This is a genomic window from Larkinella ripae, assembly GCF_054780775.1.
The window spans coordinates 115,343-173,013 of the sequence record NZ_BAAGVR010000030.1 but is presented as its reverse complement, the minus strand read 5'-3'; the positions used below and the strand labels follow the sequence as shown (position 1 = coordinate 173,013).

Sequence of the window (57,671 nt, the reverse complement as noted above, 5' to 3'; positions counted from 1 at the left end):
GCCACCAGCGGACTGTCGAAATAATAACTGCTGGGATCGCCGTCGGGCGTGACGATAATCAGATTATACTGATCGGCCAGCCGGTGCAGCAGCGTCTTGTCGGGCGGTTTGGTCAGCCAGTCCCGAAAACCGCCCGTGCCGCCGTGAAGCAAATACAAAACCGGAAAGGTCTGCCCGGTTTTGCGCGATTTTTTCGTTCCGTACGATTCCGGCAACACCACAGCCGCCCGCAGCGTCCGCTTCATAGCCGCACTTTCCAAATCGAGCGTATCGACCCGGGCGCCAAATGCCGCAAAAGCAGCAATTTGAAAAATGGCAAGAATAAAAAACCGTAGGAAGAGCGTGATCATCAGCAAATTACCAACAAATTTTGATGAAAGTCAGCGTGCTCCGGGCGAAACCGGCCCCTGATTCCAAACAATTAGTACCTTTGCGTCAAAAGTACATAAAGATTCAATACGTCAAAATTACGCAATGAATTTTTTGTAAAATTTTATGATGGATTATAATCATCCGGCGGTTCGGTATTACCAGGAAATCTCCGAACAGTGTATTCATTACCTGTCCATTGACGGGGTCATTTTTGGTTTTCACCAGAACCAGTTAACGGTGTTGCTGCTGCGCTGGAAGGGGACGGATGCGTGGAGCCTGCCGGGCGGCTTTATCCGAAAAGCCGAATCGGTTGACGATGCGGCCCAGCGGATTATGCAGGAACGGACGGGCCTGAAGGCGCTCTACCTCCAGCAATTTCACGTTTTTGGCAAAACCGTCCGGTATGATCAGGATGCCACCTGGCGAAAAATCAATCTGCCGCTCCAGGACATCCAGTGGTCGGAGCGGACCATCTCCATTGGTTACTACGCCCTGGTCAATTATTCCAACGTGGTGCCCTCGCCCGATTTTCTGACGGAAGAATGCGCCTGGTGGAATCTGGAAGATGTTCCGGCGCTGCTGTTCGATCACAATCACATCATTGACGTGGCGCTTTCTTCCCTGCGCAAACAACTCAGCGATCAGCCCATCAGTCATTTATTACCCGAAACGTTTACCATACCGGAGCTGCAACGACTGCACGAAACGATTCTGGGTTTTCCGCTGGATTCGCGCAATTTTTACAAGAAAATAATGGCATCCGGCCAGTTGGAACGGCTTTCGGAACGGCGGCAGGGAACGCCCCACAAAGCACCTTTTTTGTACCGGTTTGTGCCGCCGACGGCCGAGAGCGAGTAGATTTTGTGGATTAACGGCCCCGCTGTTTTATCCTTGCTCTTTTTTAACGAAATTTCGCTTTTCCTACAACTCCTAAACCGCATGAAAACCGCCTTCCGTCTGCTTTACTGTTTACTGTTTGCCACGGTCCCTTTTCGCTTCGTGCCCAACCGGCCGCCTTCACGCCGGCCGAAGCACCCGCCGAAGCCGGTTTTTCGGAGGAAAATCTAAAGCGGATCGATGCGCTCCTGCAGGACTTTATCGACAAAGGGCTGGCGCCGAATGCCGTTACGTTCGTGGCCCGAAATGGCAAGGTCGTTCACCACAAAGCGTACGGTTTCAGCAACCTGGAAAAGAAAATCCCCCTCAAGCGCGATGATATTTACCGGATTGCGTCGCAGTCGAAAGCCATCACGACCGTTACGCTCATGACGCTTTTTGAGGAACAGAAGTTTGTTCTCGACGAACCAATTTCCAACTACATCCCGGCTTTCAAAAACCCGAGGGTGCTCGTCAGCGTCGATGCCGAAAAAGGTACGTACGAAACCCGCCCCGCCAAACGCGAAATCACCATCCGGCATTTGCTGAGCCACAATGCCGGTATTCCCTATGACCATCCGCTCGACAAGCGGCCGGAGTTTAAGGTGCCTTACCTCAATTCGCTGCAAGCCGATAAGCTCGAAGAGGTCGTCAACCGGCTGGCCGCCCGGCCCCTCCTCAAAGATCCCGGCGAGGCTTTTACCTATGGCCTGAATACGGACATCATTGGTCGCCTGGTGGAAATTCTGTCGGGAAAACCGCTGGATGTTGCCATGCGCGAGCGCGTTCTGGAGCCGCTGGGCATGAACGATACGTACTTTTATTTACCCGCCAACAAAGCCAGCCGCCTGGTGGAACTGTACGCAAAAAGTGCCGGAAAACCGCTCACGCTGCACGACAACGTCAGCAACCGGACGTATCCGGTGGCGGGTGCTAAAACTTATTTTGCCGGGGGTGCCGGGCTGGTCGGGCCCATCGAAGACTACGCCAAATTCTGTCAGATGCTGCTGAACGGCGGCACCTTTAACAACAAGCGGATTCTGGGCCGGAAAACCGTGGACATGATGCTCGAAAACCAGATCGGTGACGCGGAAGTCTGGGAACGGCAGGATAAGTTCGGGCTTGGTTTTCAATTGATTACCAGCCGCAGCCATTACGGCGATCAGGCCACGCCGGGAGCGTACACCTGGGGTGGGGCGTATTGTTCGGAATACACCATTGACCCGAAAGAAAATCTGATTTTGCTGGTTTATACCAACGTCATGCCGTATGCGCACTACGGTGATTTTGTTCGAAAATTCCGGATGGCGGTTTATCAGGCGCTGAATTGATGTTCTTTTCCAGGCTGCACAGTCTAGGCGACCCCGTCTGGGCGACCTTGCAGATTTTGCCAATCCCGCCAGCGTTCAGGCAACTTCCTGTTCCCAATTCACTTGATACGCTAAAACCGGCTCCGAGGCTTTGGCACCCATCCGGATAAAAAACGGCAGCATCAGGTCACGAAGCCAGACGGCGACCGGGTTGCTCACCATTTTCCCGTTGCCGGTGCGCCGGGCCTGCTGAACGATTTTTTCCACCCGCTCCTTGCGCAGGCTTTCGAATTGGGCAAAGGCCCGCTCCGTATCGAACGCATCGCGCAGACAGCGGGCCAAAACCGCAGCATCTTCCAGCGCCAGCGAGGCTCCCTGCCCGGAATGGGGCGAGGTGGCATGGGCCGCATCGCCGATCAGGCAAACCGCCCCCTTGTGCCAGGTTTTCAGCGATGGCAGATCGTAAACCGGCCACTTGCCGATGGCCCCCGGTGTTGCCCGGATGATGGCCGGAATCGGTTCGTGATCGCTTGCGTGATTCTGAAGCAGACGGTGCCGCCAGTCGTCGTCGGAAATGGCTTTCAGTTCGTCCCGCTGCGGTTCGGTCGGCCAGGCCACGTTGCTGAACCAGTAGACCTCTCCGTCCGCTTTGGCAATCGAACCGAAAAAGGCTTTTTTGCCAAAGGTCATCTGCATGGCCCCGGTAGCAGGCAGGGCGGCCGGATCGCAACGCGCAAAACCGCCACAGTCGACCATGCCCGTGTAGGCCGGCTGGGGACCATTCGGAAACAGAAGTTGCCGGGTTCGGGAATGGATGCCGTCGCAACCGATCAGAAACGTGCCGGTCGCTTCGGTTCCGTCCTCAAAATAAGCCGTTACCCGCTGAAAACCGTGTTGCCGAAAACCGCTGAGCTTTTTCCCGTACTGCACCGGAATGTTCCGGCGAAGGGCCTCATCGCGCAGAATCCGGTGCAACTGGCCGCGTTTCATCATAACATTGCGGCTGCCAAAGCGGGCGACTTCATCACGGCTGTCGATCTGCGCCAGCGGTTTGCCGTCGGCGTTGAAAAACGCCATGCCTGCCGAGTGAAACCCCTTTGCTTCCAGCAGATGATCGATGCCCAATGTTTTCAGCACATTGACGCCGTTGGGAGCCAGGTTCAGAAACGCACCGGCCTCGTCCATGCCGGCGGTCTGGGATTCATAGATTTCGGCATCAATACCGGCTTCCTGTAAAAAAAGAGCCAGTACCGGCCCGGCAATGCCGCAGCCAATGATGAGGGCTTTTCGGGAGGCAATCATGTCTGGTTTGTTCGGATGGACGATCAAAAGTAGCGCAGTGCGTCCACCGACGCCCGGGCTTTTTCGTGAACCGACGGTTTCCGGCGACGAGGAGACTATTTAACCAGACCGACCGGCGGCACTTTTCAATTCCGGTTGATTTGACTAGCTTTAATGTTCGTCCGTATTGCTTAATTCCCAACTCGAAATGAAGCCGTTTTCGATCGCCCGCCCGGTTTTTTGGGCCAGTTTGCTAGTCATTTTTTTCGCCACTTCGGTTCAGGCTCAGACCCGGAAAGGAACCGCCGAGCGCACCAAGGTCCACGGCAAGGGACTGGAGGGAAACCTGGCCGGTGATTCGCCCGACCGGGAAGTATCGGTTTATTTACCGCCCAGTTACCAAACCGACAAAAACCGCCGGTTTCCGGTGCTGTATCTGTTGCACGGTTTTACGGACAGCGACGAACAGTGGTATGGTTTTACCAAACACTGGATTAACCTGCCGGAGGTGATTGACAAGTCCCTTGCCGACCCCGCCGTGCGTGAAATGATTGTGGTGACACCGAATGCCTACAACCGGTTTTTCGGCAGCTTTTACTCTAATTCGGTTACCACCGGAAACTGGGAAGATTTTGTGGCGACGGAGCTGGTTGACTACATCGACAATCACTACCGAACCATTCCGACGGCCGCCAGCCGGGGCCTGACGGGACATTCGATGGGCGGCTACGGCACGATGCGCATTGGTCAGAAACACCCGGAAATTTTTTCCAGCATCTACCTGCTCAGTCCCTGCTGCCTGACGGTGAACGTAAATCAAAACCGGAACGAAGCGGCTGCGGCCCGTCTGGAAGCCGTGCGGACCATCAGCGATCTGGAGCAGGCCGACTTCGGTACCAAGGCGGCTTTTGCCACGGCGGCAGCCTGGGCGCCCAATCCCACCAAACCGCCTTTTTACCTCGATTTGCCGGTGAAAGACGGCCAGCCGCAGCCCACTGTTCTGGCCAAAATAGCGGCCAATGCCCCGCTGGTGGTGATTGACCAGTACATTCCGAATCTGAAAAAACTACAGGCCATGGCGTTCGATGCTGGAGCCAAAGACGTCAGCATTGCCGCCAGCATCAAGGTGCTGGACGGTGTGCTCAACGACTACCAGATCAAGCATGCCTACGAAGAATACGACGGTGACCACGTAAACTGGGTGGCCGAGCGCATTGAGAAAAAAGTCCTGCCTTTCTTTTCGGAGCATCTGTCCTTCGACCCACCGAAACGGAAGAAGTAAAGCTTACGGTGCAGCGGTTTTGCGGACGGTTTGCGCGCCGAATTTATTCCGGCTGTCGTAGGCCAGTCCCAGCCCGACGCTGGACAGCTTATTTTCGTCGGCAATGGCGGCATTCGGAAAAAGCCGTTTGAATTCGGCCTGAACCAGCGGGACTTCGGTGGAACCGCCGGTCAGAATGACGAGATTGATGGCGTTGTTCCGCACACCGGCATCCCGCAGACACTGGGTGGCCGAAGCCGCAATTTTTGAGACTTCCTGCTGAATGGCCGCTTCAAATCGCTGCCGTTTGATGGGGATCGCAAACCCTTCTTCAATAAAATCGAATGGGGTTTCGTGCACCTCTCCGGCGGTCAGGGCAATTTTTGCGTCTTCGGCCGCGGCCAGGAGCGTGTGGCCGGTTTCGTTTTCGAGCACGTTAACCAGCCGTTTATACCGCGTTTTGTCGTGCGACTGGTGCAGCAACTGCCGGGTTTGCATAATCATTTTAGGGGTATACAGAAAGTTGACCTTACTCCATTCGGCTAGGTCATGAAAGGGTTTTAAAGGCACTTCCAGCTTCTTTTCGCCGTAGGTGCTGCGGTAGCCAAGTTCCGGCATGATTGCCGCCAGGCTCAGGTTTTTGTCGAAATCATTGCCGCCCACCCGAATACCGGTGTTGGCCAGAATATCCGACGAGCGATCGGGTTTATGAATGGACTGGCTGGACAACCGAATGACGGTAAAATCGGAGGTTCCTCCGCCCAGATCGGCCACTATCGCCAGCTTTTCGCCGGTGATCCGGACTTCGTGCGCAAAGGCGGCCGCAATCGGTTCGAACTGAAATTCAATGTTTCGGAAGCCAACCCGCTGGGCAATGGCTTTCAGCTCGGCCTGCGCCCGGGTGTCGGCCTCCGGCGATTGATCGACAAAATGAACCGGGCGCCCCATCACCACATTTTCGATTTCCTGCCCGGCCTCCGCATCGGACTTTGCCTTGAGCGTCTTCAGAAAGGAAGCAATAATGGTGGAGAAATTCATCACGGCCCCGTTCACAACGGTTCCCTGCGTCATCAGGGACGTGCCCAGCACCCGCTTGAGGCTCCGCATGAACCGCCCTTCCTGCCGCTCGAAAAACAGCTGTACCGCCGTTCGGCCGTAAAACGCTTTATTGTCGTGACGACGAAAAAAAATAGCGCTCGGAATGGTGACGGATGGGCCTTCAACGGGCACCAGACGCACGGCATCATCCTGGGCAATGGCTACGCTTGAATTGGAAGTTCCGAAATCGATTCCGCACGAAGGTGGTGTCATTCCTGTAAGGTTCAGTACGCATCATGCACTGGTTTTTGGAAGGGATTAAAACCGGAGCGCACAACACTTGGTGGATAAAAGGGCGCGAATTTACATTAAATCCGGTTTTTACCGAAAAAAAAAATAATCACCTGTCGAAGCCAGACGGGCCATCATCTCCCCGGTCGAAAACGGTCCGCTCCCCTTTTCAACCTGCCAGCGAAAACACTTCGTTAGTCGGTCAGGCGGTTTTCGGCAAGGGGGTCGCTGCTGCCTTAATTAGTAACTATTTTTTACTAAAAGTAACAAATTTCAAAAGTTGGCCCGGTCTTTGAGAAAACCGCCTTTCTCGTATACACTGTTCCGTAAGGTTTCATTACTACCATTTCGGGGAGAATTTAACGGAATGAAAATAACCAGTCATCAGGGGTAATACTGGTAAAAATGTAAGTTTAAAATTTACGTCTAAATGCAGTTTTATACCCAGATCAATGGATTACTTATAAAATAATTATCAGACATTCTATTGACCGATTCATTTTAGAGGATTGGCAAACTTTTTGTTACCACACCGTTAGAAAGTGTTTATAAATTATCAGGTGAAATTTCCCTTTATTCATTTCAAGTTTGAAATAACACCGTATAATAAATAGACATTAAAAACACTTTTTGTTATTTGGCATTCAACAAAAAACCTTTTAAAGTTACGCATACAAATTCTCTGTCTGTACCTAAAGGCTCAACTTCTATGAAAAACACTTTAGTACTCTTCTGCACTGAGTACAGCCATCCTTCTGAAAAAGAAGCAGGCACCCCGGGAACCAGAATTCTCAGTTCCCCCTAGCGTTCACCGTTTAACATACATATTGTCAGGCAATTATGATCCATTCATTTGCTATCATAGCAATTTGAAGTTCTATAATCGCTGCGCTGTATAAACGTCAGGAAAGGAAACGGCTGGATTACCTCAACCGGGTAATTATTCAGAATTCCGTATGTGATCGATAAACTTTCACCGTAACTCGGCAATAGCGGACAAGGCCGGACCCTCCATCGGCCGTTTTCTGCACTTGATTTTGAGTTCCATTAACAGACATTACTTCTTTTTCATTCAACAATAATGTCTGTTGAATCACAGTCAAATTTTATTATGATGGATTACAAAAAAACCGCTATTCCGTAACACCGTTCCGAGTGTTATACAGGGATAAAACACTGTATTTATTGCACAGCAATGATCAACTTGTTCTTCATTGAAGAATTAGTTGGGTGAGACTGGTATGTCTATTATTCCCCCGGTACAATTCTTATTTCTCAACGCTTAAAAAGAATTCGCTATGACTCCATTTTACTTTTTAATTGAGCGAATTAAAGACCCTCTTTTCCGACCGCTCCGAACGCGTGTAGCGGGTTTTCTGGCCGCGGCAATGCTGTTGATCAGTGCGTCTCCGTCTTTCGCACAATCGTGCTACGCGCCCATTTCCGGCACCGCCGTTCAGGTAGGTGGCGTCGTGGATGCCACCGTTTGTGTCGGGCCGCTTTGCCTGGGAACCGGCACCTATAATGAACTTCAAAAAATAACCGATAACAGCCTCGAAACCTACGCGAACATCAACACAACCATCGCGGCCCAGATCGCCCAGGGAATTTCCGTACGGAAAACCAACGGCAGTTATACCGGCGAAAATGTCGTCGGTTTTGTGCTGTCGCGCAATGCGCTGGTCGATCTGTCGGTGCTGAGCAACGTGACCATCCGGACGTACCTGAACGGGAATCCCGTTTCCGGCGCCCAATCGCTGAGCTCGCTGCTGGCGGGTTCGGCCCTGGGGAGCACCGAAAAAATGTACGCGACCTTTATAACGAACCAGGCATTTGACGAGATCCGGCTGAACACCGGCCTGCTGAGTGCCGAAGTATTCAGCAACCTGCGGATCTATGCCGCCGTCGCCTTCCCGACCTCCTGCGCCACGGCGACAGCGACAACGGGCTGTAACGATTACATCAGCGGCCTGGGCACCGACGCCACGTACTACGGTTCCGTAAGCTGCGCGGCCTGTTCGCTGACCGACCGGCTTAATTTGATCAATGGCAACAATGGCGACTACGCCCTGCTGACGCCGACCGCCGGGGTGGCTTCAACGGTTGCGGTCAGTGTGATCGACACCAAAAAGAAATACAAGGCGGGTGATCGGGCCGGTTTTGTCCTTTCGAAAAATGAAGCCAATGCGCTGCTGGCAGCCAACGCGCTGGGCACCATCACAATTGAAACCTATCTGTTTGGCACCCGGCAGGAGTTCCGGTCAACTGGCGACGGCAGTAACCTGCTCGGTTTATCGCTGCTGGCGGGAAGCACCACCGTACCGAAACAGAAAATAGGCTTTGTCACCACCAAGGATTTCAACGAAGTCCGCATTGTCGTCAATTCCCTGGTGACCGCCAACCTCGGATCAATCCGGCTCTACGGCGCGTTTGTGGAAGCCGCGGGCTGCACAAACTGCGAAAAAATTCTGGGCTCCGAAGCCACGGGGAAATACAGTGGTAACCTGGTTACGGGCAACCAGACCTACGGTTTTCTGGACGAGCGTCCCTGGTCGGGTGTGTACGGGGTCGGCGCTCATGCCTTGACCGATCGCGCCAATGCGGTTACGTCCTCAACCACCGACTACGCAACGTACACCTCCGTTGTCAGTGTGCTGGGCGCCGGAATGCAGTTGACGGTTGAAAACAAAGACGGCACCGATTTTGCCGCGAACAAGACCTTTGCCGGTTTTCATATCGCAAAAACCGGGTCGCTGCTGGCCCTGGGCCTGTTGAACGCCATTACCATCAAAGTGTACAACGGCGATGGTGACGATCCGGTGGATGAATCAACGGCAGCCAACCTGCTTGGGGCTTCACTTATTTCCGGCACAACCACCCGCTCCGTGGTGGGCTTTTATCCCGATCAGCCTTTCGACCGCATTCAGATCGTGGTCAATGAAGGTTTGATCAACGCCGATCTGGCCGGACAATACTACATCTACGATGCGTTTGTGATTGAAGACGGGGACGGCGACGGCATTCCCGACTGCCAGGATGTGTGCGGAACCGGAACGGGTAACGACCTGCTTGACTTTGACAACGACGGCATCCCTGACACCTGCGACCCGGATGATGATAACGATGGCATCCCCGACACGGTTGAAATCGGGCCGGACCCGAACAATCCGCGCAACTCCGACGGCGAAGGGGAACCGGATTACCACGATCTCGACAGCGATAACGACAGCATTCCGGATTCGGTCGAAAAAGGTCCGGACGGTAACAACCCGACCAATTCGGATAGCGACGAGCCGCAAAATTACCGCGATCCGGACAGCGACAACGACGGAATTCCGGATTCGGTCGAAGCGGGTCCGAACGGCGACACTCCGCGCAACACCGACGGCGATCCGCTTCCCGATTACCTCGACCTGGACAGCGATAACGACGGGATTCTGGATACTACCGAAAAAGGTTCAGACGGCAACAATCCGACCAACAGCGACACCAATACGGGCAGCAACCCCGACGGTCGCCCGGATTACATTGACCTCGATTCGGACAATGACGGCATCAACGACGTAGTGGAAGGCAACGCGACCGGCTCACCGACGAAAGACAGCAACAACGACGGCATTGCCGACGGCACTCCGGGCGCAACGGGCATTCCGTCTTCGGCGGGCAGCGGACTGACTCCGCCCAATACCGACGGCGACGCCAAACCGGATTACCAGGATGTGGATTCGGACGGCGACGGGATTCCGGATCTGTACGAAAGCGGGGTTTCGGGACCAAATGCGATGGATACCAACAAAGACGGTATTATCGACAATGCCGACGAAACCGACAGCGATGGTATTCCGCAATCGGTCGATGGCGCAACGGGTACGTTCGGCGACGCCGATAGTCCGGCCCTGCCGAACAACGACGGCGACAGTGTTCCCAACTACCGTGACCTCGACAGCGATAACGACGGCATTACGGACACCGTGGAAAAAGGCGCGGACGGCACCAACCCGACCAACAGCGATATCAACGGGGGAGGTACCAGCGATGGAAAACCCAACTACCTTGACCTGGATTCGGACAACGACGGCATTAACGACGTGGTGGAAGCGGGTGGCACCGACGCAGACAACAACGGCATTGCCGATGGTACGCCGGGCTCGAACGGAATCCCCTCCACGGCGGGAGGTGGCCTGACCCCACCAGATACGGATGCGGATGGTACGCCGAATTACCGGGATTTGGATTCGGACAATGACGGCCTGAAAGATCTGAACGAAAGTGGAATTCCGAACCCGGGTACGCTCGACAGCAATGGTGATGGAATCATCGACAATTCCGATGAACCGGACAACGACGGTATTCCGCAGTCGGTCGATGGAGCCACCAGCAGTTATGGAGATGCAGGCAGCCCGGCCCTTCCAGACGGCGATAACGACTCGAACCCGGATTATACGGACCCCAACGTGGACCTGACACCGACGAACTTTATGCCAAACGCCAGCTACACGGAAATCGGCCAAACGCGCAACCTGACCATCACGGTGAAAAACCTGACGGTTGGCTCAACCTCCAACGGTACTGTCACCATCACGGTAACCAAGCCAACCCAGTTTATGACGGTGGCACTGACAGGTACGTCGGGCAACGAATGGGAACTGACCGATTCGGGCAGCTTCTTCCGGCTGGTTTCAAAATCCGGTCTGACGATTCCGGGTGGAGCCGCGAACGCGAAAAACATTACGCTTTCGCTGCAAATAACCGCCGGAGTTAGCTCGGGAGCCAGCACATTGAACACCCGCATCCAGAGCGGTTCAGGCGGTGAAACAAAAACCAACAACAATACGGCGGTGACCGCTGTCAATACGACCCTATAGCACCCAATGAGTCTGGGGGATTGTTCCCCCAGACTCTAAACTTTCACTCGAAAACAATCCGTTCCAATGAAAAAGCAATTACTCATCACTTTCCTTTTTCTGGCCCTTGTCCAGCTTTCGCACCGAAGCCAGGCACAGTTGGTTGATATTTTTGCCACCCCAACGGATGTGATTTCCGATGCAGGAAACTCTGCCTTCACCGGACCGAGCCACACGGGGGCGGTGCGTGTGACGGTCGGTAATTTTGAAGACAACCCGGTTCCAGCCGGCCAAATGTCAGTCGTCATTACCCTCAACCAGTACATCAATTTTGCACCGGATCTGACCGGTTCACTGATCATTCCCAACTTTGAGGTGGTATCGGAATTTACTACGTCAACCAGCGTGTACCTGAGAAATACCGTTCCTATCACGGAGGCTCTTTCGCCGTTTGTATTGCAAATAGGTGTCCGCGCCATCCAGCAGGTGGGTGGCACCACCATTACGTCAACGGCTTCCCTGATTGAACCCACCGACCTTTTTGAAGAAGTAACGTCCAACAACACCAGCAGCCGGGCGGCTTCCGTTGGGGCAATAGCCCTGCCCGTTACGCTGGCTTCGTTCACTGCCAAAGCCGTGAACAAACATGCGGTTTTGGAATGGGTGACGTCGATGGAAAAAAACAACGCTTATTTCGAAGTGCAGCACTCCACCAACGCGCGGGATTTTGCGGTTCTGGGCAAAATCGAAGGGCACGGGACCACGTTCGAAACGCACAAATACCAGTTTATGCAGGAATTTCCGGATCCCTCGGTGATTCATTACTACCGCTTGCGGCAGGTCGATACCGACGGCAAATTTGAATACAGCATGATCCGGTCGCTGACATTCGACGGGTATGTGGGCATTGAACTGAAGCTGGCCGTCAACCCGGTTACGAACGGTACCATCAAAGCCTACATCGACTACGGTGACGAAAATCTTTCGAACCAGGCCAACATGGTTTTAACCGACATCATGGGCCGGACCGTCGGCAAACAAAGCGTCGAACTCCAGAAAGGACGGAACAGCGTCCACTTCCAGGGGCTCTCGCTGCGCTCGGGCTTGTACATGCTCTCGTTGCAGAACACGTCTTTGCTGCAACCCAAGTTTGTGAAAGTGGCTGTCCAGTAAGCGGCAAGACAGCGCTTTTCACCTGAACACGTCTGGTTACGTCCGCCGGCCGGCTCCCGGTTGCGGTGTTTGGCACCGTGTTGCCAAACTAAACCCGGAAGGGCTGAAACCGGCAACTGCCAGACGTGAACGAGTGCACCTTCTGTCATAGCGAATAACTCATCAAGATTCAGAAGTGATGATAGAGAATTACTTAAAAATCCATTCAAACCGCATTGTATCCAGCTATTTTGTGCTGCTGGCAGACATTTTTATCTCCATCAGCGCCTTCTCAATAGCTTTTTTGCTGCGGTTTAATTTTGAAGTAGTTGCCATTCCGGCAGGCTACTTCCTGTTCTGCCTTTCGGTAACGGTTGGTATCCGTTCGCTGTTCTTTGTCCTGTTCCGTTCGCACCAGGGAATCATCCGTCACACCAGTCTGGAAGATATTCTGCTGCTGTTATATGCCGTTACGATCAGCAGCACGCTCACGGCGTTCGGCACCTACTTCGGCTGGCAGGCAGGTTCTTTCGTATACTATGTACCGGTATCGATTCTGATGATCGACTACTGCTGTAGCCTGGTGGCGCTTTCGCTGAGCCGGTTTCTGGTCAAGGCGTTTTACTGGCATCTCCGGTCGATCACGCGGGGCGTCCCGGCCCAACCCATTCTGATTTATGGCGCCGGAAAAACCGGGTTGCTCACCCGCAATGCGCTGGCGCAGGACCCCACGCAACGCTACACCGTTCTGGCCTTCATCGACGACAATCCGTACAAAATCAATAAGGTGATTCAGGGGTTGCCCGTGGTTTCGCGGCAGGAAGCCTACCAGCGCTACATCCGCAAACAAAGCATTCCCCCGCAGATTCTGCTGGCGATGGGTGACATCAGTCCAAAGAAAAAAGCCGAAATCACCGAATTTTTCCTTAAAGATCACGTCTCTGTCAAGACGATTCCCACGGTTGAACAATGGATCGACGGCCGTTTGAACTCGTTTCAGATCCGGGATATCCGCATCGAAGACCTGCTCGGCCGGTCGCCCATTCAACTGGAAAATAAAGCCATCCGTGAGCAACTCAACGATCAGGTGGTGATGGTCACCGGAGCTGCCGGTTCGATTGGGGCCGAGCTGGTGCGGCAGGTGCTGCGCAACCGTCCCCACACCGTCGTACTGATCGATCAGGCCGAGTCGGCGTTGTTCGATCTGGAATTCAAACTGCGCCGGGAATACAAAAAGATTGCGACGGAGGTTACCATCATCGTCAAAATTGCCGACATCTCCGACGAATTCCGGATGCGGCATATTTTCCGCGAAACCCGCCCCACCGTGGTTTTCCACGCAGCAGCCTACAAACACGTTCCGCTGATGGAAGAACATCCGTACGAAGCCGTGCGGGTCAATGTGCTGGGCACGCAGATCGTGGCTGATTTGTCGCTGAAGTTCGGCGTCAAGACGTTCGTCATGATTTCGACCGACAAAGCCGTCAACCCCACCAACGTAATGGGCGCCACCAAACGGCTGGCCGAGATGTACGTGCAGAGCCTGAACCACCCCGACCCGGCCCTGCGCCGGACGCGCTTCATCGCCACCCGGTTTGGTAACGTGCTGGGTTCCAATGGTTCGGTCGTGACGGTTTTCCGGCAGCAGATCCAATCGGGCGGCCCCGTGACGGTGACGCATCCGGACATTATCCGGTATTTCATGACCATTCCGGAAGCTTGTCAGCTGGTGCTCGAAGCCGGGGGCATGGGCAAAGGTGGTGAGGTATTCGTCTTCGACATGGGCGATCCGGTCAAGATCGTGGAACTGGCCCGCAAGATGATTCACCTCTCCGGTTTTGCGGTCGACAAAGACATCCGGATCGAATTTACGGGGCTACGGCCGGGCGAGAAACTGTACGAAGAATTGCTGAACGACAACGAGAACACCCTACCGACGCACCATCCCAAAATTATGATTGCGCAGGTGGTGGTGCCCGATACGGAAGAAATGCGGGCCACCATTCAGGAACTGCGCCACCTGATGCTCAACGGCACTGACAACCAACTGGTTGCGACCATCAAACACCTGATTCCGGAATACATCAGCAACAACTCGGTTTTTGCCGCGCTGGATTATTGAAACCCGCCAACCTTTTTTAAAACACTCAACCAGGAAAAACGATGCATAAGATCTTATTAGTCGACGACCAATCCATTGTGCGCTCGGGCATCCGGCTGCTGCTGAAAGAACAGTACGGAGCGATTCAGGTCGATGAAGCTAAAAATGGCAGTACGGCCTTTGGCAAGATCATGGACCACGCCTACGACCTGGTGATTATGGACATTAATATGCCCAATACCGACACGTTCAGTCTGCTCCAGAACGTGCGGGCCATGGCTCCCGACCTGCCCATCATGCTTTTTACCATCATGACCGAATACGCGTTTGCCAAACGGTATCTGCAACTGGGCGTGAAGGGGTACATCAGCAAACAGGCCGAAGACGACGAAATTCTCAAAGCTGTCCACACCATTTTATACGGCAAAACCTACGTCTGCACCGACTTGATGGAGCAGATGACCGACGATAACCATTTCAAAAACGAACTGGATCCGTTCGGGCTTTTATCAAACCGGGAACTGGAAATTGCGTACCATCTGGTGAAGGGAAAATCAGTGAGTCACATTGCCGACACGCTGAACATTCACACCTCAACTGTTGGGACGCACAAAGCCCGGATCTTCAACAAACTAAAAGTCGATAATGTGGTCGTCATGAAAGACTTGGCGACCTATTACCGGCTCATTTAAGGGTTAGGTGATGGGGAGAAAGACCTAGCTGCTTTTTCTTCCAATCTCTGTCCCCGCTCTCCTGCTTTCTTCCGGTCAGAACGAACCGGTGATGCCATTTCCGGCGTTTTGTCCGGGAAGCGATGAGCAAGCCGTCCGCGCCCTGGTTTCGACCAGTGAACGGGCGGTTTTTTTATGGGCTGGCGGGTCGATGGTTAGTCCTCCGCGCCCGGTTTTTCAAATCCCTGCTTCAGACCACCCCAATCCCATTCCCCGGTTTTTCCTGTTCATGGCGCGAAGCTAGGAATCCTCCATACGCAGTCTCCACGCAACTGACCGGTTCGGTACGGCCCTCCTACTGACTCCTTCCTGTTTGAATTTTTCAAGGGTGGATCTTCCGTTCACATCCCCAAAACGACCGGGTGGCCAACCGTTCCCAAACCGGGTTGCTATCCGGTTTCAACTGCCTCAATCCGTTCATCCGTTGTCTGGTAAATAGAAACAATTCCATCCTCCACAAGTCTGATTTCGTCCCTCAGGATGCGGTTTTTTTTCCGACTTAAACCCTGCTAAAAACCGGGTTGTACACCGCCCACGCTTCTCAAAAAATCATCCATCTCCTCCTGTAACCCGACCACGGAATAGTGGTAACCCTTCTCCGGTTTCGTCGCCTTCATTACCAGACACGGTTACTCATGGCTACCTAAATCAATTACTCAGACTTTTGACATGAAAAACAAATTAAAAGAAGCATGATAGCAGAATTAATTACATATTTTATTTTAGACTACTCAAAAAATTATCAGACAAACTAAGTATTTTTTTGAGTATAATTTAAGACCCGAATGTGGCTTCTTATGGCGTTAAATTGGCTTTTTTATTGTAGTAGAGCTATTTTTCCGGTAATTACTAGACAACAAATCCCTTATTTTACAAGATTAAGATTCAATTAAAGACTTGGTAAATATACTTAGGTATTTAATCTTTGTATCGTTCTATAAGTAATAGCCGAACAAAATTAAATATCATGAAGACCTCAGTAACTTTCAAAAGCCAACTCAACGTTTTTCTGTTTGTAGCCGTGATCGCCCTGATGACCGCTTGCAGCTCTAAAGAAAGTGACATCGCACCGGTTTCAGAAATCACTTTAAGCACCGCCCGCGCGTCTGTTAATGACAGCCTGAGCACTTTGAAAATGGTTTCTAATTTCCCGATCGGTGCCGCCCCCAGTTCAGGCGTTATGAAGAACGCAAAAGCGAACAAAATGTACTTTGAGCAGTTCGATGCCAAGACGGTTCACGCCTACATGAACACCGAGCCTTCGAGAGGTCAGTTTAACTTCAAAGAATTGGATTACTGGGTGAAGCAGAATCAATCACAGTCCCTGCGTCTGCACGGACACAGCCTGGTATACCACATAGCCGCTCCGGAATGGTTCAACCAGTTGAAAACGACGAACGAATTTGAAGGTGCCGTTAAAAACCACATTCAGACGGTAGTAAGCCGGTACAAAGGCCAGGTTAAAAGCTGGGACGTAATCAACGAAATCTTCGACATCTACGATAAAACCGCCACCAACAACATCCGGAGAACCTCATTCCGTCTGAAATACGCCAGCGACGACGCGTACCTGGCTTTCGTCAAACGCTGCTTCCAGTGGGCCCACGAAGCCGATCCGAACGCGGTGTTATTTTACAATGATTTCGATCTGGAAAACTCACAAGTAAAGCTGAATGCGTTCCTGCGGTTTGCCGCCGATTGCAAACGCTCAGGTGTTCCCCTGCACGGCATCGGTACGCAATCGCACATCAACATTAACACGTCCGATGCCAGCATCCGGGCTACGCTGAAAGCCCTGGCGTCAACGGGTCTTCAGGTTCACATTTCGGAACTGGACATCAAAATGAATCCCGCCAACGACACCCAACTGACGTTCAGCAACGACCTGCTGAACAAACAACGGGCGAAATTCCAACAGGTCGCAACGGCTTACAAGCAACTGGTTCCTCCCAGCCAACAATTTGGCATCACGGTTTGGGATCTGGGCGATACCGACAGCTGGGTGGTTAATCAGCAGAAACAAAACGACCTGCCGACCCTGTTCGACAAACAATACAACAAGAAACCGGCGTTCTTTGGCTTACTGGAAGGACTGCGGTAAAACAACCGATCGATCCGAGAGGTCCGGATTGATCCCGTTCCACTTCATCAAAAACAAAACCGCCCTGACGGCTATCAGGGCGGTTTTCAGCTTTACGATGACTTGGATACACTTAGCCGACTATTCGGTATTTCTGCTGGATTCGTTGCCGAATGCAGGTCCCAACGGCGTACGTGAAGCTGATCAGGCCCGCCGTCCAGATTCCGCCCCAGACGCTGAAATACGTCCATTTCCCGGCGCTAAAGCTGGTCAGCAACGCCATAAACATCATGACCAGTCCAATGGTCATTAAGAGGGCCGTGCGCAGGGAATGGCGGTATTCCTGCCGCAAATCGTAGGCTCCGTAGGCTTTGTTCCGAAACTGAAACACAATGTCGTCCAGATCAGCCTGCTGGAGTTGTTTCTCCGACATGGTCAACTCAATCTGATAGCTTTTCCGCAAGTGTTTGACGGCTTTGGCGTTGGCTTCAAGCTGCACTTTTTCCAGTGCCGACTCAAACGGAAGGCCAATCCACATATAATGCTCCACCTCACAGGCCAGGTGGTCGAGAAGTTCTTCGAACAACGCTTCGTCCGTGCCGTTCCAGACCAGATGGCGGTATACAGTCTCTATTTGTTGCGGGTTGAGCTTTTCCATGTTGCTATCGGGTTTAGGCTGGCCGTTTTAGATGTTACTGTCCCAGCGACAGAGCGGGGACGGGTTGGAGAAGATGTTTCATTACTTCAACAAACCGCTCGAAGTCAGAGACCTTCTGAATAGCGGTTTCGTTACCACGCGGAGTCAGCGTGTAGTACTTGCGCAACCGCCCGTCTACTTCCACCGACTCCGTAATCAACAAACCCTCCTGCTGCAATTTATGCAAAACCGGGTACAGAGCCCCGAACGTCAGGACCACTTCGCCCCGCGTACGTTCCTTAACGGATTGTGTGATTTCGTAACCATACATCCGGCCCCGTTCGGTGAGCAATTTCAACACGATTGTCTTGAGGGTTCCCCGCAAAAACTCATTGCCTGATGGTTCCATAGTTAACAGCAATAAATTAGGTGATTTATTTACAGAAGTAAATATATAAAAGATTCTAATATATCAAAACAAAAATAAAAACTTTCGTACGAAAGTTTTTATTTTTTTAATTCCATCCTGTTGGTCAAACTCGCCAGGGGGTGGCTTTAAACTGGTCCATACTCCATGCCCAACAGGACGGGGTTTCAGGATCGGTTTGGTCTAATCAGGCGTCGTAGGCTAGCACCGGGGCCAGCCAGCGTTCCACGTCCTCGACGCTCATGTTTTTGCGGTGCGCGTAATCGAACACCTGATCTTTGCTGATTTTTCCGACCGCAAAATACCGGGATGCGGGATTTGAAAAGTAAAAACCGCTCACCGACGAAGCCGGGTACATGGCAAAGCTTTCCGTCAGTTCGATGCCGATCTCCCCCGCGTTGAGCAGTTCAAACAAGGTTGCCTTTTCGGTATGGTCGGGGCAGGCCGGATAACCGGGTGCCGGACGAATGCCCTGGTATTCTTCCTTGATCAACGCTTCGTTGGTTAGGCTTTCACCCGTTGCATACGGCCAGAATTCCGTCCGCACGCGCTTGTGCATCAGCTCGGCGAAGGCTTCGGCCAGCCGGTCGGCAATGGCCTTGATCATGATGCTGTTGTAATCGTCGTGATCCTTCTCGAACTCTTCAATCAGCTTTTCAATGCCGATGCCCGCCGTTACGGCAAAACCGCCGATGTAATCCAGGTGGCCCGTTTCCATCGGTGCCACGAAATCCGACAGACAGAAGTTGGGTAAACCGGGTGCTTTCTGGTTCTGCTGCCGCAGGAAATGCAGGACGGTTTTTGTATCGTACACCAGCTCCCCCGCGGATTTACGCGCTTGCTCATCAGCATTGGTACGTTCCGACGCGCCTGAGCCCGTTGAACGGTTCAGGTGACTCAATTTGTATTCAATATGCGTGTGCGAACCGTGCCGCTCGCAGGGAACCTCGTGGGCAATTTCCTCAAATTCGTGCAGCAACACATCGTCTTCCGTCGAATTAGCCGGGAAAAAACCGACTACGGCTTTGGCGGTCAGCAACCCTTCCTGAATGACGCGCTGCAACAACCGGTTGGCATCGTCGTACAAGCGCTTGGCTTCGGGCCCCACCACGGCATCGTCAAAAATCTTCGGGTATTTTCCGTGCAATTGCCAGGTCTGGAAAAACGGCGTCCAGTCGATGTATTCCGCAATTTCCTTCAGTGAATAATCCGGAAAATACCGGTTGCCCAGAAATTGCGGTTTTACCGGCTCAAACGCTGACCAGTCAATGGTGGTTTTGTTTTTGCGGGCCGCGTCGATGGTTAGGTAGTTTTTATCCTGCTTGCGTTTGGCGTGATCGGCGCGCAGCTTGACGTACTCCGCTTTGATTTCCTGAAAGACCTGATCGCGGGTGTTTTCCTGTTCGCTGGTGAGTCGTCCGGCCACCGGCACACTCCGGCTGGCATCCAGCACGTGAATGACCGGTCCCGAATAATGCGGGTCAATCTTGACGGCGGTATGAATCCGCGAGGTGGTGGCTCCACCGATCAGCAAAGGCAGCTTGAATCCCTGCCGTTCCATTTCTTTGGCCACGCCCACCATCTCATCGAGCGAAGGCGTAATCAACCCACTCAGACCGATAATATCAACGTCGTGTTTTTTGGCTTCCTCCAGAATCTTCTGGGTCGGCACCATCACGCCCAGATCGATGATTTCGTAGTTATTACACCCCAAAACGACGCCGACGATGTTTTTACCAATGTCGTGAACGTCGCCCTTAACGGTCGCCATCAGAATTTTTCCGGCGGCTCGGGCACCCTCCGACTTACTGGCTTCGATGAACGGCAGCAGATAGGCCACGGCTTTTTTCATCACCCGCGCCGATTTTACGACCTGCGGCAGAAACATCTTTCCTTCGCCGAACAAATCACCCACCACGTTCATACCGTCCATCAGCGGGCCTTCAATCACCTCAATCGGGCGCTCAAACTGCTGGCGGGCTTCTTCCGTGTCCTGATCGATGTATTCGGTAATGCCGCGAACCAGGGCATGTTTCAGGCGCTCGGCCACCGGTTCCAGCCGCCAGCTTTCATCCTGCACCACCACCTTGCCTTTGGCTTTTACGGTTTCGGCAAACTCCACCAACCGCTCCGTTGCATCGGGACGGCGGTTCAGCAACACATCCTCGCAGTATTCGAGCAGGTCTTTCGGAATGTCGTCGTAAACCGCCAGCTGCCCGGCGTTGACAATTCCCATGTCCATTCCGGCTTTGATGGCGTAGTACAGAAAAACCGAGTGCATGGCTTCCCGCACCACTTCATTGCCCCGGAACGAAAACGAAATGTTGGACACCCCACCGCTCACCTTCGCCAGCGGCAGGTTTTCCTTGATCCAGCGCGTGGCATTGATGAAGTCAACGGCGTAGTTGTTGTGTTCTTCAATACCGGTGGCAACCGTCAGAATATTGGGGTCAAAAATGATGTCCTGCGCCGAAAAACCGACTTTATCAATCAACGTTCGGTAGGCGCGCTCGCAAATCTCAATCCGCCGTTCGTAGTTGTCGGCCTGGCCGGTTTCGTCGAACGCCATCACCACCGCTGCGGCCCCGTAGCGCTTGATCAGTCGGGCCCGCTCAATGAATGCTTCTTCGCCTTCTTTCAGCGAAATCGAGTTCACAATCGCTTTGCCCTGCACGCACTTCAACCCGGCCTCGATGACCTCCCACTTGGAGGAATCGATCATGATGGGCACGCGCGCAATATCCGGTTCCGACGCAATCAGGTTCAGGAAGGTCGTCATCACCTCCACCGAATCCAGCATTCCTTCGTCCATGTTCACGTCGATGACCTGCGCGCCGTTCTCCACCTGCTGCCGGGCCACGGCCAGGGCCGCGTCGTAATCCCCGGTTTTGATCAGCCGCGCAAACGCCTTCGACCCGGTTACGTTGGTCCGTTCGCCGACGTTCACAAAGTTGGTCAGTTCCGTAATTTTCAACGGCTCCAGACCACTCAGTTTCTGGTACGGTTCCGGCTGCGGTTTGCGACGGGGCGGGTAGTTGGCTACGGCTTTGGCAATGGCCTGAATGTGGTCCGGCGTTGAACCGCAGCACCCGCCCACGATATTCACAAAACCGTCTTTCACGAACCCTTCCACCTGAGCCGCCATTTCGTCCGGCGACTGGTCGTATTCGCCCATTTCGTTGGGCAAACCGGCATTCGGGTAGGCCGAGGTAAAAAACGGTGATTCCTTTGCCAGCGTTTGCACGTACGGCCGCATCAATTCGGCCCCCAGCGCGCAGTTCAGGCCCACGCTCAGGAGCGGAAGGTGCGAAACCGAGTAAAGAAACGCTTCCGTTGTCTGGCCCGACAACGTCCGGCCCGACGCATCGGTAATGGTTCCCGAAATCATGATGGGCAAGGGCGTCCGGCCGGTATCGGCAAAGTATTTATCGACCGCAAACAGGGCGGCCTTGGCGTTCAGCGTATCAAAAATCGTTTCAATCAGCAGAATGTCCGACCCGCCTTCCACCAGGCCGCGCGTCTGCTCGTAATAGGCTTCCACCAGTTGATCAAACGTGATGGCGCGGTAGCCGGGATTGTTGACGTCGGGCGAGAGGGACGCCGTGCGGTTGGTAGGACCCATCGCCCCGGCGACAAAACGCGGTTTTTCCGGATCAAGCCGGGTAACTTCTTCCGCCACTTCCCTGGCAATCCGGGCCGACTCGTAATTCAGCTCGTACGCCAGTTCTTCCATGTGGTAATCCGCCATGGCAATGGTCGTGCTGCTGAACGTATTGGTTTCAATAATATCAGCACCGGCCTGCAGATACTGGCGGTGGATTTCCTTGATAATCTCCGGTTGCGTAAGCGACAGCAAATCATTGTTGCCCTGCAAATCGTGCGACCAGTCCGCAAACCGGGTTCCCCGGTAATCTTCTTCGCCCAGCTTATAGCGTTGAATCATAGTACCCATGGCCCCATCGAGCAGCAGAATGCGCTGGTGAAGAAGATCGGTTATTTTTTCCAAGATCGTGTATTTGTTATAGCTATAGATCACAGATAATCAGCCTTCTGCGACAGAAGGGTAATCAGAATAGACGGGCTTATCGAAGAAAGGAAGCGGGGTGCAGGCTTTCAACTTATCTTTCCCCGTTGGTTGCCGGGGCGGAATTTGGCACCTTTTTCAGGGGGCTGAATGGTTGCCAAGACATCACTGGGTCCAATCCCTCCGTCTTTCTCGATAAGCGTTGTACAAAAATAAAAAAAGAGCCGGTTTTTGCCAAACCGATGCGCTTAGCTTCAAAACCGGCTCCCAACCGAAAAAATTCCCTACCAGGTCTGTTCGAGATCTTCTTTGGTATACAAATGATTTCGTTCGTGGTAGAGCGATGCATCCTGCGTCCGTTTGACCGACAACGGATTCTTGGCCGTGAGCCGGTAGAGCAGCGCAATTGGAAACAGAAACACCCAGAACAAAACCGTCAGGATGATTTTTCCGTTGATTGCGCCCAGGAGTTCGGCCAGTTTAAACCAGACCCAGACAATGCCGTTACCAACTGCCGGAATGGCGAGGCTCAACACCCCAATGGCGGCTGCGGCATAGAGCCAGTAAACGGATTTAAAAATAAAATACAAAACCACCAGTCCGGTGACGATCACCAACTGGGCTTTCACGCGATCCAACTGACTCATATGTGCCGTAGATTCCAATTAAAATAGCGTATAAATAAACGGTGCCACGGCCGAACCGCCACCAATAACCAGAATCGCCCCAATCAACAGCAGCAGCACGATAATCGGCGCCAGCCACCACTTTTTGCGCTGGCTCAAAAAGCCGAAAATGTCTTTAAAAAAGTCCATAGTAGTTTATTTGTTAGAGATAATTCAGTGCTTTATGGCAGCCTCGCGGGTCGTCATGGTGCGGTACAAGGCTTCACCAACCCGCTGGTTTACGGCCGCACTGGCGTGAAAATCGTTCCGGCCCACAATCCGGTCTTTCGGGTCAATGTCTTTGATCAACGAGCCCACTTCCAAAACCGGCACGTTATGCTGCCGGAAAAAATCAACCACCGGCCGGGTGTAGGCCGTCGTTTTTTCCAGATTGTGCGAAAACGGAAACAAAACAACGTAAAGCGGCACCTTATTGGTTTCGCAGTAGGTCGTAAACTGCCCCAGGTCGCTCAGGTGGCCGTTGATGATTTGGGGATCGGTATATACTTTTTTGGCATAATCCTCAAAAGGAGCCGCTCCGCTGCCGTGGGGTAATTGCCAGTAGATGTAATTGAGCAGGTAGGAATTCTTGAAGAAAAGCCGCAGCGGTCCCGGAAGATCACCAAAAGGCTGAAAAGCCGCCGGAACAACGCCGTTATCCTTGGCGACCTTTTCGATGTCATTGGGAAAGTACTGCAACACAACGATGTCGGGCCGAATGCCGAATTTTTGAAACCGGCTGTATTCGTCCCGCGTATCCGAACCCGAAACACCTAAATTATACACAACATACTCCTGATTGCCAAGCTTTTGCGATAGAATATTGGAATACCGTTCCTCCACCCGCTTCAGGCCGTGGCCAGCCGTGTACGAATCGCCCACCACCAGCACCTTCTTTTTGCCCGTAGTGTCGGCGTGTTCCACATCCCGGTAGCCGGCTTCGTTCACCGGGGGCCAGTACCGTTCAAACCAGATGTGCGACGCCAGGGTCAAACCGCCTTCGTGGCTCTGGGAAACAAACATGAAACTGAGTTCCAGCACCACCAGCAGACCCAAAACCGGCACCAGCATGGTGGCCGTATTGCTGAGCCACTTGGGGGATTTCGTATTCTTGATAATGCCGTAGTAGAAAATTCGCAGGATTTCCATCAACACCAGCAGCAACAGCAGCGCCTTCGCCAGCCGGATGTAGGCATTATCAAACATCGTATAATGAGGGTATTCGAAGGTAATTTTCAGCCGATCGGGGAAGTAAACAAAGACGATCAGAAAGCCTAAAAACCCTAATCGAAACAAACTACTAATGACCTTTGACATGGTGTGCTTTCAACGCAAAAACGGCAGCCGTCTGTGGAAATTAATCCAGTACAAACTCTTCCTTCCAGTTATCTTTTTCCTGCCATTCCGGCTGTTTCTTCTTATCAAACAGGTAATTACCCACCACCAGATAATCCATCTCGGTGCGCATAAAACAGCGGTAGGCGTCATTGGGCGTCGAAACAATCGGTTCACCCCGTACATTAAAACTCGTATTGACAATGACGCCGTAGCCCGTCAGCTTTTTAAAGGAATCGATGAGTTGCCAGTAACGCGGATTGGTTTCCCGATGAACCGTTTGGATCCGGGCCGAGAAATCGATGTGCGTAATCGATGGCAAATCGGAGCGCAAATGATACAGTTTGTCCCGAAGCGGCAGGCTGTCGTAGTTGCCCGGCAGCGGTTTCCGGCGTTCCTTCACCACTGGATGAACCAGCAGCATATACGGCGAAATGCCCTCATACTCAAAGTATTCGTGACAGTCTTCCGCCAGCACGGAGGGAGCAAAGGGCCGGAAGGATTCCCGGTATTTGATTTTCAGATTCAGTTTTTTCTGCATTTCCGCACTGCGCGGATCGCCCAGAATACTGCGTCCGCCCAGCGCGCGCGGGCCAAACTCCATGCGTCCCTGCACCCACCCGATCACGTTTTCGGTGGCCAGCAGTTTGGCAACATCCTGGCTCAGTTGCTCAAAATCTTCGTAGTGCGTGTAGGTGGCTTTGTATTTTTTAGCCATCAACTCCACGTCCAGCCCCGAAAACGTCGGTCCCAGGTACGAGCCCAGCATGGCGTCGTTCTGGTAGTCGACAATCCGTTCCTGACCAAAATAGATGTGGTAAGCGGCCAGGGCGGCTCCGAGTGCGCCCCCGGCATCGCCGGCAGCCGGCTGAATAAAGATATTCTTGAAAACGCCCGATTTCTGCAATTTGCCATTGGCCACGCAGTTGAGCGCAACGCCACCGGCCAGCACCAGATTCTCGGTATTGGTCAGTCGTTTGGCTTCGCGGGCCATGTTGATGACGATTTCCTCCGTTACGATCTGAATCGCCAGCCCGAGGTTGCAATGTTCGGCTTTCAGTTCATCTTCCGGATTGCGCTTCGGCATCCCGAAGAGCGCTTCCCATTTCTTCTCGTGCACCATCCGCAGGCCCGTGGCATAATCGAAGTATTCCTGATTAAGCCAGACCGAACCGTCTTCCTTGGCGCTGATGAGCTTGTCTTTGATCACGCTGACGTAGCGGGCAATATCCGGCGAATGCGGATCGCCGTACGGCGCTAGCCCCATCAGTTTATATTCACCGGAATTGACCTTAAAGCCCAGGAAGTACGTAAAGGCTGAATAAAGCAAACCAAGCGAGTGCGGAAACCGCAGTTCTTTCAGAATTTTAATTTCTTTTCCTTCGCCCAGCCCGATCGAAGCCGTAGCCCACTCGCCTACTCCATCGATGGTCAGAATGGCGGCTTTCTCGTAGGAAGACGGATAATAGGCACTGGCCGCGTGCGAAAGGTGATGTTCGGGAAATAGTAATTTTACGGGATTTTTTGAATCGTAACCTAGTTTTTTCAGCTCGTCCCGGATGAGTCTTTTTAAGAATAATTTGTCTTTCATCCAGACCGGCATCGACATTAAAAACGAGGCCAGTCCACGCGGGGCAAAAGCGTAATAGGTTTCCAGCAATCGCTCAAATTTCAGCAGTGGTTTATCGTAGAAGACAATGGCATCCAGCTTGTTAATGGTTGTTCCGCCGTATTCCAGACAATATGAAATCGCATTAGAAGGGAAACCGGGATCGTGCTTTTTACGGGTGAATCTTTCTTCCTGAGCAGCTGCTACAATTCGTCCATCCTCAATTAAAGCCGCAGCCGAGTCGTGGTAAAAAGCAGAGATACCTAATATAGTCATAAACTGTCAATTATCTTGCAATCTTACTTCATTAATCAGCGATTTCCAAAGGAATATAACAAAATCCACTCCTCATTGTATCCAACGGTAGCGCGGAATCGAACCGGCTGAACATTTTCCGATCGGCGCTAAAAAGCGTATATTTGGGCGTTTTAGCACCATCCTCCCTACGTCACTTTGAAAATTGCTGCCATTGATATCGGCTCCAACGCAGCCCGTCTCCAGATCTCCACGGTTCTGCACGTCGACGATGTAATCAGCTTCAAAAAAGTTGAATACGTCCGTTTTCCGCTCCGGTTGGGGCACGATGTGTTCAATTTTGGCGAGATTACGCCGGAGAGCGAAGTTCGTACCAACAAATTGATGCAGGTTTATAAACTGCTGATGGAGCTGCATGAAGTGGAAGATTACATGGCCTGCGCAACCTCGGCCATGCGCGAAGCCGCCAACGGGCACAAAGTAGCCACCCGCATCAAGGAGCTGACCGGCATCGACATTCACATCATCGACGGTCAGAAGGAGGCCGAACTCATCAACAACGTGGTGGTGCAGGCGCTCGACGAACGCCAGTTTCTCCACATCGACGTGGGCGGGGGCAGTACGGAGCTCAACCTGTACCTGAACCGAAAAAAAATTAATTCCAAATCGTTCAAAATCGGGTCTGTGCGCTTGCTGGAAGGCAAAGAAACGAAGGGGGCCTGGAATAAAATGAAGGAATGGGTGGAGGAAAACGTGCAGCAATCGCAGGATAGGGTGGCCGTTGGAACGGGGGGTAATATCAACAAGATTTTCAATCTCGTGGCCAAGGTTTCGGATACCACCACCCTGGCCGAAATTGAGCGAATGCGGAATTACATTTCGGGCTACAGCCTCGACGACCGGATCCACAAACTCCGCCTGAACGCCGACCGCGCCGATGTGATTGTTCCAGCCGCCGATATTTATATTTCCGTGATGAAATGGGCCGGTGCCGACACGATCATGGTACCCGATCTGGGCCTGAAAGACGGCATTATTCAATTGGTGTACGATCGCTGGATCAAGAAACAGCAGAAAAAGTCCCGGTAATTTCCAGACCTACCGCCCCGGAATTACCCCTTCTCTGAACGGCTTGTGTACAAGATCTTTCATGCCGAAAATCCTCTTCCGGAACAGTTTCCGCCGGTTTACCGCGACGGTTTTCTGTTCTTACAGGCGCGACACCTGCTTCAGCAGCCCTGCCGACCGCTGCATTATTTTGCGCTGATTCATCCAAAAACCGGGCGGGCCGATGCACACTGTGCGGTTTTTATCCGCGACGGCTGGGCTGTGAGTCCCTGTGCGGCCTCATTTGGTTCAATTGAGTTTTCGGAAGAGGTGCCGGACGAAGCGGTGGATCGCCTGATTGATGCCATAGTAACGTGTAGTAAAAAGTTACTACTGTCTGATAAAAAGTTACTAGACTCAGGTATTCGCCTAGTCAATTACCCGGACTTTTACTTACCCAATCAGGCGCAGCGGCTGCGAAAATTGCTACTGGCAAAAGGCTTCACAGTGGCCCAAGAAGAGCTGAATCAGCATATTCCGGTTACCGACCGCCCCTTTATTGACCTCCTGGACGCGCCAGAACGAAGGCGGCTGCGAAAATGCCGACAGGCGGGATTTACTCCCCAAATCTGGCAAAATCCGGACAGTGACGAATTAATGGAATTTGTTCAAAAAGCCCGAATCCGTAAAAATCTGCCAATAACTATTCAAAGCAAAGACCTTGCCAGCATTTTAGCCAATTTTGAGGATTTATACCCGGTTTTTGAAGTTCGGGATGGCAGCCAATTAATTGCCGTCTGTCTGGGAATTTGGATCACCTCCGAGATTTTATACTATTTCCTGCCCGCTGATCACGAGGATTATCAGTCGTTTAGTCCCTCGGTTCTGCTCATTGAATCGCTGTATCACCATTGCCAGCAAAACCGGATTTCCTGGCTCGATCTGGGCATTTCGACCAGTCGGGGTGTTCGGAATGAAGGTCTGATCCGCTTTAAGCGGCAACTGGGCGCAGTGGAGTCACCAAAGTTTGTGTACGAGCTGCGGTTTTGATTACCGCTGCCGCAACGCCCGCGCCCGTCCCCACAGCGAACCCACCAGGCCGTTGACATCCTCCGATACCCGCCACCACAAAACCAGCCCGGCAAACAATCCGGCCATCACCAGCGAACGAAAGGCGATGCTCAGGACCGTCAGCCCGAGCGAACCGCCCCATTCCGGCAGCAACAGCGACGCACCGTAGACCAACGCCAGCACGCCGACAGCTTTCACGCCCGAAAACGTAAACGGCAGAATTCGGAATAACAGCCACACCATGACCACTTTGCTCAGCGCAAAAATCAGCGTGGTCAGTGTGGTCGCCAGGGCGGCTCCGTTGATCCCGTAAAGCGGAATAAAATACGAATTAGCGCCGATGGCGATGCAGGCCATCACGATCATCAGGTAAGTGGCGTAGCGGAAATACCGGGAATAGTTGATGATTTCGCCGTTCACGCCGGTTGCCATTTCAAAGAGCTTCGCCGAGGCCAGCAACAGGACCACCGTTTTGCCCTGACGGTAGATTTCGGCTTTCGGCAGGATGCTGAAAATGCCGTCGATGTTGGCCCAGATCAGCAAAAACACCAGGCCGCCCGCCAGCAACTGATTCAGCGATGATTTATGGTACAGCTCCTGAACGTGCGCCATGTTATTTTGCCGCAACGAATTGGAGACCAGTGGTGTCGAAATCTGCGTGATGGTTTTGCGCGGTATTTCAATAATGCCGGCAATGTAGGTCGCGATGATAAAAATGGCGGCATCCTTGAGTCCTTCGCCACCGGACAGCATGGTTCGGTCGATGAAGTAGACGACCTGCGTGCCGACCCCACCCATGACGATGAACAGCCCGAAATACAGCATCTGCCGAAAAAAACCGCCTTTTAACTGGCTAAAATCAAACCGCAGCGAAAACTTGCCCAGGCGGTAAATGTAAACCAGCAGAATACCGACCGCCATTCCGTAAGACGCGACCATCAGGTACAGCATCCAGTCGAAATTATACCAGCCTAACCCGAACAGCAAAATCACCAGCACATTGGCCAGTTTCAGGTAAACTTCCCGGATAAACGTCGGGATGGCAATGCGGGCGTTGTTGCGGCAATACGCTTCCAGAACGGAAATGTAAATCCAGAAAATCGTCAGCGGCACCACCAGCGCGTGGTACGGAATCAAACCGGCGGATTTCTCGGCAAAATAATCTTTGATGGTTTGCTCAAACCCGAAATAAGCCGCGATAAACAGGCTGATGCCGATGAGCGGAAAAGCCAGCAGGAAACCCAGAAAACCGTTATTCTGCGTCTTGTCATCGCGAAAGTGCCCGAAAAAACGATCGGTGATAAACGGGGCGCCCAGGTGCGCAAAAGCCGCAAAAAGAATGCTGTTTTCCAGCAACAGCCGCGAAATCGCCAGTTGGTCGGCCGACAAAAAAGCGAGCGAAACGTACAACTGGTTGATAATCCCGATGCCGACGCCGATGTAGGAACCGACGCTGGCTTTCAGGCTTTGACGAATAACTATTCCCATCGGTTCTGCTTAAGCTCCCTTTCGATAAATCGCCACCATTGTTGCGCCGTCGGACAGAATGGGCAGGCGTTTGGCCACAAAGCGGGTGGATTTGTACACCAGCGTGGTCAGCAAATTCCGGCCCAGATTTTTTTCGAGCCACAGCCGGTAGCCCAGGCTCCGGTGCGTAATCGTCGCGGGTTCGTTGCGGGTTTCCACCACCGTCAGCCCCATCAACTCCCCGGCATAGCGCAGTGAAACCGGGTCCCAGAGCAGCGTGTGGTGGGGCGGCAGGTTCAGCGTGTGGTACGGGTCTTCCCGGAAGAAATAGGACGCATTATTCGGGACGCCAATCGCCAGCAAACCGCCCGGTTTAACGCACTGAGCCGCCTGCCGGAAAAATTCGCCGACGTTGTTGACGTGCTCAAACACCTGAAACGCGCAGACCACGTCGTACTGCCCGGCGTGCTGCTCCGCGTGAATTTTCACGTCTTCGTTGATGATATTGACGCCGATCTTTTTCCCGTACGCAATCGCATCGTCATTCAGTTCCAGCCCCAGCCCGACGGCCCCTTTTTCGGGCAACCGTTTCAGAAAAAAACCGTTGCCGCTGCCGATTTCCAATACCTGATCGCCCGTCTTCAGGTGTTGAAAAACCAGCTCGTGCTCCCACTTCCACGGACTGTAGTAGCCTTTGTAATGCTGGCCCAGATCGGCGTAAAAAACCGCATCGCCCGCCAGCGAGAACGGGTAATAAAACCGCAGCTTCGACGCGTTGCATTCGTAAATCATTACCTCGTCCAGCCCGGCAAAAAACCGGCGGACGTCCATGCCGAACTGCTCGCGATACCGCTGTTCGATGGTGCGGGCGTTCAGACTCCGAACGGGCGAAACATCCGGTGAGTTGGTGAGCGGTGAGCGTACGGTCATAGTTCCAGAATGTGTTTGAGAGCGGTGATGCGGTCGCTCATTTCGTATTCGCTGATCATTTTCTGACGGGCGTTCCGGCCCAGTTCACCGGCCAGTTTTGGCTCGTCGATCAACTGAATCATGTAATTTGCCATCGCCTGGTAATCGCCTTCTTCAACCAGAAAACCGGTCACGCCGTGCTCGACGGCTTCCTTGATTCCGGCGTGGCGCGTACTGACGATGGGCAAGCCAGCCGCCGACGCTTCCAATACGGTATTGGGGGTGCCTTCCGAATCGCCGTTCGCCGGATTGACCATGGAATGCTGGGCGTAAAGCCGGGCTTTCCGATGCCATTCCGCAATTTCCTCGGCCGGTTTTACGCCCGGCAAACGAACGGCGTATTTGAGTTGCAGGTCATCGACCAGTTTTTTACAGGTGTCCAGCAGTTCGCCGGTGCCAATCATCACCAGCTTCGCGTCGGGATGGCGGTCCAGCACTTTGTCGAACGCCCGAATGGTCAGTTGCGGGGCTTTTTTTGCCGTAAACCGTCCGACCGACACAATCACTTTCTCCGCCTTTTCGGGTTCGGCCCCCACGAACAGTTTCGTCTCCACCCCGTACGGATTCCGGTGAACGTTGGCCGGATCGGCACCCAGGCGAATGAGTTGCTCCACCATGTCATTGGACACCGCCACAACGGCTTTGGCCTGCGCGAAAAGCTGACGGTATGGGTCACCGTATTTCCGCAGGGTTTCCCGGTCTGCTGCGTCGAACCCGTGAAAATGCACGACCAGCGGCACTCCGGCCTTCCGGCAAGCGGCCATTACGGCGCAGCCCGTCGGACCGTATTCGGCCAGCACCACATCCGGCCGGTTTTGTTGGAAATACCGCGTCAGAAAATGCGTGTAAAAAGCCGGATACAAAAATGGCAATCCGCGTTTCACCCCCACCCGAATCGGCTCGGCCAGTGGCATCCGGATGATCGTATCACCGTCCTGGGTGCGGTATGGTCGCCAGCCGCCGGAGAGCGTCAGTTCCGGTTTCAGGTGCGTGATGTGGTTGTAAATAAACGTCTCCGAAAAACTGTTTTTGTTCGGATAGGCAATGCAAAGCTTCATAATTTCCTTCCAACGACCAGATACGTACACGCGTCCTTGTCCTTCGTTTCCTGCGAGGTCGTTTTGTCAAACAAACTGATGGAAGCCTGCATCACGAGCGCGAACGGCGGCCACAGCCAGCGCGGTATTTTAAACAGAAAACCGTCCTGAAACAATTGCAGCCCCATTGCCGACCGCCCGATGATGCCCCGAAACGAAACGATTTCAAAGCCGTTGCGGGCCACAATCTTCTGCAAACCCGACGAGGTCCAGCGCCAGTAGTCGGTCGGGTCGGGGTGGTACATCCAGTAACCGTGGGTGGTCAGCAGCAGCAAACCGCCGGGTTTCAGAATGCGGCAGGCTTCCTGCAAGTAGCCTTCCGGATCTTCGACGTGTTCGAGCACCTGCGTCGAGAGCACTACGTCCACCTGTGCGTCGGGCATGTTGATGCGGCTGTCGGAACCAATGTACACATCGGCGTGGGGATTCCAGTCGAGGTCGATGCCGATGTACTGCACCTGTTCGGGCGGAAAAAGCGAGACGTACGGTTTGGTTCCGCAGCCGTAGTCGGCCAGTTTGATCCGGCCCGCTCTGGTCATCGGATCAATAAACGTCGTTTTGGCAAACTGGACCAACTCCCTCAGTTTCATGAGGTAATACCTTCGGGGATTGGTCAGTGGAGGTTTAATCCGGTAGTGCTCAGACGGGTCGTCCGGCATCGCTTCAGCGCGGATTGTTGTCATAATAAAGTCGAAACGTCGTGGTATCGCCCGGGCTGCTAATTCGTTGATTTTGCGGGGACTTGCCGGTAAGGCCGGTGCAAAGATACCACTTTTGTGCCAGTTGATCCGACGCCTTTTCGGCACAGATCGGAATCCTGACCGCAAAGAAAGCAGAGACGATGCAAATAATTGAGTAATCTTGCAATTAGTTTAAAGACGTACGGTATTCGGTTTACGGTTTTCAGGTTACGCCGGGCCGACGCTTCGGTGGCTGACGCAAGCAAAAGGTGAATGCGCCGGCCCGGCGTAACCTGAAAACCGTAAACCGTAAACTGAAAACCGCAATGCTCGCTCCCATTGTTTTATTCTGTTACAACCGCGTCGATCACCTGCGCGAAACCATCCGGTATTTAGCGGCCAACCCGCAGGCCAAAGACAGTGTTCTGTACATTTTTTCGGACGGCCCTAAAACCAATACCGCCACGGCCCAGGAAGATGCCAAACGGGTTCAGCAGGTGCGGGATTACTTGCCCGTCATTGAGGGATTTGCCGACGTTCGGATCAAAGCCGCCGAGTCGAATCAGGGGCTGGCCAATTCCGTCATCCGGGGCGTGTCGGAGGTCATTGCGGAGCACGGCCGCGTGATTGTGATGGAAGACGACATCATCTGCACGACTGATTTCCTCGAATTTCAGAATGCGGCTCTGGACTTTTACGAAAACCATCCACTGGTTTTTTCGATCTCCGGGTATTTGTATCCGTTTACAATTCCTGCTACGTATTCCAAAGACGTTCTGCTGTTGCCCCGGGCGTCGTCGCTGGGCTGGTCGACCTGGAAAAACCGCTGGGAGCGGGCCGACTGGTCGGTGCCCGACTATGCCGACTTCATTCGCAATCCGGAAAGGCGCCGGGCTTTTTCGGCCAGCGGCAGTGATCTGATTCCAATGTTCGAGAAGCAGCAGAAAGGGCGGATCAGCTCCTGGGCCATTCGCTGGAGTTACACGCACTTCAAGCAAAAACGGTATTGTCTTTACCCCATCCGGTCGAAAGTAGAACACATCGGCTACGACGCCGGGACCAACTTTGGCCGGTTCAGCCGCCACCACAGCACAGCCCTGCACCAAGGAGCAATCCGGCTGACGGCGGACATCCAGCCCGAGCCGGACGTTGTGGGCAATCTGAAACGTTACTTCCGCCCCAGCCTGATCCGCCAGATCATCAATCGCTACAAATACGGCATCTAGCATTCGCCCCCAATCCCTGACGGGGTTGACCGTGGATAAGCCCGGGTGCAACCCGGGGTCATGGGGCTACGGGGACTACACGATCGGGCGCTGCCCCGCACTGCGTACAGAGCTAGCCAGAGTCAACCCCTGACGGGATTAGGGGCCTTGGCGGTTGGGGAGTTTCGATTCTGTGTGAGAGTGACTATTTTTGCCGGAATGCGGGACTGCTGCCTGCACCTTGATCACTACGGCTTTGACACTAACCGACCGCACATTCTGGCTTACTTACTGGGAATCGAAAGAAGGATTGCTTTTTAAGGTGCAGAACAAATACCCTTTCCTCCCCCTGATCCGGCAGCTGGTAGCGACCCACCCGATCCGTTCGGCGCTGGAGCTGGGCGGTTTTCCGGGCTATTATTCGGTCTGGATGAAAAAGCACCTGAATACCGACACCACCCTGCTCGACTACGTGGTGCATCCGAAAATTCTCCACGAACTGGAACGGGTCAACGGACTGCCGAAAGGCTCGGTGGAGGTGATCGAAACCGATTTGTTTCAGTATATTCCCCGGCAAGGGTTTGATCTGGTGATGTCGAATGGCCTGATCGAACATTTTGACGATACGGAAAACATCATTGAAAAGCACGTCGAATCGCTAAACCCCGGCGGCACATTGCTCATTACCCTGCCTAACTTTCGCGGGCTGAACGGCTGGTTTCAGAAAACGTTTGACCCGGAGAATTACGCCAAACACAACATCCAGTCGATGGACCTGGACCGGCTGCGAAAAGCGGGCGAGCGACTGGGCCTGAAAAATATCCGGGTTTATTACGACGGCCGGTTTATGCTCTGGCTGGAACGGGAACACGAAAAACCGCTGCTGGGCCGGCTGCTGAAAAAAATTCTCTGGCTGCCGCTCAAAATATTCTTCAAACTGGTTCCGATCGAAACCAAAGCGTTTTCGCCTTACATCGTTCTGACGGCCACCAAATGACGATTCTTCACCTAAGCACGTACCACCGGGCGGGCGGGGCTGCCATTGCCGCCAGTCGGCTCAATCAGGCGCTCAGCCGGGCCGGATCGTCGTCGCAGATGCTGGTGGCAGAAACGTCGGTGGACGAACCGTCGGTGGTTTCGCTGGCCCGAACGAGTTGGCAGAAGCGCTGGGCTACCGCCCGTTTTGCCCTCGACCGACTGACGTTTGTGCCCTATGAACGCAGCCGCAGCGTCCGGTTTGCCTTTTCCCCCGGCCTGATCGGTACGGATATCAGTGAACACCCGCTCGTTCAACAGGCGGATATTCTGCACCTTCACTGGACCACCTTTGGCTTTTTATCGACCCGGTCGCTGGGCAAACTGTTGGCGCTGCAAAAACCGGTGGTCTGGACCCTGCACGATATGTGGGCGTTCACCGGCGGCTGCCACCACAGCGGCACCTGCGAACGGTATCAGCAGGCGTGCGGCAACTGCCCGTTTCTGCGAAAACCGGCTCCTGACGATCTCTCCCACGGCGACTGGCTCCGGAAGCAACGCGCCTACGAGAATGCCCGCTTAACGCCCGTCGGTTGCAGCCGGTGGCTGGCCAGCCGCGCCCGGCAGAGCAGCTTGTTCGGGAAGCTGGCAGTCCAATCCATTCCCAATCCGCTCGATACCCGGTTATTTTCACCACTGGAAAAAACCGCAGCCCGGCAGGAATTGAAGGTATCGACCGACAAACGATTGATTTTGTTTGCGGCTGCCAAAGTCTCGGCGCTGGGCAAAGGCTTTTCGTATTTCCAGCAGGCGCTGGCCCGTTTGCAGCACCAATTAGCCCGGCCCGAGGAGGTCGAATTGCTGATTTTTGGCGGGGGGGATGAACGTTTGTTGCAGGAGCTGCCGTTCCGGTATCACTTTTTAGGCCCGCTGAGTAATTTGCGGCAAATCGTGGCGGCTTACAGTGCCGCCGATTTGTTCGTGATTCCGTCGCTGGAAGAAAACCTGCCGAACACGATCATGGAATCGATGGCCTGCGGAACGCCCGTGGTCGGCTTTGAGGTGGGCGGAATTCCCGAAATGGTGCATCACCAGCAGAACGGTTATCTCGTCAAATACCGGTCGGTGGACGATCTGGCCAACGGGATGCAGTGGATTCTGGAACAACCGCCAACGGCGTACGAGCAACTGGCCAAAAACGCCCGCCAGCACGTGGTGACGCATTACGACGAAACCGTCATCGCCCGGCGCTATCTTGCCTTGTACGAGGAGATACTAGTATAGTGATGAGGTGTTGTTCCACAGAGTTTATCAGAGCCTACCACAGTTTCCTCTGATAAACCCTGATTCCTTCTGATAAACTCTGTGGAACATCATCACTTTAGAAGATAGCCAGATCGCTTTTTTTCCGGCACAAAACCGCAAAGGCACTCGGTTTGATTTTCCGCAGCGCCGGCACGGTTTTCAGAACCTGCGTTTTCAGCCAGATGGCCCAGAACGCCAGATTGTTCGGTGCCGAATGGCGGATGGCGGCCGTATCGTAAAAAACCGAATGTTCGGCCAGAATTTCGAAGCCCTCGGATTTGAGCAGAAATTTGAACAGCGAGGGCGTGAAAATATTGATGTGGCCGTAGGAGAGAAAATGCTCGGTTCTGCGGTCGACGAAAAAGCTGAAGTCAATCGGTACTTCGAAAAACTGGTACTCCGAAACCCGGGCGATTTCGCGCAGCAGCAGGCGCGGATGCTCCACGTGTTCGATCACGTGCGAGCAGGTGGCCAGCGGAAATTCCCTGGCGCCGTACGGTATTTTATAGCCGTCGAAAAGCTGCACGTTCTGCAACGACGCCAGGCCCCGCTCCCGGATTCGGCCGGCCCCGCTTTCCGAGATTTCGAGTGAATACATCGCCGGGCAAAACCGGTTCTGGTCGAGTTGCTGCAACACCGCACCGTCGCCGGACCCCACGTCCAGCATTTTCGGAAAGTGGTAGGACTGGCACAGCCGACGAATGGTTTCGGCTTTCATCCGCGCACCCATGTCCCGCCAGGTCCGGTCTTCATCGGCGTATTGCGACCGGTAGGCGTCCTGAAGCGCCGACGAAGTTGTTGAATTCGTTTCCATTCAGTCGTTGGTTTCCCCGTAAAAATACCGTTTTTTTGCGAATTGCCGCCACGCAGCCATGCCCCTACTCTCAATCATCACGGTCACCTACAACGCCGAACGGTTTCTGGAACGCACGATCCGGAGCCTGCTCGCCAACCAGCCGGGCGAGGAGGTGGAATACCTGATCGTCGACGGCAACTCGAACGACGGAACGCTGACCATCGTCCGGAACCACGAAGACCACATCAGCCGCTGGATTTCGGAGCCCGATCGCGGTTTATACGACGCCATGAACAAAGGGCAGCAACTGGCGACGGGCGATTACATCTGGTTTATGAACGCCGGTGACGAGATTTACGACGCCACGACGATTGTTAAGCTCCTGACGGTGTTACGAAACCGCCCGGCCGACGTCTATTATAGTGACGCCCTGTTTGTGGACGATACCGGAAAACCGCTGGGTCTGCGCAGCCAGATTACGCCCCATTCCCTGCCGCACCACCTGAGCTGGCGCGATATGGCACTGGGCATGAAGGTCTGTCATCAGGCGTTTATCGCCCGGCGAAGCCTTGCGTCGGATTTCTGGATTGAGAACCTGAGCGCGGATATTGACTGGGAAATCCGGTGTTTGAAAGCGGCCCAAGAAATAGTTTATCTCGATTTCATTTTGTGTAAATACCTGGTGGGCGGTTTATCCGTGCAACGACACCGTCAATCGCTGGCCGACCGGTTCAAGGTATTGGCGAGGCATTTCGGAACGGCAACGGCGGTTTTGAACCACGTCCGGATTTTGGTTCGGGCGGTGCAGTTCCGGTTTGCCAAATAAGCCCGAGTTCGGCAGCAGGAGACCGCCGGTTTTTAGAAGCCATAGGTTCAGCCGTGGATTTATTCGATTCGGCTTTTCCAAATCGGTCAACGGGTCAACCCGTTACCCATTCTTAATTCATTAAAATGACACAACGACTCCGGTTTTTACTCGTATTTTGGCTTACCTCCTTTCAGCTTTTTGCCCAGACGGCGGGCGATTCCATTCCGACCGAACGACGGTATTCCCTGCAATCCTTCATCGTCCCGGCGGCCCTCATTGGCGGAGGAACCGCCCTGCTTGGCCATCCCACCCGCGAACCGTTCGACCAGGACCACCTGAGTTCGGCAGACGAGTATCTGCGGTTTGGGCCGTACGGTTTGCGCGTGGCCTTACAACTGGCGGGCGTGAAACCGGCGGTCAAACTGGGCGATGAAATCGCCGTTACGGTTTTGTCGAATGTGGTGATGGGGGGCGTCACGGAAGGACTAAAACGCACCATTCACGCGACGCGCCCGGATGGTTCCGACCGACGCTCGTTTCCGTCCGGACACACGGCGGTGGCTTTCACGAGTGCGGAGTTGCTGCACCAGGCCTACAAACACAAAAGTCCGTGGATCAGCATTGCCGGGTACGCCATGGCCACGGCTACGGGAATCCTGCGTGTGGCCAACAACCAGCACCACTGGGCCGACGTATTGGCCGGTGCCGGCATTGGAATTGCGTCGGTAAAAATCACATACGCCGTTTATCCGGTGATCAAACGCAGGTTGCAGCGGCCGCGGAAGACAAGCTCGCGGTGAGCCGTATCCGTTAGTAATCAACCCTTTATCAAACCTCTGTTTATGGATTGGTCTCGGTTATGAAAGCATTTTCTGTTTTACGCGAGGATTAAATTCGTTTTTCGTTGAACAGATTTGTCGGTTTGTCCAAAAATGAAAATAAATTTGCGGTTCGCGAGCGAAAAGCCGTCGATTCTTTTTTTGCACACAGTAAATTTAAAATAGACTTTTATCATGAAGCGCGTAGCTGTTTTTACTTCCGGCGGTGACGCCCCCGGCATGAATGCCTGTATTCGGGCGGTTGTCAGGGGAGCGGTTTACCACGGCGTCGAAGTGTTCGGCATCCGTCGGGGGTACAACGGAATGATTAACGGCGATATTTTTGCAATGACGTCCCACTCGGTTAGTAACATCGTTCAACGCGGAGGTACTATCCTGAAATCAGCACGCAGCAAAGAATTTATGACCCCCGAAGGCCGTAAAAAAGCCCACGATCAACTGCTGGCACACGGCATTGAAGGACTGATTGCCATCGGTGGAAACGGGACCTTTACCGGCGCCTTGAAGTTTTTTGAAGAATACCAGATTCCAACCGTGGGCGCACCCGGAACGATCGACAACGACCTCTACGGCACGGATTACACCATTGGATACGACACCGCCGTCAATACCGCCCTGGAAGCCATCGACAAAATCCGAGATACGGCCGACTCCCACGACCGGATTTTCTTTATCGAAGTGATGGGCCGCGACTCGGGTTACATCGCCATTCAGTCGGGGATTGCCGGTGGGGCCGAAATGGTGATGGTGCCGGAGGTACTGACGCCCATTTCGGAAGTGGTCGAAACGCTGAAACAAGGCTGGAGCCGCTCGAAATCATCGTCCATCATCATTGTGGCCGAAGGGGACGTAGAAGGCAATGCCGTGGTGCTGGCCGAGCAGATTCGGGATCAGGTCGGGGTTGACATTGATATGCGGGTTACGACGCTGGGCCATATTCAGCGCGGGGGCGTCCCGACGGCTTACGACCGGATTCTGGCCAGCCGCCTGGGTCTGGGCGCGCTGGAGGGGCTGTTGGAAGGTCAGCAGAACGTGATGGCCGGGGTGGTCAACAATGAATTGACCTACACGCCGTTTATTGATACCGTCAAACTTCCCAAACCGATCAACGAGGATTTGCTGCGAATGGTCCGGATTCTGAGCGTTTAGCGGTTACAGGCGGTTTTAAAGGTAGCCGACGATCCGGTAAGCCGCGTAGCCGACAAACTCGTGGATGAGCCAGTAGAAATCGTGCAGAGCGCCTTCTGAGGGCAACAAGAGGTGGTTGGGCGTATAGTCGCGCGCCCCCGCCATAATAACCGCCGAGTACGGCGTGACGGCAACGCTTTGCTTCTGAAAACACCCGATCGCCCGGCGCATGTGCCAGCCCGAGGTAATCAGCACCACCGCGTAGCCTTTGAACTGCTGCCGAAGCATAGGCGCCGAAAAAAGAGCGTTTTCGTAGGTATTCCGCGACCGGTTTTCCAGCACAATGTCCTGCGCCGGAACGCCCGCAATGGTCAGAAACCGGCGGGTCATCTGCCCTTCATCGCCCTGCTTCCGCTTGAAAATCCCGCCAATGCCGCCACTGATCAGGATTTTTTGAATCTGCCCGGACTGATAAAGCAACAGCGCCTGCGCGATCCGGTCGGCCTGGTCGCCCAGGTACAGGCGATCCATAAACTGCTCTTCCGTTTTCATGAGTCCGCCCGTCAGGATAACGCCCACGCGGGGCGTTGTGCGCGCCGGAAGAACCGCAGGCGGCACTTCCCACCAAATCGCCAACTCATTAGTGATAAAGCCGTTACCGGCCACCAGCAGCAAGACAACGGTCACCACCAGGGCTTTGCGCTGGCGGGCACGGTTTTTGGTGAACAAGGCTACCAGCAGGGCAATGGTTATCAGCCCCATGGGCATCAGCAAAAATGTCAGCGTTTTCGAAAGAAAGTAGAACATCGTGTATGCGAAGGCAAACGCCCCAAACGTTATAACTAGTATCTTTGTTTACCCAAACCGGGTCCATCAACCGCTCTATTCATGAACCGTCGATTTTGTTTCACGGCTTTTCTGCTGCTCCTGTCCGCACCGCTTCTGCGGGCGCAATCGTCCGAAGGTCACCTCATTACGGCCCGCATCAAAGGACTGGCGAACAAAACCGCCTACCTGGCCAGCTTCTACGGGCAAACGCAGTTTACGCCCCGGGATACGGCCACGGCCGATGCCGACGGGCGGCTGGTGTTCGACGGGCGCAGTGTGCTGCCCGGCGGTCTTTACATGATCGTGGTCGATGCCAAACCGGTTTTGCAGTTGGTCATTGGCGAACAGCGGTTTTCGGTGGAAGCCGATACCGCCAACGTGATTGCATCCATGAAGGTGACCGGATCGCGGGAAAATGAGCTGTTTTATGGGTATCAGCAATTCATGAGCAAAAAGTACGGAGAAATCGGTGCTTTGCAAAAACAGGGCGGATCGGCCGCTCAGCTGGCTACGCTGAAGAAGGAGGTTGAAGAGTATCGCAAGGATTTTCTGACCCAAAACGCGAATACACTCACGGTCAAGCTGTTTAGAGCCGCCGAAGAACCCGAAATTCCGGTCGCGCCGAAGCTGGCCAACGGTCGCCCGGACTCCAACTGGGTGTTTAATTATTACCGGAATCATTACTTCGACGGTTTTGATTTTTCCGACGGCCGGCTGGAATACACGCCTTTTCTGCAAAGCAAAATCGACCGGTACATGAAAGAATTGACGGTGCAGACGGTCGATTCGCTGATTCCGGCGGCCGATTACCTGGTAAACAAAGCCAAAGCCAACAAAGACATTCTGAAATACACGATCTGGTACATCACCAATCAATATGAGGAGCAGAAAAAGATCCTGAACACCGACGGTCTGTTTATTCACCTGGCCGAAAAATACTGGTTGACCGGCGTGATGCCCGTGAGCGACACCGCAACGCTGACCAGTATGCGCGACCGGGTGAAGATTTTGAAACCGCTCCTGGCCGGAAAAACGCTGCCGAACGTCAGTCTACAGGATACGCTGGGACGCTGGCGGCCGTTGCACGAAGTGAAAGCCGATTATACGGTTGCCTTTTTCTACGACCCCGAATGCGGCCACTGCCGGGAATCGGCGCCCTCGCTGAAAAAATTCTACGACAACCACAAAGCCAAAGGGGTGCAGATTTACGCCGTCGCCATCGGAAAAACCGAGGTGCAGTGGAAAAAATTTATCCGGGAATTTAAACTCCAGAACCTGCTGAACGTATTCGGCCCCAGTGCGCCGGTCGATTACAAAAAGAAGTACGACGTTTACTCAACCCCGACCGTGTATGTGCTCGACAAAGACAAAAAAATCCTGGCGCGACGCTTACCGGTTGAGGACTTGGAAGGCTACTTCCAGTTTCTGATGCAGCAGAAAGCCAGACAAAAACCGGCACCGATGAAAGATGCCAAGGCGAGTGTGAAAGGGAAATGATCGTCGGTACCTGGTTTTCAGGTTACGGCGTCACCCGGGCGCCCCACCGTAACCTGAAAACCGTAAACTGTTATTTCATCTTTGTTCGCTTCACCAGATAGCTCGTCAGAATCTGGTCGAAACCTTTGGCGATGTCGGCTTCGATGAAGTCGATGCGGTATTGTCCGCAGCGGAGTTTCAGTTCGTGGTAAAAGTTCTTCACGGCCTGCTGGTAATTATCCCGCACCTGATTGGGCTGCACTTTCACTTTCTCGCCGGTTTCCAGGTCGATGAATTCGTACGGCCGCTCATCGAACGCAAATTCTTCCTCGGTTTTCTTGTCCGTTACGTGAAAGATCAGGACTTCGTGCAGGTTGTGGCGCAGGTGCTGCAGGGCCGAAAACAGGTGATCGACCTCCGACACATTCTCGAACATATCGCTAAAAATCACCACCAGCGAGCGTTTATTGATTTTTTCGGCCAGTTGGTGAATCACCTCGGCGGCCGAGGTTTTCCGGAGCGGAGCCGGTTGCTGAACCAATGTATTCAGCTGCTGGAAAATCTTATGAACGTGCGAGGGCGTCGATTTGGTCTGCGTCTGAATGTCAATTCCCTCGGCAAACGTGGTCAGACTGACGGCGTCTTTCTGGCGTTGCAGCAAATAGGCAATGCAGGCTGATGCCAGAATGCTGAAGGTGATTTTGCCGTACCCCGGTTCGGGATAATACATCGTCGACGAGGTGTCGAGCAGCAGGTGGCAGCGCAGGTTGGTTTCTTCTTCAAACCGCTTGACAAACAGGCGCTCGGTTTTGGCAAACACCTTCCAGTCGATGTAGCGGGTACTTTCGCCGGTATTGTAGAGCCGGTGTTCGGCAAACTCCACCGAAAAACCGTGAAACGGCGATTTGTGCAAACCGGTGATAAATCCTTCCACCATCTGCCGGGCCAGAAACTCGACATTGCCGTATTCGCGTACTTTCAGTAAATCTACTTGCGTTGCCATAGGGGTAAAAATAAATATCGCGGCCGGATCATCAAAGTGAATCGATTCGTAGATTGTTCAGCCGGGGCATTAAATTCTCGGTGTCTGAAATGCGTCCGGTGCAAACTACCAATGATGTCAGTGATCCAACCGCGATACGAAAACGTAGTCCGCGCTTAAATGTTGTCGATGGGGATGAGCTGCGGCTCCAACGGGCTGTTCAGCGGAAACAACTCGGCGATGGCCGGGCTGATTGCTTTCCGGTTTTGACCAACAACCCGGATTGCCACGTTGGCGATGCCCGTTTTAACCATACCGAGGGCTTTGGCCGCTCCGTAGGCCAGGTCGATGATGCGGCCTTTGCCGTGCGGACCCCGGTCGTTAATACGAACCACTACGGATTGATTGTTGGATAAATTGGTCACTTCGACCAGGGTGTTCATGGGTAGAGAAATGTGTGCCGCCGTCAGTTGGTCGTTCTGATAACGTTCTCCGCTGGTGGTTTTTTTCCCATGAAAGCGTTTTGAATAGAAAGAAGCCTTTCCTTTCTGTATGAGACTCGAATGAGCCTCCGTTGATTTCATGCCGCCAAAAAGCAGCATGATCGATACGATTATACTCATACAGTTTGAGGTTTGGTGGTAAATAAAAAAAGGTTGAGCGCCAGACACTTACGCCCCACCTTTGCCGAAAATGTATCCACTTCCTACTTACAAAGATAGCAGCAACTGCGTAAGAAGCAATTTGTTTTCTTACTTTATTCTAGTGTTCTCTAAAAACAGTCCAGTTTAGGCTGTACGCTAAGAAAATTAATTTAAGGCAATATTTTTGCTTGTTATACTAATCCGCTTATTTTAGCGTTTAAATCACCCAAACCACCATCGATTGTGGAAGAAAAAGAGAAAGAAAAAATCTTTTCCAAGCGCGTCAGAGCTGGAAAACGTACCTACTTCTTTGACGTCAAATCCACCCGCGCCAACGATTATTACCTGACTATTACGGAAAGCCGCCGACATCCGCAGGGCGATGGGTTTATTTACGAGAAGCACAAAATGTTTCTCTATAAGGAAGATTTTGATAAATTCTCTGATGCACTGCATGATACCATTCAATACATAAAATCGGATTTAATGCCGGATTTTGATTTCTCCCAGTACGCCGTCAAAGACGAACTGGAAGATGTGGGCGGCAGCGATCTGAAATGGGACTGATTCCCGAACCTTTCTCTACCCCTTAGCCTCTGCTGATCCGGAGGCTTTTTTGTTTTTCGCCCCCGAATATCCGAACTTTGCGGAGCATTTGTGATTGAGGGATTGAGCGATTGAGTGAACCGGTATAACCTGTCATCCCTCAATCACAAATCGCTCAATCCCTCCATCAAAATTAGAAATTCATGAGTCTTCAATGCGGTATTGTCGGTTTGCCCAATGTAGGGAAATCGACCCTGTTTAATGCCATTTCGAGCGGAAAAGCCGAAGCAGCCAATTACCCGTTCTGTACCATAGATCCCAACGTCGGCGTCGTGACGGTTCCGGATGAACGCCTGGATACGCTGGAAACCCTGGTGAAACCGCAAAAAGTGGTGCCGACGATCGTTGAGTTCGTCGATATCGCCGGTTTGGTCAAAGGAGCCAGTCAGGGCCAGGGCCTGGGCAATAAATTCCTGGCCAACATTCGGGAAGTCGATGCCATTGTGCACGTCGTTCGCTGTTTTGAGGACGATAACATCGTGCACGTCGAGGGCCGGGTTAACCCGATTTTTGACAAGGAAATCATTGATATTGAGCTTCAGCTGAAAGACCTGGAATCCATCGACCGGAAACTTCAGCGCACCGAAAAAGCCGCCCGCTCCAGCGGGGACGCCAAGGCGAAAGCCGAGCTGGAAACCCTCCTGCAATACAAAAAAGCGCTGGAATCGGGCCTGAATGCCCGGGCCGTCACTGTGACGCCCGAAGAACGCCAGGCCGCCGTGGGAGAACTCCAATTGCTGACGGTAAAACCGGTGATCTACGTGGCTAACGTCGATGAGAAATCACTGCCAAACGGCAATCAGTATTCCGACCAGCTAAAGGAAATGGCCAAAACCGAGGGCGCGGAAGTGGTGGTGGTTTGTGCCGCCATCGAGGCCCAGATTGCCGAAATGGAAGATCCCGACGAACGGCAGCTGTTTCTGGAAGAATACGGTTTACAGGAGTCGGGTCTGGACCTGCTCATCAAGGCGTCCTACCGGCTGCTCAATCTGATTACGTATTTTACGGCGGGGGTTAAGGAAGTCCGGGCCTGGACCATCCAGCGGGGCTGGAAAGCGCCCCAGGCCGCCGGGGTCATCCACTCCGATTTCGAAAAAGGCTTTATCCGGGCCGAAGTTATCAAACTGCCCGACTACGTCCAGTACAAAACCGAAGCAGCCATTAAGGAAGCCGGCAAAATGGGCGTTGAAGGCAAGGAATACATCGTCGCCGACGGCGATATCATGCACTTCCGGTTTAACGTGTAAACCTTTTGGAATGATGAATGATGAACGATGCTGCGTCACTCCATCCATCATTCATCATTCTTAATTCATCATTCAAAAAACCGGTCGTTTCGCAGTTTTTGCGAAACGACCGGTTTTTTTGCCTCATAAGTTATGCCCGCAATGTTTGCAGAAAACCGCATCGGCATCGTGCCCTTCCCGCCCGCACGACGGGCAAGACTGCGTAGAAACTTTTCTCAGCTTCTCGGCGGCCTGCGAAATTTCCACCGTGACAATACCGGTCGGCACCGCAATGACGCCGTAGCCAATTACCATAACGAGGGAGGCCAGAATTTTACCGGCGGGCGTTTGGGGTGAAAGGTCGCCGTAGCCGACGGTGGTCAGCGTAACGATGGCCCAGTAAATGCTGGTCGGGATGCTGTCAAAACCGTGTTCTTCGCCTTCGATGATGTACATGACGGAACCGATGATCACCACCAGCGATAAAACCGTCAGGATGAAAACGCTGATCTTGCGCCGGCTGGCCTGCAGGGCACTCACGATAATCGAGGCTTCCGACAGGTATTCGGACAGTTTCAGCACCCGGAAAACCCGGAGCAGCCGCAGGATTCGGATTGTAAAGAGGTATTGCGTCCCCGGTATCAGCAAACTCAGGTAAGTCGGCAAAATCGCCAGAATGTCAATTATTCCCAGGAAACTCGTTGCGTAGTGCAGCGGTCGCTTTACGCTGACCAGCCGGAGAATGTATTCGATCGTAAACAGGATCGTAAAAAACCACTCGATGTCGTTCAGCAGGTCGCCGTAAACGAGCCGGACTCTGCGCATGCTTTCCAGCATCACGACGGTGACACTGACCAGGATACTGCCGATGAGGGCAATGTCGAAGGCTTTGCCGGCGGGGGTATCCGACTCGAAAATAACCTCATGCAAACGGAGCCGCCAGGACGTACCGGGGGGCTTGGGAGTGGATTCGGACATGGGCGTTGTGCATCAGTAGGTTGCTCTTCCGCCCGAAATATCGTAAATAAAACCGGTGGAAAAACTATTTTCGGGCGAAACGATGAAGCTGGCCATTGCCGCTACCTCGTCGGGCTCGCCCAGGCGACCCATCGGAATCCTGGCGGTCATGTACGCCAGTTGCTCGGGGGCCGTATCGGCGTTCATGGCGGTTTTGATGACGGCCGGCGCCAGCCCGTTGATGGTAATTCCGGCGGTGGCGTATTCTTTGGCAATGGCTTTCACCAGCCCGATAACGCCCGCCTTGCTGACCGAGTAACCCACCATGCCCGGGTTCCCTTCTTTCCCGGCAATGGAAGCGATCAGCAGAATACGACCGTATTGCCGGTCGGCCATGTGCGAAACCGTGTATTTGGTCACCAGAAAACTGCCGAGGAGGTTCACCGCCAGCAGCTTTTCGAAATCGGCGGTTTCGTAGGCAGTGATGTTGGTACTGGTTGGCCCGACAATTCCCGCCGAATGCACCACCACGTCGATCTGCCCCAAATCGGCCACGGTTTGCTCAACGGCCTGTTTCACTTGCGCTTCCTGCGAAATATCGACGACATACGTCCGCACCGGAATCGCCAGCGCCGAAAATTCCTGCGCCGTTTGTTCCAGCAAAACCGCATTTCGGTCGAACAGCGCGAGTGACGCGCCCTCCGCCCCCAGGCGTTTGGCAATGGCCTTTCCCAAACCGTCGGCGCCCCCGGTAACGACCGCAACCTGCCCCTGAAACCGGGCCGGGAATAGTATCGTGTTCATATTACTTTACCAGCATATAATAGCATTAACGCTAAGGCTTATAAATGATGAATGGTGAATGTAAAAGTATTTCCAGCACTTTTACATTCATTATTCATCATTTTACATTTAACATTATCTTTCACCCCCGGCGCTCAATTTTTCCGACCAGAAAAATGTACGAACAGGCCCCCACCAGGCCCAGTGCACCAATGAACACCAGTGCCGGTTTAAAATCGCCGTCTTTCGCCAGATAACCGATCACGATCGGAACCACAATCGACGCCAGGTTTCCCATGAAATTGAAAACCCCACCAGTTAGGCCAATCAGGTGTTTGGGAGCCAATAAGGACACGAAAACCCAGGAAATCAGGGCCATGCCGGCGCCGAAAAAGGAAAATGACATAAAGAAAATCACCAGCGCCGTATCATTGGTGTAATTGGCGCCCACCAGACTGACCGAAAAAATCAACCCGATGATGATGGGCATTTTACGGGCCGCACTGACCGACCAGCCTTTTTTCACCAGGTTATCGGATAAAAAACCGGATAAGAGCACCCCAGCGCAGGCCGACAGAAAGGGGATCGAGGCCAAATAACCGGATTTGATGAAATCCAGCCCCCGGTATTTGACCAGGTAGGTGGGAAACCAGGTCAGGAAAAACCAGAGCGTGGCGTTGACGGCAAACTGTGCAATATAAACACCCCACAACGTCCGGCCACTGAACACCAGCTTGATGTTTTCCCAACGCCAGACGCTGGGTTGCATCGTGCCTTTTTTCTGCCCCCGGAACAAACCGCCCCCTCCTTCAATGTAATCGAGTTCGGCCTGGTTGACGCCCGAATGGTCGAGGGGATCGCGGTAGGAAAGGTACCAGATGACGCCCCAGACCAAACCGACCAAACCCGTAATGAGAAACAGCCCTTTCCAGCCCGCATACACCTGAATGGTGACCAAAACCGGGGTCAGAAACGCCAGGCCGATGAACTGGCCCGACACGTACATGGCCGTCGCGGCTGCCCGCTCGTTGTCCGGAAACCAACTGGTGACGATCCGGTTGTTAATCGGATAGGAAGGGGCTTCGAAGGCCCCCGTTGCCAGCCGAAGCGCGAACAGGCTGGCAAAACCCCGGGCAAAACCCTGAAACACGGTCGTCATTGACCAGGTGATGAGACAGAAGGCATACAGAACCCGGGGGCTATACCGGTCGGCAACCAGCCCCCCCGGAATCTGCAAAACCGCATACGTCCAGCCAAACGCCGAAAAGATGTAGCCCATCTGGACTGGCGACAGCTCCAGATCTTTGCTCAGGCTGGCCGCAGCGACGGACAGATTACTCCGGTCCAGGTAATTGATCACCACATTGATAAACACGAGCGCCAGCATGCCATAACGGACCCGGGATTTCTGCGCCCTGCCAATAACTTGTTCCATTTTTCGGGGTTTGGTTTAGGATGATACGGTATTCCGGAAACCGGTACACTATTTTGCCGTCCAGCCCCCGTCGACGGTGAGCAGGGAGCCAATCATGTAGGTGGCGGCATCGCTGGCAAGGAAAATGGCCGCGCCCTGAATCTCCCGGAGTTCGCCCCAGCGCCCCAGCGCCGTGGCCCCCACGACGAACTTTTTCCCTTCTTCGGTATCGGCAATCGGCACATTCATATCCGTCAGAAACGGACCGGGGCAAATGGCGTTGACGGTGATGTTATGAGGAGCCAGTTCCAACCCGAGCGCCCGGGTCATCTGCACAATCGCCCCTTTGCTCGACGTATAGGGGGTTCGGTTCGATAAGCCAACCACCCCGAGCGTGCTGGCCAGGTTGATGATGCTGCCCCGGCCCGCTTTTTTCATGTGGGGTGTAACGGCCCGGCAGCAAAGCCAGGTTCCGGTCACGTTTACCTGCATGACCTGGTTGAAGTCATGGAGCGTCAGTTCGTCGATGGGTCCGCGGATGTTGATACCGGCGCTGTTGATCAGAATGTCGATCCGGCCAAAGGCATCCAGAGCGGCTTTCGCCATCGTTTCGGCTTGTTCCTGATCGGTAATGTCGGCACTGAACGCCAGCGCCGTTACGCCGAAGTCGCGGCTTAGCGCTTCGGCGGCCTGGGCTCCTTCCTCGGCATTCCGGTTGACGATCAGCAGATTCGCCCCTGCCGATGCCAGTCCGGCTGCCATTGCCAACCCCAGCCCTTTCGACCCACCCGTCACAATGGCGGCTTTTCCACTCAAATCAAATTGCTTAATACCCGGTAGTATTTCCTTACTCATTATTGATTAGTTTACGGTATACGGTTTTCAGTATCCGGTTTTCGGTATTCGGTTAACGCCGGGCCGTCAGCACAAGAATGAACTGGCGGGCGCCAGCCACCGAAACGTCGGCCCGGCGAAAACCGTATACCGAAACCGCAACCCCTTCCTTATTTAAGTCCCAGTTTGTTATTGCTGTACGAAAGGCAGGAAATGATGTTTTTCTCCTCAGCCGCCAGCCGCTCTTCGGCCGGGAGCTGGGCAAATCTGGGCAATCCCGCTTTGTATTCGTGCTGGTTGACCATGCGCAGGGTGCGGTCCATATCCGACTTCGGAATTCCCTCAAACGTAGCCCAGTAATCCGCTTTCCGGCACGGTATTTCCAGCGGATCGCGCGTGATCATTTCGAGGTTGAAGGTCACGTTCGGATTGTGTTTTTTGCAGATTTCCACCATCTTCGGCAGGTCGAGAATGCCATTACCGAGCGGCACTTCGGACAGCAGAAAACCGTCCGGATACGGCTGCACGCCCATGTCTTTAACGTGGGTCGACAGGGTATACGGCGCCAGCGTTTCGACCAGTTTCATCGGGTCTTCCAGCAGGGCAATGTTGTTGCCAAAGTCCAGCGTTACGCCAATCCACTCGCTGCTGATCGGTTTCAGCAGGGCCACCAGTTCGTCGGCCCGCCAGTCCTTGTGGTTTTCGACCGCCAGTTTGACCCGGTGTTTGCGCAGAATGGGTTCGGCCAGTTGGAGCGAGGTCAGCGCGTTTTTTTTCAAAGTCTGCCACTCATCGCGGGAATGGTAGGTTTCATACCGCCGTCCGGTCGAACACACCGTCCGCAGAATAGTTGCCCCGGCTTCTTTCGCGTTGATCACTTCCTGTTCAAAAGCCGCCACCTGTCCGGCATTTTTGGGAATGCCAATCGAACCTTCGAGGTACAGGCCGGTTTTTTCCCGTTCCTCCCGGACTTTTTTGGCGAAGTCCGCCGACCAGTCTTTCACCACCGTCTGCACCCCGCCCGCGCCAATTTGTCGGCAGTGGTCGATGAGTTCGACCGCGTTCGTAAAAGCGGGGTAGGTTTTACTGTCGGTTTTTGAATTCCAGCGGCTGGCGTACGAGTGCACCACCACGCCCATCGGTACTTCCTTCAAAAAACCGGGTAGTTTGGGCAACGAAAAGGCCATGGCACCGACGGCCGCCCGTTGAATAAAGTCTCGTCTGTCCATGCGGATTCGATTTAGGAATGGTTTGAATTGGGATCGACAACCAACGGTTTTATTTTCCGTCGGTTGCTTTGGCTTCCACCATATACGTATTCAACTCTTTGGCCGTCCACGGCACCACCCGCCCCTGCGACGTGACGCGCGTCATCGCGACGGTCCGCTTCCCGATTGGTCCGGCATTGTTTCCCCATTCATTCCGGATGTACATCAATATGGCGGTTATCGCGTTGTCGTCCATCGTAGAATGCGAAGGCATAACCGGCAGGATATCCGGCACATCATACACTTTTTTGGCCACTTCCACCGGGCCTTCCATGCCGTGCAGCAGAATCAGCGCCAGGCGTTTTTCGTCGCCCAGCACCCAGTCCGAAGCGATGAGCGGTGGCCCAAACCGGTTCAAACCGGCGCCGTCGGTGCCGTGGCAACCCGAACAGGTGCTCAGATAGAGTTGCCGGCCCGACGCAAACAATTTCTGTTCCTCGTCGCTCAACAGGTTTTTTTTGCCCGAATTCGCTTTCGCAGCCGCGTGGCCGGGCCATTCGAACAGGGCGGCCAGGTTGGCCAGCCGCGCCGGCTCGATTGTCGTATTGGCCCCCGCCAGCAGTTTGGGCGCGGCCGGGAGTTTGACCGGTTTTTTCGTGGTGCTTCCCTGAATCGACAGGCTGGTCAGAACGGCTTTTTCCTGCCAGCCCAGCGTTGGCTGCTCCAGCCGCGTCAGCAACGCCGTGAGTTCCGCCGGGTTCCGTTTCCGGACCACCGAGGTGGTCAGCATTTCCAGAAAAATTTCCTTCGACGGCTCGTGCGTTTGCCAGTGCGGGGCTTTGGTCAGGGTCTGTAAAAACGCAAACTCCTGATTCTGAAGACTACTGAGAGCCGCATCCCGGATCAGGGCCGTACTGCCGTAGCGGTTTACAATCCCGGCCAGCAGGGGATGCGAAACCCGGGGGTCCAGCGTCCCGGCGGTGAACGTCATCTGTAGAATCTGTTCGATCGGCGCTTTTTCCCACCCATTCAGCAGGTGCTGTTCCAGTTTGGTCCGCACGGTTTTATCGGTTTTAGCGATTGGTTCCAGCAGCCGCAGGGCCGTGGTGTTAACGAGGGCATCCGAATCGTCCAGTAAATTAAAAAGAAGGTCGGCGCTGCTTAGTTTCAGGCCGTCCAGCGTCCACAGCGCGTGAAACCGTGCCAGCGGGTTTTCGCCTTTCCGGGCCAGTTCCGTCAGCGGCTGCCGGACGGTTTTGTCGTTTCGTTCCACCAGCAAGCGCTGCGCCATATCGCGGTGCCAGCCGTCCGGATTCGATAATTCCCGGATCAGCTCAGCGGACGACGCCTTCGACAGTTTGGCCGGTTTTGCGGGTTGCCAGTTTTGGGGCACAATCCGCCAGATTCGCCCCCGGTTGATGGGCAGCACCAGGTGCCGGTTCAGCGTTTGTTCCCGCAAATACGGCGTTACGTATGCTTTGTGCTGGATCAGGCCCCGGTACATGTCGGCGACGTAGAGCGCACCGTCGGGGCCGGTCGCCTGGTGAACCGGCCGAAACCGCTCGTCGGTCGATGCCAGAAATTCCCGGCCGGGATGCGGATCTTTTGCACTCAGCAAAATACCGTTCTCCTCCACCTGGTTGCGTTTGATCAGATTTCCGGACGGTTCGCAGACGAACACGTTGCCGTAGTAGTCTTTGGGAAAAGCGGTTCCCCGGTAAAAAAGGGGCGAACAGGCCGCCGTAAATTCCTGCAAACGGCCTTCTTTGTCCAGCGTTCCGGGAATGTAACCCCGGTTGACGGCCGGGTTGGGCCGGATCGGATACACGCGCCGGTCGATGGTCAACCCGTGGTCGATGCCCGTGGTGGGGGTGTGATTCTTGTTCCGGGACAGGTAGTTGGGCGGCACCAGATCGGCGTGGAGCTGCGACCAGTTGTAGTTGTAGTAGAGCCGCCCCTCGTCGTCGTGGCTGATGCCCCACTGCCCCCGGAATTCGGTGCTGTCGCGCTCCCATTTGCCGTTGTTCAGTCGGTACCGAAGCCGGGATTTGGCGTTGTAATACCAGTTGTCCATGCTGCGCCAGAGGCCGTTTCCGGAGTGCTCGGGCAAGCCGCTTCCGGCGTATGTTGGATCGATCAGGCTTTTCGAATCGGCTTTCAGGTCGCCGTTGAGGTCTTTGGTCATCCAGAGCTTGCTGTTTTCGACCACCAGTGCGCCCCCCGGCACCAGCGCCAGCGAACGGGGCAGCACCAGACTATCCAGGTAGATGGTACTGGCGTCCATCTGTCCGTCGCCGTTGGTGTCTTCCAGCACCGAAATCCGGCCCACCGGTTTGTCTTCGCCGGCTCCGTCGATGTTGGGCATAAACCCCCGCATCTCGACCACCCACAACCGGCCGTCTTCATCAAAGGTGATCACCACCGGGTCTTCGACCATCGGTTCTGACGCGACAAGCTGCACCTTGAAACCCGGTTCGACCTGGAACGTCGCCAGTTCTTCGGCGGGCGTCCGGGCCGGCGACGGGCCCTCTTCCTGCATCTTCACAAAACTCAACAAGCCGCAAAGGCCGGCCCCAACCAGAAAGCTATAGTAGACGCGCTTGCGCATGAGACACAATTTGTCATTATTACATAATAAAGAAATTTTAGTAAAATACTACTCATTCGAAGCAAATAAACCGCAGTTGCTTCCGTCGGAAACCGGTGAAACCTGCCAGGTGTTTAAGACCTGACCGGTTTTGAAAAGTGTACTCCTCAAAGCCGGATAATCTTTTTCCGAAGAACGTGCAGGGCCGCCACCGTAAACGCGCCCAGCGGCACCGTTGCCATAATCCGGAGGTCTTCGGCAAACGTGGTGTCTTCGTCCAGAAACCGGAAAATCTGTTCGGGGGGATTGTGTTGGTACAGGCGGGTAAAAATATCATCGGCCGGATGGCGCCGGTATTGCAGCACGTTCAGCAGAACGCTGTCCAGATACTGCTTAAAATTATGCCGGAGCCACGGTTTTCGCCGTTTTGGTTTCCCATTGGCGACCAGGTTCTGCACGATCTCATACAAATACCGCTGGGTTCGCTGGAAGGTGTAGCCGGTCGACGGTTTGGTGTAGCCGCCCGCCGTCCCGATCCGGACGACGTGCTTGCCGGGCCGTTCGCTGGTCGGTTCGTCCGACATGGGGATGATGCCAAACTCGGTTTCCTGAATCGTGTAGGTTCCCGTATCCAAAAACCGGTCAATGTAATTGCTCAGCGCCTTTTCGTACTGGTCGTCCGGCAGCACCTGGTCGTTGAAAATGGTGTATTCCACCAGGGCCGTCCGTTCGTTGAAGGGCAGAATATACAAAAACCGGCAATCGCCGTGCTGCTCGACCCGAAAATCCATCATGCAGGGGCGGTTGACGTCAAAACACGGTTTTTCGGTCGTGATGGTCCAGCCCTTAAAATGCTGCAACAGGTTGTGGTTTTCGGGTTTGTTCAGCTTCAGCGTGTGGGTCGAATCAAAGACGTAGCTGGCGATGTAAGGTTCGTCGTCGGCAATTACAAAACCACCCTGGGGCGTGTCTTTTACCCGGTTGATGGTGGCCTGCCGAAATTCAATGGACGGGAAGCCGGCGAGGTGATCCTTGACAAATTCATAAAAATCAATGCCCCGCAGCATTTTATACTGATACGAACCGATATCGAGCAAGCCGTTAAAGGTGGTTCCGAAAAACGCGACGGTTTCCCATTTTCGGTAGACAATCGGCTCGAATGCCCCGGCCTGCTGCTCCCAGAAACACCAGGTCCGGTCGTTTCGGTCTTTATTTTCTTTGTCGAGAATCAGAATGGAACGGTCACGCAGCGGTGACAGGCTCAAGTAATACGCCAGACTCAAACCGGCCATTCCCCCTCCCGCGATGATGAAGTCGTACTTTTTCATTCCAGACAAGAAAAGGAAAAAGCAGGAAAGGAGCAAAAAAAGGAGAAAGGGATGAGAGCAGGACGGAGGAAAGGAATCCAACGGTCCTCTCCCTTCCTGCTCTCATCCCCTCTCCTGCTTTCTTCTGCTAGCTATACATTCACATGGCGCTCGGCGTGGTACGAGGAACGCACCAGCGGGCCGGACTCAACGTATTTCAAACCGCGTTTCAGGCCTTCTTCGCGGTACATCGCAAATTTTTCCGGGTGAATCCACTCAATCACCTCGTGGTGCATTTTGGTCGGTTGCAGATACTGCCCCAGCGTCAGAATGTCCAGACCGTTTTTGACCAGATCATCCATGGCCTGCAGCACTTCGTCGGCGGTTTCGCCCAGCCCGAGCATGATGCCCGATTTAGTCCGTTGCCCGAAGTCTTTCGTCCGGCGAATCTGCTCCAGACTGCGTTCGTAGCGGGCCTGCGGGCGCACCCGGCGGTATAGCCGCTCGACGGTTTCCATGTTGTGCGAAACCACTTCCTGTCCGGCTTCGATCATGCGGGTCAGGGCGTCCCAATTGCCTTTCGTATCCGGAATCAGCGTTTCAATGGTGGTCGTCGGCGATACGTCTTTCACCGCTTTCACGGTCTGGTACCAGATTTCGGCGCCCCGGTCTTTCAGTTCGTCCCGGTTGACGGACGTAATGACGGCGTGTTTGACCTTCATCAGCAGAATGGCTTCGGCCACCCGCCGGGGTTCATCGGTATCGTACTCGTTTGGGCGCCCCGTCGCCACCGCACAAAACGTGCAGCTTCGCGTACAGACGTTGCCCAGAATCATGAACGTGGCCGTGCCAGCGCCCCAGCATTCGCCCATATTCGGGCAGTTTCCGCTTTCGCAGATGGTATGCAGTTTATAGGTATCAACCAGTTTACGGACTTTAGCGTATTCCGGGCCAATGGGCAGTTTTACCCGCAGCCAGTCGGGACGTTTTTTCCGTTGTTGTTCAGAGGGAATTACGGGAAGTTCAATCATAGCAAACCTCAATCCTGTTTTTTACACAATGGATTTTCGAGCCGTAAAGTTCGGAAAAAAGAAGGAGAAAAGCAGGGAAAGAGGGAGAGGATCCAGGAAGCGAGGAGAAAAGGAAAACGGCTGCGCTTTTGTCCCTTCCCCCTTTCCTCCTTTTTCTTCCCTACCGCTTGTTACCGAAAAACAAGGTTACAAAACCGGAGGTGTAAACGCTGCGGTTATTGGCGTCGTTCATGATTACGACTTCTTTGGGAAAGGCTTCGGCCAGAAAACCGATTTCCAGGCCTGTCATGTTGTTGCGGAAGGCGCTCAGTTCGAACGCAACAGCCGCTTTGAAATTAAGGCCAACGGTCAGTTTGGATTTGTCGAAACCCTGAAAGAAGCTGCCGGAACCGACAATCAGTTCGGGCTGCAAAGTCGGCTCGAAGGGCCGGGTTTCGACCTGTCCGGGCCGGACCGAATACTGCACGTAATAGGGTTTGATGACGCCAATGGACGGCCCAACGGCCAGAATTCCGTTGATGGCAACTCCCTCGTCGGCCGTCCGTGTGAAGAGCGAAATCTCCCGGCCATACTGGGGCCGAACCACGAACAGATAATTCTGCTTGTTGTAAACGTACCGGGCTCCCGAATAGGGGGTTTGCGACTGCACCTCTTTGGGGTGCTTCACGTTAACGATTTCCAGGGCCAGATACCGAAACTGCCGTTTGCCCTGAAAGAGCGTGGGCAATAGTTTGGAGTGCCGAAAAACAAAACCGCCCAAGATTCCGGAGTTGGTATTGGTCGTGACGCCGTACGTGGTGACAGTCGTATACTTATCCTCATCGGTGTCGGTGCTCTGAGCCCGCACACTGCTCACCGTCAGCAGCAGGCCCATGATGGTAACTATCGGTAAAACTCGTGACACGGTCGTAGTAGAAACTTTTTGTAAGGATAAAAATAACAGTTTACTTTGACACTATGAAATTAGCATCTGCCTCCTTTTCAAAGCGCGGCCCTTTTGAAGTAACGGTTTGAGCGATTGGATGGTTGCGTGAAGCAATTTATATTTTTCAGTTTATTCGTAGACAATAACCGGAAATTAGTTTTTGGTACAATGCCAACTGTTCATACAACCTACCTGGGCGACCTGCGCACCGAACCCACGCACCTGCAATCCGGCACCCGGATCATCACCGATGCCCCTACCGACAACAGCGGCAAAGGCGAAGCTTTTTCTCCGACGGACCTGGTAGCCACGGCCCTGGGAAGTTGCATCATCACCACGATGGGCATTGTAGCCCGGCGCGACGGCATTGAACTTCCGGGCAGTGACCTGACGATTACCAAAGTGATGTCGAACGAGGGACCCCGGCGGATTGTCCGGATCGAAATCGATATTGTCATGGACCCGTCCGACGAGTTTACCGAAGAATTTCGGGCCAAGATGGAACGTACCGCCCACACCTGCCCCGTGGCCATCAGCCTGCACCCGGATCTGGAGCAGGTGATTCGGTTTGACTGGAAGGAAGCGGACCTGAAGGGCTTTAATCCGCTGACTTAACTGTTGGAAAGCCGGTTTTTGATTTCGGCCATTTTATCTTCGTAGGAAGCGCCAACCGGGATTTTTACGGCCCCGACGGTGATTTCGTTCCGGGTAATTTTCTCGATCTTCCGAAGCGAGATAATGTACGAACGGTGAATGCGCACAAACTGGTTTTCGGGCAGAATCTGCAGAATATCGGACAACGTCTGCCGGCTCAGGAGCTGGCGGTTTTTCAACACGAAAGTGATGTAATTCCCGTCGGCTTCCAGATACAAAATATCCTCTAAAAAGACTTTTTCTTCTTCGTAGCCGGTTTTTACAAAAATAAACGCTTCGGCCGTCCCGCTTCGTACGCTCTTGTTATCCAGTGCTTTGTTACACGCTTTCAGAAACCGGGCCAGCGGAAATGGCTTGAGCAGATAATCGATGGCATCGAGTTCAAAACCCTGGACCGCGTAGTCGGAATAGGCGGTGGTAAAAACAATCATCGGTACGGTTTGCAGGCAACGGACAAACTCAATACCCGAAATATCAGGCATTTTTATATCCAGAAAAATCAGGTCGATTTTGTTTTTCTGCAAATACGGAAT

General features: G+C 53.7%; 50 protein-coding genes and 1 riboswitch (2 of these 51 running past the window's edge). Of the genes, 21 read left to right on the top strand and 29 right to left on the bottom strand.

What is annotated here, in order from left to right; translation table 11 throughout:
• Positions 1-350 carry the start of an alpha/beta hydrolase gene (locus tag ACYVHX_RS27165; protein WP_460674857.1) on the bottom strand. 553 nt of this gene lie to the left of the window's left edge, so 350 of the gene's 903 nt are visible here — the first part of the coding sequence; it begins with the start codon at positions 348-350; its stop codon lies beyond the left edge, outside the window.
• Positions 351-495: 145 nt separating this feature from the next.
• Here ACYVHX_RS27165 and ACYVHX_RS27160 point away from each other — a divergent pair, with 145 nt between their 5' ends.
• Together ACYVHX_RS27160 and ACYVHX_RS27155 are read left to right on the top strand one after the other, a co-directional pair.
• The gene (locus ACYVHX_RS27160; RefSeq protein ID WP_460674856.1) at positions 496-1,230 is read left to right on the top strand and encodes an NUDIX hydrolase; all 735 of its coding nucleotides are present in this window, start codon (positions 496-498) and stop codon (positions 1,228-1,230) included.
• 107 nt (positions 1,231-1,337) lie between these two features.
• Positions 1,338-2,579 carry a serine hydrolase domain-containing protein gene (locus ACYVHX_RS27155; RefSeq protein ID WP_460675071.1) on the top strand — a complete coding sequence of 414 codons (1,242 nt, stop codon included), beginning with the start codon at positions 1,338-1,340 and terminating at the stop codon, positions 2,577-2,579.
• 75 nt (positions 2,580-2,654) lie between these two features.
• Here ACYVHX_RS27155 and ACYVHX_RS27150 read toward each other — a convergent pair whose 3' ends face one another.
• Positions 2,655-3,860, bottom strand: coding sequence for an FAD-dependent oxidoreductase (locus ACYVHX_RS27150; protein WP_460674855.1), 1,206 nt, complete (start codon positions 3,858-3,860; stop codon positions 2,655-2,657).
• Positions 3,861-4,047: 187 nt separating this feature from the next.
• Between ACYVHX_RS27150 and ACYVHX_RS27145 the strand changes: the two genes are divergently transcribed.
• Entirely contained in the window at positions 4,048-5,121 is a 1,074-nt protein-coding gene (locus ACYVHX_RS27145) for an alpha/beta hydrolase (protein WP_460674854.1), read from the top strand.
• A 3-nt stretch (positions 5,122-5,124) separates the two neighbouring features.
• On the opposite strand, the gene ACYVHX_RS27140 is transcribed toward ACYVHX_RS27145, so the two are convergent.
• Entirely contained in the window at positions 5,125-6,411 is a 1,287-nt protein-coding gene (locus ACYVHX_RS27140; protein WP_460674853.1) for an Hsp70 family protein, read from the bottom strand.
• 23 nt (positions 6,412-6,434) lie between these two features.
• Here ACYVHX_RS27140 and ACYVHX_RS27135 point away from each other — a divergent pair, with 23 nt between their 5' ends.
• From ACYVHX_RS27135 to ACYVHX_RS27115, 5 genes are all read left to right on the top strand, one after another.
• Positions 6,435-6,725 carry a hypothetical protein gene (locus ACYVHX_RS27135; protein WP_460674852.1) on the top strand — a complete coding sequence of 97 codons (291 nt, stop codon included), beginning with the start codon at positions 6,435-6,437 and terminating at the stop codon, positions 6,723-6,725.
• A 1,002-nt stretch (positions 6,726-7,727) separates the two neighbouring features.
• A complete protein-coding gene (locus ACYVHX_RS27130) occupies positions 7,728-11,294 on the top strand; it encodes a beta strand repeat-containing protein (RefSeq protein ID WP_460674851.1) in 3,567 nt (1,188 codons plus the stop codon).
• A 66-nt stretch (positions 11,295-11,360) separates the two neighbouring features.
• Complete coding sequence (locus tag ACYVHX_RS27125; protein ID WP_460674850.1) at positions 11,361-12,446, top strand: hypothetical protein; 1,086 nt, start codon at positions 11,361-11,363, stop codon at positions 12,444-12,446.
• 178 nt (positions 12,447-12,624) lie between these two features.
• Positions 12,625-14,547 (top strand): polysaccharide biosynthesis protein, encoded by a 1,923-nt coding sequence (locus ACYVHX_RS27120; protein WP_460674849.1) that lies wholly within the window; start codon positions 12,625-12,627, stop codon positions 14,545-14,547.
• A 41-nt stretch (positions 14,548-14,588) separates the two neighbouring features.
• Positions 14,589-15,218 carry a response regulator gene (locus ACYVHX_RS27115; RefSeq protein ID WP_460674848.1) on the top strand — a complete coding sequence of 210 codons (630 nt, stop codon included), beginning with the start codon at positions 14,589-14,591 and terminating at the stop codon, positions 15,216-15,218.
• Between the two features lie 957 nt (positions 15,219-16,175).
• On the opposite strand, the gene ACYVHX_RS27110 is transcribed toward ACYVHX_RS27115, so the two are convergent.
• Entirely contained in the window at positions 16,176-16,460 is a 285-nt protein-coding gene (locus ACYVHX_RS27110) for a hypothetical protein (RefSeq protein WP_460674847.1), read from the bottom strand.
• Between ACYVHX_RS27110 and ACYVHX_RS27105 the strand changes: the two genes are divergently transcribed.
• A complete protein-coding gene (locus ACYVHX_RS27105; RefSeq protein ID WP_460674846.1) occupies positions 16,438-17,358 on the top strand; it encodes an endo-1,4-beta-xylanase in 921 nt (306 codons plus the stop codon). The genes ACYVHX_RS27110 and ACYVHX_RS27105 overlap by 23 nt on opposite strands.
• 112 nt (positions 17,359-17,470) lie before the next feature.
• Here ACYVHX_RS27105 and ACYVHX_RS27100 read toward each other — a convergent pair whose 3' ends face one another.
• The 7 genes from ACYVHX_RS27100 to ACYVHX_RS27070 all read right to left on the bottom strand — a co-directional run bounded on the left by ACYVHX_RS27100 (position 17,471) and on the right by ACYVHX_RS27070 (position 26,310).
• Positions 17,471-17,995 carry a hypothetical protein gene (locus ACYVHX_RS27100; protein WP_460674845.1) on the bottom strand — a complete coding sequence of 175 codons (525 nt, stop codon included), beginning with the start codon at positions 17,993-17,995 and terminating at the stop codon, positions 17,471-17,473.
• A gap of 34 nt (positions 17,996-18,029) precedes the next feature.
• Entirely contained in the window at positions 18,030-18,383 is a 354-nt protein-coding gene (locus tag ACYVHX_RS27095; protein WP_460674844.1) for a PadR family transcriptional regulator, read from the bottom strand.
• A 205-nt stretch (positions 18,384-18,588) separates the two neighbouring features.
• On the bottom strand, positions 18,589-22,353 hold the full coding sequence (gene metH / locus ACYVHX_RS27090) for a methionine synthase (protein WP_460675070.1): 3,765 nt from the start codon (positions 22,351-22,353) through the stop codon (positions 18,589-18,591).
• Between the two features lie 163 nt (positions 22,354-22,516).
• A riboswitch (SAM riboswitch) is annotated at positions 22,517-22,627 on the bottom strand.
• 82 nt (positions 22,628-22,709) lie between these two features.
• A complete protein-coding gene (locus ACYVHX_RS27085) occupies positions 22,710-23,072 on the bottom strand; it encodes an SxtJ family membrane protein (protein WP_460674843.1) in 363 nt (120 codons plus the stop codon).
• An 18-nt stretch (positions 23,073-23,090) separates the two neighbouring features.
• A complete protein-coding gene (locus ACYVHX_RS27080; protein WP_460674842.1) occupies positions 23,091-23,240 on the bottom strand; it encodes a DUF5989 family protein in 150 nt (49 codons plus the stop codon).
• A 24-nt stretch (positions 23,241-23,264) separates the two neighbouring features.
• Positions 23,265-24,407 (bottom strand): SGNH/GDSL hydrolase family protein, encoded by a 1,143-nt coding sequence (locus tag ACYVHX_RS27075; RefSeq protein WP_460674841.1) that lies wholly within the window; start codon positions 24,405-24,407, stop codon positions 23,265-23,267.
• 40 nt (positions 24,408-24,447) lie between these two features.
• Positions 24,448-26,310: a carbamoyltransferase family protein gene (locus ACYVHX_RS27070; RefSeq protein WP_460674840.1), complete on the bottom strand. Its 1,863-nt coding sequence runs from the start codon at positions 26,308-26,310 to the stop codon at positions 24,448-24,450.
• A gap of 177 nt (positions 26,311-26,487) precedes the next feature.
• Here ACYVHX_RS27070 and ACYVHX_RS27065 point away from each other — a divergent pair, with 177 nt between their 5' ends.
• Entirely contained in the window at positions 26,488-27,378 is an 891-nt protein-coding gene (locus tag ACYVHX_RS27065; RefSeq protein WP_460674839.1) for a Ppx/GppA phosphatase family protein, read from the top strand.
• 45 nt (positions 27,379-27,423) lie between these two features.
• On the top strand, positions 27,424-28,386 hold the full coding sequence (locus ACYVHX_RS27060; RefSeq protein WP_460674838.1) for a GNAT family N-acetyltransferase: 963 nt from the start codon (positions 27,424-27,426) through the stop codon (positions 28,384-28,386).
• Here ACYVHX_RS27060 and ACYVHX_RS27055 read toward each other — a convergent pair whose 3' ends face one another.
• From ACYVHX_RS27055 to ACYVHX_RS27040, 4 genes are read right to left on the bottom strand one after another with little or no spacing between them, the layout of a single operon-like run.
• Positions 28,387-29,895, bottom strand: a complete 1,509-nt coding sequence (locus tag ACYVHX_RS27055) for a lipopolysaccharide biosynthesis protein (RefSeq protein WP_460674837.1) — start codon at positions 29,893-29,895, stop codon at positions 28,387-28,389.
• A gap of 9 nt (positions 29,896-29,904) precedes the next feature.
• Positions 29,905-30,804, bottom strand: coding sequence for a class I SAM-dependent methyltransferase (locus ACYVHX_RS27050; protein WP_460674836.1), 900 nt, complete (start codon positions 30,802-30,804; stop codon positions 29,905-29,907).
• Positions 30,801-31,901 (bottom strand): glycosyltransferase, encoded by a 1,101-nt coding sequence (locus tag ACYVHX_RS27045; protein ID WP_460674835.1) that lies wholly within the window; start codon positions 31,899-31,901, stop codon positions 30,801-30,803. Before ACYVHX_RS27045 ends, ACYVHX_RS27050 begins: the two co-directional genes overlap by 4 nt.
• Positions 31,898-32,623, bottom strand: a complete 726-nt coding sequence (locus ACYVHX_RS27040; protein ID WP_460674834.1) for a class I SAM-dependent methyltransferase — start codon at positions 32,621-32,623, stop codon at positions 31,898-31,900. Before ACYVHX_RS27040 ends, ACYVHX_RS27045 begins: the two co-directional genes overlap by 4 nt.
• 323 nt (positions 32,624-32,946) lie before the next feature.
• On the opposite strand from ACYVHX_RS27040, the gene ACYVHX_RS27035 reads away from it, so the two are divergent.
• The 3 genes from ACYVHX_RS27035 to ACYVHX_RS27025 all read left to right on the top strand — a co-directional run bounded on the left by ACYVHX_RS27035 (position 32,947) and on the right by ACYVHX_RS27025 (position 36,084).
• Positions 32,947-33,846 (top strand): glycosyltransferase, encoded by a 900-nt coding sequence (locus ACYVHX_RS27035; protein WP_460674833.1) that lies wholly within the window; start codon positions 32,947-32,949, stop codon positions 33,844-33,846.
• Positions 33,847-34,081: 235 nt separating this feature from the next.
• Positions 34,082-34,822, top strand: coding sequence for a class I SAM-dependent methyltransferase (locus ACYVHX_RS27030; protein ID WP_460674832.1), 741 nt, complete (start codon positions 34,082-34,084; stop codon positions 34,820-34,822).
• On the top strand, positions 34,819-36,084 hold the full coding sequence (locus ACYVHX_RS27025; protein WP_460674831.1) for a glycosyltransferase family 4 protein: 1,266 nt from the start codon (positions 34,819-34,821) through the stop codon (positions 36,082-36,084). The genes ACYVHX_RS27030 and ACYVHX_RS27025 overlap by 4 nt, the downstream gene beginning before the upstream one ends.
• A gap of 97 nt (positions 36,085-36,181) precedes the next feature.
• Here the strand turns inward: ACYVHX_RS27025 and ACYVHX_RS27020 are convergent, their stop codons facing one another.
• On the bottom strand, positions 36,182-36,919 hold the full coding sequence (locus ACYVHX_RS27020; protein ID WP_460674830.1) for a class I SAM-dependent methyltransferase: 738 nt from the start codon (positions 36,917-36,919) through the stop codon (positions 36,182-36,184).
• A 58-nt stretch (positions 36,920-36,977) separates the two neighbouring features.
• Between ACYVHX_RS27020 and ACYVHX_RS27015 the strand changes: the two genes are divergently transcribed.
• From ACYVHX_RS27015 to pfkA, 3 genes are all read left to right on the top strand, one after another.
• Positions 36,978-37,727, top strand: coding sequence for a glycosyltransferase family 2 protein (locus ACYVHX_RS27015; RefSeq protein ID WP_460674829.1), 750 nt, complete (start codon positions 36,978-36,980; stop codon positions 37,725-37,727).
• 125 nt (positions 37,728-37,852) lie between these two features.
• Entirely contained in the window at positions 37,853-38,509 is a 657-nt protein-coding gene (locus ACYVHX_RS27010) for a phosphatase PAP2 family protein (RefSeq protein ID WP_460674828.1), read from the top strand.
• A gap of 213 nt (positions 38,510-38,722) precedes the next feature.
• Complete coding sequence (gene pfkA / locus ACYVHX_RS27005; RefSeq protein ID WP_460674827.1) at positions 38,723-39,697, top strand: 6-phosphofructokinase; 975 nt, start codon at positions 38,723-38,725, stop codon at positions 39,695-39,697.
• 15 nt (positions 39,698-39,712) lie between these two features.
• Here the strand turns inward: pfkA and ACYVHX_RS27000 are convergent, their stop codons facing one another.
• Complete coding sequence (locus tag ACYVHX_RS27000) at positions 39,713-40,483, bottom strand: YdcF family protein (RefSeq protein ID WP_460674826.1); 771 nt, start codon at positions 40,481-40,483, stop codon at positions 39,713-39,715.
• 81 nt (positions 40,484-40,564) lie between these two features.
• Between ACYVHX_RS27000 and ACYVHX_RS26995 the strand changes: the two genes are divergently transcribed.
• Positions 40,565-42,001, top strand: coding sequence for a thioredoxin-like domain-containing protein (locus ACYVHX_RS26995; protein WP_460674825.1), 1,437 nt, complete (start codon positions 40,565-40,567; stop codon positions 41,999-42,001).
• A gap of 70 nt (positions 42,002-42,071) precedes the next feature.
• Here ACYVHX_RS26995 and ACYVHX_RS26990 read toward each other — a convergent pair whose 3' ends face one another.
• Together ACYVHX_RS26990 and ACYVHX_RS26985 are read right to left on the bottom strand one after the other, a co-directional pair.
• Positions 42,072-42,983 (bottom strand): DUF58 domain-containing protein, encoded by a 912-nt coding sequence (locus ACYVHX_RS26990; protein ID WP_460674824.1) that lies wholly within the window; start codon positions 42,981-42,983, stop codon positions 42,072-42,074.
• Between the two features lie 155 nt (positions 42,984-43,138).
• Entirely contained in the window at positions 43,139-43,585 is a 447-nt protein-coding gene (locus ACYVHX_RS26985) for a septal ring lytic transglycosylase RlpA family protein (protein WP_460674823.1), read from the bottom strand.
• Between the two features lie 264 nt (positions 43,586-43,849).
• Between ACYVHX_RS26985 and ACYVHX_RS26980 the strand changes: the two genes are divergently transcribed.
• Both ACYVHX_RS26980 and ychF read left to right on the top strand, forming a co-directional pair.
• On the top strand, positions 43,850-44,173 hold the full coding sequence (locus tag ACYVHX_RS26980; protein ID WP_460674822.1) for a DUF3276 family protein: 324 nt from the start codon (positions 43,850-43,852) through the stop codon (positions 44,171-44,173).
• A gap of 182 nt (positions 44,174-44,355) precedes the next feature.
• Entirely contained in the window at positions 44,356-45,459 is a 1,104-nt protein-coding gene (gene ychF, locus ACYVHX_RS26975) for a redox-regulated ATPase YchF (RefSeq protein ID WP_460674821.1), read from the top strand.
• 123 nt (positions 45,460-45,582) lie between these two features.
• Here ychF and ACYVHX_RS26970 read toward each other — a convergent pair whose 3' ends face one another.
• From ACYVHX_RS26970 to ACYVHX_RS26930, 9 genes are all read right to left on the bottom strand, one after another.
• Positions 45,583-46,416, bottom strand: a complete 834-nt coding sequence (locus ACYVHX_RS26970; protein WP_460674820.1) for an ion transporter — start codon at positions 46,414-46,416, stop codon at positions 45,583-45,585.
• Between the two features lie 12 nt (positions 46,417-46,428).
• Positions 46,429-47,199 carry an SDR family NAD(P)-dependent oxidoreductase gene (locus ACYVHX_RS26965; RefSeq protein WP_460674819.1) on the bottom strand — a complete coding sequence of 257 codons (771 nt, stop codon included), beginning with the start codon at positions 47,197-47,199 and terminating at the stop codon, positions 46,429-46,431.
• A 121-nt stretch (positions 47,200-47,320) separates the two neighbouring features.
• On the bottom strand, positions 47,321-48,613 hold the full coding sequence (locus tag ACYVHX_RS26960) for an MFS transporter (RefSeq protein WP_460674818.1): 1,293 nt from the start codon (positions 48,611-48,613) through the stop codon (positions 47,321-47,323).
• Positions 48,614-48,661: 48 nt separating this feature from the next.
• On the bottom strand, positions 48,662-49,447 hold the full coding sequence (locus tag ACYVHX_RS26955; RefSeq protein ID WP_460674817.1) for an SDR family NAD(P)-dependent oxidoreductase: 786 nt from the start codon (positions 49,445-49,447) through the stop codon (positions 48,662-48,664).
• A 149-nt stretch (positions 49,448-49,596) separates the two neighbouring features.
• Positions 49,597-50,655 (bottom strand): sugar phosphate isomerase/epimerase family protein, encoded by a 1,059-nt coding sequence (locus ACYVHX_RS26950; protein ID WP_460674816.1) that lies wholly within the window; start codon positions 50,653-50,655, stop codon positions 49,597-49,599.
• Between the two features lie 49 nt (positions 50,656-50,704).
• Positions 50,705-53,242, bottom strand: coding sequence for a DUF7133 domain-containing protein (locus ACYVHX_RS26945; RefSeq protein WP_460674815.1), 2,538 nt, complete (start codon positions 53,240-53,242; stop codon positions 50,705-50,707).
• A 146-nt stretch (positions 53,243-53,388) separates the two neighbouring features.
• Positions 53,389-54,549 carry a lycopene cyclase family protein gene (locus tag ACYVHX_RS26940; protein WP_460674814.1) on the bottom strand — a complete coding sequence of 387 codons (1,161 nt, stop codon included), beginning with the start codon at positions 54,547-54,549 and terminating at the stop codon, positions 53,389-53,391.
• A 131-nt stretch (positions 54,550-54,680) separates the two neighbouring features.
• Positions 54,681-55,559: a lipoyl synthase gene (lipA, locus tag ACYVHX_RS26935; RefSeq protein ID WP_460674813.1), complete on the bottom strand. Its 879-nt coding sequence runs from the start codon at positions 55,557-55,559 to the stop codon at positions 54,681-54,683.
• A gap of 160 nt (positions 55,560-55,719) precedes the next feature.
• Complete coding sequence (locus tag ACYVHX_RS26930; RefSeq protein WP_460674812.1) at positions 55,720-56,463, bottom strand: hypothetical protein; 744 nt, start codon at positions 56,461-56,463, stop codon at positions 55,720-55,722.
• Positions 56,464-56,652: 189 nt separating this feature from the next.
• Between ACYVHX_RS26930 and ACYVHX_RS26925 the strand changes: the two genes are divergently transcribed.
• On the top strand, positions 56,653-57,099 hold the full coding sequence (locus tag ACYVHX_RS26925) for an OsmC family protein (protein WP_460674811.1): 447 nt from the start codon (positions 56,653-56,655) through the stop codon (positions 57,097-57,099).
• Here ACYVHX_RS26925 and ACYVHX_RS26920 read toward each other — a convergent pair.
• Positions 57,096-57,671, bottom strand: the 3' portion of a protein-coding gene (locus tag ACYVHX_RS26920; RefSeq protein ID WP_460674810.1) for a LytR/AlgR family response regulator transcription factor. 120 nt of this gene lie beyond the right edge of the window; only the last 576 of its 696 coding nucleotides appear in the window; its start codon lies off the right edge, out of view; the stop codon is at positions 57,096-57,098. The genes ACYVHX_RS26925 and ACYVHX_RS26920 overlap by 4 nt on opposite strands.

Coding starts and splice junctions, on each gene's coding strand:
- ACYVHX_RS27160 (WP_460674856.1), top strand. CDS start 496: ATGATGGATTATAATCATCCGGCGGTTCGGTATTACCAGGAAATCTCC.
- ACYVHX_RS27150 (WP_460674855.1), bottom strand. CDS start 3,860: ATGATTGCCTCCCGAAAAGCCCTCATCATTGGCTGCGGCATTGCCGGG.
- ACYVHX_RS27145 (WP_460674854.1), top strand. CDS start 4,048: ATGAAGCCGTTTTCGATCGCCCGCCCGGTTTTTTGGGCCAGTTTGCTA.
- ACYVHX_RS27140 (WP_460674853.1), bottom strand. CDS start 6,411: ATGACACCACCTTCGTGCGGAATCGATTTCGGAACTTCCAATTCAAGC.
- ACYVHX_RS27135 (WP_460674852.1), top strand. CDS start 6,435: ATGCACTGGTTTTTGGAAGGGATTAAAACCGGAGCGCACAACACTTGG.
- ACYVHX_RS27130 (WP_460674851.1), top strand. CDS start 7,728: ATGACTCCATTTTACTTTTTAATTGAGCGAATTAAAGACCCTCTTTTC.
- ACYVHX_RS27125 (WP_460674850.1), top strand. CDS start 11,361: ATGAAAAAGCAATTACTCATCACTTTCCTTTTTCTGGCCCTTGTCCAG.
- ACYVHX_RS27120 (WP_460674849.1), top strand. CDS start 12,625: ATGATAGAGAATTACTTAAAAATCCATTCAAACCGCATTGTATCCAGC.
- ACYVHX_RS27115 (WP_460674848.1), top strand. CDS start 14,589: ATGCATAAGATCTTATTAGTCGACGACCAATCCATTGTGCGCTCGGGC.
- ACYVHX_RS27105 (WP_460674846.1), top strand. CDS start 16,438: ATGAAGAACGCAAAAGCGAACAAAATGTACTTTGAGCAGTTCGATGCC.
- ACYVHX_RS27100 (WP_460674845.1), bottom strand. CDS start 17,995: ATGGAAAAGCTCAACCCGCAACAAATAGAGACTGTATACCGCCATCTG.
- ACYVHX_RS27095 (WP_460674844.1), bottom strand. CDS start 18,383: ATGGAACCATCAGGCAATGAGTTTTTGCGGGGAACCCTCAAGACAATC.
- metH (WP_460675070.1), bottom strand. CDS start 22,353: ATGGGTACTATGATTCAACGCTATAAGCTGGGCGAAGAAGATTACCGG.
- ACYVHX_RS27085 (WP_460674843.1), bottom strand. CDS start 23,072: ATGAGTCAGTTGGATCGCGTGAAAGCCCAGTTGGTGATCGTCACCGGA.
- ACYVHX_RS27080 (WP_460674842.1), bottom strand. CDS start 23,240: ATGGACTTTTTTAAAGACATTTTCGGCTTTTTGAGCCAGCGCAAAAAG.
- ACYVHX_RS27075 (WP_460674841.1), bottom strand. CDS start 24,407: ATGTCAAAGGTCATTAGTAGTTTGTTTCGATTAGGGTTTTTAGGCTTT.
- ACYVHX_RS27070 (WP_460674840.1), bottom strand. CDS start 26,310: ATGACTATATTAGGTATCTCTGCTTTTTACCACGACTCGGCTGCGGCT.
- ACYVHX_RS27055 (WP_460674837.1), bottom strand. CDS start 29,895: ATGGGAATAGTTATTCGTCAAAGCCTGAAAGCCAGCGTCGGTTCCTAC.
- ACYVHX_RS27050 (WP_460674836.1), bottom strand. CDS start 30,804: ATGACCGTACGCTCACCGCTCACCAACTCACCGGATGTTTCGCCCGTT.
- ACYVHX_RS27045 (WP_460674835.1), bottom strand. CDS start 31,901: ATGAAGCTTTGCATTGCCTATCCGAACAAAAACAGTTTTTCGGAGACG.
- ACYVHX_RS27040 (WP_460674834.1), bottom strand. CDS start 32,623: ATGACAACAATCCGCGCTGAAGCGATGCCGGACGACCCGTCTGAGCAC.
- ACYVHX_RS27035 (WP_460674833.1), top strand. CDS start 32,947: ATGCTCGCTCCCATTGTTTTATTCTGTTACAACCGCGTCGATCACCTG.
- ACYVHX_RS27025 (WP_460674831.1), top strand. CDS start 34,819: ATGACGATTCTTCACCTAAGCACGTACCACCGGGCGGGCGGGGCTGCC.
- ACYVHX_RS27020 (WP_460674830.1), bottom strand. CDS start 36,919: ATGGAAACGAATTCAACAACTTCGTCGGCGCTTCAGGACGCCTACCGG.
- ACYVHX_RS27015 (WP_460674829.1), top strand. CDS start 36,978: ATGCCCCTACTCTCAATCATCACGGTCACCTACAACGCCGAACGGTTT.
- ACYVHX_RS27010 (WP_460674828.1), top strand. CDS start 37,853: ATGACACAACGACTCCGGTTTTTACTCGTATTTTGGCTTACCTCCTTT.
- pfkA (WP_460674827.1), top strand. CDS start 38,723: ATGAAGCGCGTAGCTGTTTTTACTTCCGGCGGTGACGCCCCCGGCATG.
- ACYVHX_RS27000 (WP_460674826.1), bottom strand. CDS start 40,483: ATGTTCTACTTTCTTTCGAAAACGCTGACATTTTTGCTGATGCCCATG.
- ACYVHX_RS26995 (WP_460674825.1), top strand. CDS start 40,565: ATGAACCGTCGATTTTGTTTCACGGCTTTTCTGCTGCTCCTGTCCGCA.
- ACYVHX_RS26990 (WP_460674824.1), bottom strand. CDS start 42,983: ATGGCAACGCAAGTAGATTTACTGAAAGTACGCGAATACGGCAATGTC.
- ACYVHX_RS26985 (WP_460674823.1), bottom strand. CDS start 43,585: ATGAGTATAATCGTATCGATCATGCTGCTTTTTGGCGGCATGAAATCA.
- ychF (WP_460674821.1), top strand. CDS start 44,356: ATGAGTCTTCAATGCGGTATTGTCGGTTTGCCCAATGTAGGGAAATCG.
- ACYVHX_RS26970 (WP_460674820.1), bottom strand. CDS start 46,416: ATGTCCGAATCCACTCCCAAGCCCCCCGGTACGTCCTGGCGGCTCCGT.
- ACYVHX_RS26965 (WP_460674819.1), bottom strand. CDS start 47,199: ATGAACACGATACTATTCCCGGCCCGGTTTCAGGGGCAGGTTGCGGTC.
- ACYVHX_RS26960 (WP_460674818.1), bottom strand. CDS start 48,613: ATGGAACAAGTTATTGGCAGGGCGCAGAAATCCCGGGTCCGTTATGGC.
- ACYVHX_RS26955 (WP_460674817.1), bottom strand. CDS start 49,447: ATGAGTAAGGAAATACTACCGGGTATTAAGCAATTTGATTTGAGTGGA.
- ACYVHX_RS26950 (WP_460674816.1), bottom strand. CDS start 50,655: ATGGACAGACGAGACTTTATTCAACGGGCGGCCGTCGGTGCCATGGCC.
- ACYVHX_RS26945 (WP_460674815.1), bottom strand. CDS start 53,242: ATGCGCAAGCGCGTCTACTATAGCTTTCTGGTTGGGGCCGGCCTTTGC.
- ACYVHX_RS26940 (WP_460674814.1), bottom strand. CDS start 54,549: ATGAAAAAGTACGACTTCATCATCGCGGGAGGGGGAATGGCCGGTTTG.
- lipA (WP_460674813.1), bottom strand. CDS start 55,559: ATGATTGAACTTCCCGTAATTCCCTCTGAACAACAACGGAAAAAACGT.
- ACYVHX_RS26925 (WP_460674811.1), top strand. CDS start 56,653: ATGCCAACTGTTCATACAACCTACCTGGGCGACCTGCGCACCGAACCC.